The organism is Aestuariimicrobium kwangyangense DSM 21549 (assembly GCF_000421525.1).
GTDB lineage: Bacteria > Actinomycetota > Actinomycetes > Propionibacteriales > Propionibacteriaceae > Aestuariimicrobium > Aestuariimicrobium kwangyangense.
On record NZ_ATXE01000004.1, the window covers coordinates 230,687 to 287,888 of the forward strand.

Here is a 57,202-nt window from a genome sequence, read left to right on the forward strand (position 1 = left end):
GGCGACGGCCACGGCGGCCAGCCAGCGGAAGGTTCCCGAACGCGGGCGCTCGTCCTCGATGCGTGACTCCTCGGCGACCGCCCACAGGTCCGCGAAGCGGTCCGAGGGGCGCACCCTGTCACCCTCGCGCCGCAGCACCTGGCGCAACAGTTGGGTGTACTCGTCCTCCGGCAAGTCGCCCAGAGGCATCGGTTCGTCCATCACCGCCCCTCCCTCACGACCGGCGCCAGGGACTGGCGCAATGCCTGCATGCCGCGGTGGGCGTGTGACTTGACGGCGCCCTTCGAGATGCCGAGGGTCTCCGCGATCTCGGCCTCGCTGGCCTGGGAGTAGAAGCGAAGGATCAACACCTCTCGCTGGCGTTGGGGGAGCGTTCGCAGAGCCATCATCACCTCGTCATGGGTCTCGCCTCGGTCGAGGGCTGCCTCGGGGGTCTCGACCCCGGCCCGTGGGTCGGGACGATACCGGTTCACCACGGCCCGGTGGCGGTGCACCGACCGGCAGCGGTTGACCACGGTCATCCGCAGGTAGGCGGCGGCGTGTTCCATCGAGTCGAACTGTTCCCGCCGGTGGTGCACCGCAACCAGGCCGTCCTGCACCACTTCCTCGGCCTGGTCGGACGAGCCGAGCAGCAACGAGGCCAGGCGCACCATGCCAGCCCAGTGGGCGGTGTAGAGGTCGCGCAGCCAGACCTCGCCGGTGGTGTCACGATCCATCGGACGCCTCGTCCACACGGTGGTCGTCACCGGTCGTTCCAGCAGGATCGTCACACCCCGGCAACGTCCGGGACACGGCTGCGGTTGTCATCGGGAGGAGTTTTCCAGTTGGGGGGTTCGTGCAACCGGTCGGTCGCGCTCAGATCCCCGCGTACGAGTGCAACCCGTTGATGAACAGGTTGACGCCGATGAAGTTGAACCAGAACGAGGCCATGCCCACCAGGGCGATGATGGCCGCATTGCGGCCCTTCCACCCGGCAGTGGCCCGCGCGTGCAGGTAGCCGGCGTAGACCACCCAGGTGATCAGGGCCCAGGTCTCCTTGGGGTCCCACCCCCAGTACCGCCCCCAGGCGTACTCGGCCCAGATCGACCCGGCTGCGACGGTGAAGGTCCACACGGGGAAGCCGAACGCGTGCAGCCGGTAGGCGAGGGTGTCGAGCCTGTCGAGGGAGGGCACCCGGGCCAGGAAGCCGGTGAGCACCGGGTCGGTCCGCTGGCGACGACGGCTGCGGGTGAGCACCGCCGTGGTGCCACCGGTGGGCACTACCTCGGTGTGCGAGGCCGGGAGCGACGACCCCGGCTCGCCGCCCTCGTCGCTCACGACGGGTGCGGTGGGCGTCGCCCGGTTCACGGCCCGCGACTTGAGCAGGTAGACCAGGGAGGCCAGTCCGCCGACGTTGAAAGCGGCCGCGGAGATGCAGGCGGCGACGATGTGGATCACGAACCAGATGGAGTGCAGGGCGGGTACAAGCGGGGCCACGGCCACGTAGAAGACGGTGGCGGCAAGGCCCTGCCCGATCGCCAGCAGCAGGGTGACGGGGCCGCCGAGCCACCGCAGCCCGAAACGCCACACCCCCACCAGGAAGGCCATCACCACGAAGGCCAGCGCCGAGATCACGAACTCGTACATGTTGCCCCACGGCGCCCGACCGGCCGCCAGCCCGCGCGTGACGACCCCGAACAGGTGTGCGGCAGCCGCCAGCACCGTCAACGAGATACCGAACCGCCCGGCCTGGTCACCGCGCAGGCGGGCCGGGTCGTGGTCGTCGGCCTGGTCGGCGTTCCCGGCAACGGGCACCCCCCGCAGGAAGGCCCACTCGGCCGCGTGGCAGAGGAAGGCGACCAGGTAGAGCACTGCGGAGGTGACGATCGCGAGCGCGGAGTAGTTGGTCAACGTCATGGCGTGGCCTCCTGATCGGTCGGGTTGTCGGGGTCGGCGCCGGTGGCGACCAACAGGTCGGCCACGTCGTCGGAGAGTCCCAGGCGGGAGTCGGCGCGGTCGAGACCAGCCGCCTCCACCAGCAGTGTGCCCGTATCGGCTTCGCGGCGCAGCTTCACGAACAGTCGACGGGGTCGGACGAACAGGCTGAGGCAGATGCCGAACACCCCCAGGGCGAGCGATCCGAAGACCAAGGGCAGCCCCGGCGCGCGGGAGAACTGCATCTTCGTCCAGCGCTGGTAGCCGCGGAAGGTGATCGAACCCTGCTGGTCCGGCAGCTGGTAGGTGTCGCCGGGCTTGAGCCGCAGCCGGAGCAGGTCGTTGCCGTTCTTGATCTGGGTGAGGCCGGTGGTGTCGAGCACGTAGACGTTCTCGGGACGACCCGTCTCCTGCTTCGGCTTGCCCGACCAGGCGTTGAGGAAGAGTTCGGGGTTCAGGGCGTCGGGGAACAGTGAGCGCGGGCCGGCGGCGTCGACCGTCGCGGTCGGCAGCAACCAGCCCTCGAAGGCGAGCCGCTCGGGCCGGGCGTCAGGGGCCTTGATGACTCCTGCCGACTTGAAGTTGCCATCCTGGGGCAGGAACACCACCGGGCCCGCGAACGCCAGGTTGCCCGAGCCGTCGCGCACCTCGACGTTGGCCGCATAGCCATGGCTGATCAGGTGGATCGTGGTGCCGTGCACGTTCAGGGGGTGGTTCACCTCGATGGTGCGTCTGCTGCTCGAGGCGTCACCGCTGGCCGACTGCTCGGTGACGGTGACGTCGGCGCGGAACTCGCGGGCGGCCCCGGTCTGCACCGGTCCGGTCTCGAAGGTGGCGGTGAACCGGTTGAGCACCAGTGAGAAGGGGGGCAGGTGGTCGGTGTTCACGGCGGCCCCGGCGTGGAACTCGTCGTACTGGGTGATGTTGTTCGAGAAGCCTTGTCCCTCGACCACGATGGCCGATCCCTTCGATCCCCACAGGGTGTTCCAGGCGACGCCGACCAGCACCACCACCAGGCTCACGTGGAAGAGCAGGTTGCCGAACTCGCGCAGGTAGCCGCGCTCGGCGCTCAGTCCGACGGTGCCGTCGGGCAGGTCGGTCCTGCGCGTGCGGAAACGCTTGCGGCGCAGCCACCCCTCGGCCGCGGCCACGACCTCGTCCGCCTCGACGCCGGTCAGCTCCCCGCGTCCCCACTCCGGCAGCCGGTCGAGTCGGCTGGGCAGCGCCGGAGGGGGGTTGCGCAGGGCGCGGGCGTAGACCATGACGCGCGGCAGGATGCAGCCGACGAGGCTGACGAACAGCAGCAGGTAGATGGCGGAGAACCACACCGAGGTGAACACGTCGTACATGCCCAGGAAGCGGTAGACCTTGTCGAGCCCCGGCTGGTCACGCGCGATCTGGGCGACGCGCGAGGGCGAGGTCGACGACTGCGGCACCAGCGATCCGGGGATCGCGGCGAAGGCCAGCAGGAACAGCAACACCAGGGCCGTGCGCATGCTGGTGAGTTGGGTCCACAGCCAGCGGGCCATGCCGACGAAGCCGATCTCGGGTGCTTGGTCACTCATCAGATCGGTGTCCCCCAGTTGACGACGACCTGCCGTAGTTCGGCCATGGCTCGGTCCCACACCCCACTCATCAGGGCGATCCCGACCAGCACCATCAGCGCTGCTCCCACGACTTGGAAGACCCGTTGGTGCCGCTGGACGAAACCGACGAGCCGGCCGAAGGAGCCGAAGGCCACGGCGGCCAGCAGGAACGGGATGCCCAGCCCCAGTGCGTAGACGAAGGCGAGCAGGGCACCGCGTCCGGCGGAGCCCTCGGTGAAGGCCAGGGAGAGCACCACCGACAGCGCCGGGCCGATGCAGGGTGTCCACCCGATCGCGAAGACCAGTCCCAGCACGGGGGCCATCGCGACCCCCACCTTGGGGGCGCGGCTCAGTTTGATCGTGCCCTGCCCGATCGGCAGCCAGCCGGCGAACAACAGACCCAACCCGATGATCACGACCCCGGCGATGACCGAGATCAGGCGCTGGTGCACCAACAGGGTTCCGCCGAGGCCGCCGACGGTCGCCCCGGTGAGCGTGAAGACGACCGCGAAGCCGAGCACGAACAGGGCGGTGCCCGCCACCATCCGGCCGCGGGGGGTTCGTCCGGCCGAGATCTCACTGACGCCCAGACCGGTGGCGTACGACAGGTAGCCCGGCAAAAGGGGCAGGCAGCACGGCGAGAAGAAGCTGACCAACCCGGCCAGCAGGGCGACGGGCAGGGCGAGCAGCAGCCCACCCTGGATGGAACTCTCGATCCACCCCTGCAGGGGAACGAGCACCTGGAGCGGCGTCACTTGCCCGCCACCAGGTCACCGATGGCCGTCACCAGGGTCGAGGTGGACACCTGACCGAGCACTCGTCCGGCAATTCCGCCGCTGGGGTCGACGAGCAGGGTCGAGGGGATGGCCTTGGGTGGCAGATCGGTCAGCTTCATCAACAGCGCACCGTCGGGGTCGTAGAAGCTGGGCCACGTGAGCCCGAACGAACGGACGAAGCTCTGCGCGGGCGCCCGGTCGAGGTCGCGGGTGTTGATGCCGATGAAGTCGGCGACGTCGGCGGTCTTCCTGGCCGCTTCGAGCAGGTGACCGGCCTCGGCCCGGCAGGGCGAGCACCACGACCCCCACACGTTGATCACCATTACCCGACCCTTGCGGCCCTGTGTGGTGAGCGCCAACTGGTCGAGGTCGTGCCCCGACAGCACGGGCAACTGCTTGCGTTGGCCCACCGCCACCCGGGTGAAGCTGCCGTCGCCCTGCGCGAAGCCGGTGTCGGAGCTCGCCGACGGATTCGAGGAGCACGCCACCAGGCCGAGCGAGGAGGCAGCGGCCAGACCGCTCAGCAGACCTCGACGCGACAGGGAGCGCGCGGCACCGGGCCGGGGCGCCCGGAGTGGTTCGACCATGGTCACGATCCCGAGCTGAAGCTCTTGCCGCGGTCCTTGGCCTTGACCAGGTCGCCCGCGGGCTCGGTGTACGAGACCCGGACGACGCGCCCCTCGCGCAGGTGCAGCGTGGTCACCGAGGCGACATTGCACTGGCGCTTGCGGGGGTCGTGCACCAGGCGGCGACCCTCGGCGTCGAGTCGTGCGATCCAGATCGGCAACTGGTGGCTGACCACGACCGCCTGTCCCGCCTCGCCGGCCGCGACCGCGGCCTCGGCCACCGCCTCGACCATGCGGTCGCGCACGTGGGTGAAGGGTTCACCCCAGCTGGGACGCAGTGGGTTGCGCAGCTTCCACCAGTTGGCGGGCTTGCGCAGTGCCTGGTTGCCAGCGCCGAAGACCTGCCCCTCGAAGTCGTTGACGGCCTCGATGACACCGGGCTCCGCGACCACCTCGAGTTCGGGGTGGGCAGCCGCGATCGGGGCGATCGTCTCGCGGGCACGCTCCAGCGGTGAACAGCGCAGCGCGGTCAGGGGGACGTCGGCGAACCACTCCCCGAGCCGGTCGGCCATGGCTCGTCCATTGTCGGAGAGGTGGAAATCGGGCAGGCGCCCGTACAACACACCGGTCGGGTTGAACACCTCGCCGTGGCGCACCAGGTGCACCAGTGTGTCCGTGGGCGGAGCCACCTTCACTGCTGTCGCCGTCCCTTCTGGTCGATGGCGTGCCGGGCTGCGGCTGCGGCCGCCGGCAGTGCCCCCACGATACGTGCCACCGCCGAATCGTCATGAGCAGCGCTCAGGAACCAGCACTCGTAGCCGCTGGGGGGCAGGTAGACCCCTTGGTCGAGCATGGAATGGAAGAACGCGGCGAAGGCCTCGGACGACTGTTCGCCGGCCTGGACGTGGTTGGTGACGGGCCGCTCGGTGCCCACCTCACCGTCGAACAGGAAGACCGAGAACATCGACCCGGCCGAGTTGATGGTGTGCTGCACCCCCGCCGCGGTCAGGGCCTGTGAGGCTGCGGCACGCAGGGTGTCGGCGGTGCGGTCGAGGTGCTGGTAGACCTCGTCGGTGGCCAGCCGCAGGGTGGTCGCACCGGCGGCGCAGGCCACTGGGTTGCCCGACAGGGTGCCCGCCTGGTAGACGCCACCGACCGGGGAGAGGTGGGCCATCACGTCGGCTCGGCCCCCGAACGCAGCGGCCGGGAATCCGCCACCCATCACCTTGCCGAAGGTCATCAGGTCGGGCACCACGTGGTCGAGGCCGTACTGGCCCTGGCTGCTCACCCGGAAGCCGGTCATCACCTCGTCGGAGATGAACAGCGCACCGTTGGCGCGGGCGACCCGGGCGAGGAAGGCGTTGAAGGGCTCCGGGCTGCCATCGGGTCCGGGAGCGGTCGACGGGGGCAGGCAGCCGGTGTTGCCGGGAGCCGCCTCGGTGATCACGGCGGCGACCTGGCCCGGGTGGGCCGCGAACGCTGCCTCGACCCCGGCGCGGTCGTTGTAGGTGACCACGATGGTGTCGTGGGTCGTGGCCTCGGTGACCCCGGGGGACGAGGGCACGGTCTGGTCGCCGGCCTCTCGCAGGGTCAGCAGACCCGAACCCGCCTGCACCAGCAGGGAGTCGACGTGACCGTGGTAGCAGCCGGCGAACTTGATGATCTTGGCCCGGCCGGTCACGCCCCGGGCGAGCCGGAGCACGCTCATGGTGGCCTCGGTGCCCGAGTTCACCAGGCGCACCTGTTCGACGGGGGTGCGTTCGACGATCAGTTCGGCCAACTCCACCTCCGCCCGGGTGGGGGCGCCGAAGCTCGTGCCGTGCGCGGCGGCCCGTCCGACGGCGGCCAACACCTCGGGGTGGGCGTGGCCGAGCAGCATCGGCCCCCAGGAGCAGACGAGGTCGACGAGGCGGTTGCCGTCCTCATCGGTGACGTAGGCACCCTTCGCGGAGGCCATGAAGCGCGGGGTGCCACCGACGGAGCGGAAGGCCCGCACGGGCGAGTTCACCCCGCCCGGGATGACACGCTGGGCACGGGCGAAGAGTTCGGCCGAGGTGGAGTCGATCATGGTGGTGTCCCTTCGGGTCAGCGGTGGTTGCGGTGCCAGTACTGCTCGGCCCACTCCAGCGCCCAGTAGCTGAGCACGGCGTCCGCCCCGGCGCGAACGATCGACAGCAGGGTCTCGTCGATGGCGCGACCACGGTCGAGCCACCCGTTCCGGGCGGCGGCCTCGACCATGGCGTACTCCCCCGACACGTTGTAGGCGGCCACCGGCCCCTCGACGGAGTCGCGCACCCTGGCCAGCACGTCGAGGTAGGGCAGGGCCGGCTTGACCATGATCATGTCGGCCCCCTCGGCGATGTCGGCGAAGACCTCGCGCAGGGCCTCCCGGGTGTTCGCGGGGTCCTGCTGGTAGGTGAGCCGGTCGCCGGTCAGGGACGACGAGACCGCTTCCCGGAAGGGCCCGTAGAAGGCGCTGGCGAACTTCGCCGCGTAGGCGAGGATGATGGTGTCGGTGTGCCCGCTGGCCTCAAGGGCCTGCCGGATCGCGCCGACCTGGCCGTCCATCATGCCGCTGGGAGCGACGACGTGGGCACCGGCCTCGGCGTGCAGGGTGGCCATCGCCGCGTAGATCTGCACCGTGGAGTCGTTGTCGACCACCCCGGCGCGGTCGAGAACACCGCAGTGGCCGTGGTCGGTGAACTCGTCGAGACAGACGTCGGTCATCACCAGGGTCTGGTCGCCGACCTCCGCTCGGACGGCCCTGACCGCCCGGGTGAGGATGCCGTTCTCGTCCACAGCCCCGCTGCCCCGGGCGTCCTTGTGTTCGGGCACGCCGAACAGCATCACCCCGGCCAGGCCGGCCGCTGCCGCCCGCTCCGCGGTGGCCTTGAGCGAGTCGAGGGTGTGCTGCACCACTCCCGGCATCGAGGAGATGGGCCGGTCGTCGGTGATGCCCTCGGCGACGAATACCGGGAGGATCAGCTGCGCAGGATGCACCCGGTGCTCGCGCACCATGCCTCGCACCACCGGGTTGCTGCGCAGGCGCCGCGGACGATGGGCCAGTTCGAGGGCGAACTGGTGGGGATCGGTGAACTGGTCAGCGGGCACAGGAGGACGGCCAATCGGTGGGGTGCGGTCGGGCGGAAGGGGGTCAGGAATTCTCCTGGAGCCTCCGCAGGGCCGCGGGTTGACGCCCGCGGCGGGGCTTCAGGGAGGGTCGGACGTTGGGCTTGCCCTTGGCAGCCAGTTGGTCACGGCGCTCCTCGGCGAACCGGGCCAGCGCGTCGGCCAACTCGATGGCACTGGGGTGCTCGGCCTGCACGTCCACCCGCAGTCCGTGCTCGCGACAGGTGGCGGCGGTCTGCGGGCCGATGACGGCGATCACGCTGGCATTGTGCGGCTTGCCGGCGATGCCGACCAAATTGCGGACGGTCGATGACGAGGTGAAGACCACGGCGTCGAACTGTCCCGTCTTGATCATCTCGCGGGTGTCCAGCGGCGGCGGGGCGGCCCGCACGGTGCGGTAGGCGACCACGTCCTCGACCTCCCAGCCCAGGTCGACCAGACCGTGGGCGAGGGCGTCGGTGGCGATGTCGGCCTTGGGCACCAGCACCCGGTTGATCGGGTCGAAGAGTTCGTCGAACGCGGGGAACTCCGCAGCGAGCCCGGCGGCTGACTGGTCCTCGACGGGCAGCAGGTCGGCCTTGAGCCCCCACTGGAGCAGCGCCTCGGCCGTGGCGGGACCCACGGCGGCCAACCGCAGCCCGGAGAAGACACGGGCGTCCAGTCCCCACGAGATGACCTTCTCGCGCAGGGCTCGGACGGCGTTGGCCGAGGTGAACGCGATCCACTGGTAGCGGCCCTCGACGATGCCCTGCACCGCCTTGTCCATCTGCTGGGGGGTGCGCGGCGGTTCGACGGCGATGGTGGGAACCAGGTGGGTGTCGGCGCCGTAGGTGGCCAGCCGACGTACCAGCGGGCCGGCCTGGTCCTGGGTGCGGGGAACGAGCACCTTCCAGCCGAACAAGGGCTTCGACTCGAACCAGTCGAGTTGGGCACGTTCCTGGCCGCCGGCCGATCGTCCGATCACCACCACCACGGTGGTGTCGTCGGCGACGGCGAGCGCCGTCACGGTGGCGGCGATGCTGCCCACCGTCGTGCCCCGGCTGGTCTGCGAGGTGGATCCTGCCCGCACGGTGACGAGGGCTGGCTCGTCGGCGCTGGGCCTGGAGGCGAGGGCGATGCGCTCCACCTCGGGCATGTGGGAGGCGGCACCGATCACCACGAGGGTTCCCTCGGGGGCCCAGTGGGAGTCCTCGTCGACCTGGTCGTGCAGCGTGATCAGCTGGACCTGGGCATCGGAGAGCGAGACACCGGCGAACTCCGCCATCGCTGTCTTGCGGGGGATCCCGGGGATGACGTCGATGTCGTAGCCGGCCTTGGTGCACTCGCGGGCCAGCGCGGTGGCCCGGGCGTCCATCAGGGGGTCCCCGTCGACCATCACGGCCACCAAGCCGTCGTCCACCACGTGGTCGAGCAGGGTTGATCCCTCGGCCATCAGGGTGACGGAGGCGTCCCCGAGATCGAGGTCGCGCAGCAGTTCACGCTGTTCCTCGTGGGCGAGGAGCACCGTGTCGGCTCGCTGCAACACCTCCACGGCAGCCAGCGTCAGCAACGCGGGCACCCCGGGCCCGGCGCCGACGAAGGCGATTCGTCCGCGATGCATGCCCATCACCTCACCTCCGTGAGTCCTGTGAGGGGCCTTCGAGTACCCCCGGACGAGACCCATCCAACCGCGACAACACCGTTTCGGCCAAGTCCTGACCGAGGTGACGATGCCGGGTCGAGTCGCGCCAGGGTGCCCGTCCCTGCAGTCGGACGAGGCCTCCGTTGTCGGCCACGCAGACCTGCAGCTCGAGTTCTTCGCCATCGACGTGCGCCCACGCCCCCACCGGCGCCAGACAACCTGCCTCCAGCGTGGCGAGGAACTCGCGTTCGGCGGTGACCGCCGCCCGCGTGGCAGGGTCGTCGAGATCGGCGAGCAGCCGGCGGATCCGTTCGTCCGACTCGCGACACTCCACCCCCAGGGCGCCCTGCCCCGGGGCCGGCAGCACCTGGTCGAGGCCGAGTTCGGTCAGCCGCACCGTGGCTCCCGACGTGGTGCCCAGGTCGGCGGGCAGCGGGCCTTCGGCCGGCACCTTGCCCAACCGGGCCAGACCAGCCCGCGCCAGGACGGTCGCATGCACGGCCGGCTGCCCCGTCGCCGGTGCGTGGTCGTCGTCGACGGTGACGAGGTTGAGTCGGGTGTCGACATTGCCGCGCACCGACACGAAGGTCGGGGCGATTCCCCGGTCGGCCGCCAGGGCGGCCAGTTGGGCCTGCCGACGGGGTGACCCGGTGCCGACGACGGTGGCGTCGTCCCACTCGTCGATCGGACGACCCACGAGCACGTCGTTGACCCGTTCACGGGTCGGGGTGGCGGCCACCACCAGGCCGGGGTGGGGGGCCACCGGTAGGTCCTTCAGCGAGTGCACCGCCAGGTCGATGGAGCCGTCCAGCAGCCGGGCACGCACGGCGGCGGCGAACACTCCCGTGCCACCGATCTCGGTGAGGGCTCGGCGGTCGGTGTCGCCCTCCGAGGTGATGCCGACGAGGGTGACCTCGTGTCCTCGGCCGCGCAGCAGCCCGGCGATGTACTCGGCCTGCACCACGGCCAGCGGGGAACGACGGGCACCCAGGTGGATCATGACAGCTGCTCCGCGATCGGGTCGGTGAGGCCCAGGCGCGGTGAGGCCACGATCAGCGCCGCATGGGTGTCACAGTGCTCGGGGGCGGCGGCGTCGGGGTCGGCCACCTCGTCGAGGTCGAGCCGGAAGAGGCGGCGCAACATGTCGGCGTAGTCGGTGGCCACATCGGTGCCGGCCAGTTGGCGGGCTTCGACGGAGGGTGCGTGCACCAGCTTCTCGGCCACCCGCTGCAGGGCCTGGGAGACCTCGTCGAGTTGGCGCTCCGACAGGGGTTGCCCAGCCGACTGGCTGCGCCGCACGAGTCTGGCCCGTTCGGCCTCGACCACCTGGTCGGCCATGGCCCGCAGGGCGACGACGGCCGGAGTGACCGCCTTGGACCGGTCGGCGCGCAACTGGTCGGCGACCTCCTCGGCCACCAGGGCGCGGGCGGCGGCCACCTCGGTGTCGTGGCTGTGATCGCCCTCCGAGGCTGCTGCCAGGGTGGTGAGGTTCACCAGGGTGGTGTGCTCGGCCACCGCGTCGTCGACGTCGGCTGGCAGTGCGAGGTCGATGATCACGTCGGGACGATGCTCGAGCCCGGCCAACAGGCGGGGATCGATCAGGCTGTGGGCGGCCCCGGTGCAGGTGATGACGACCTCGGCCCAGCCCAGCAGCTCCGGCAGGTCGGACAGGTTCGCCGCGCGTCCCCCGACCTCGCCGGCCAGCCGGTCGGCCTTCTGCCGGGTGCGGTTGATGCAGACCAGGTCCGCGCGCCGGGCATGCATCCCTCGGGCGGTGAGCCCCGCCATCTGGCCGGCGCCGATCACGAGCGTGCGCCGGCGGTCGAGCGAGATGCCCTGTGCCTGCGCCAGGTCGAGGGCCGCGGTGAACACGGATCGTCCGGCGTGACCGATCGCGGTCTCGGACTGCACCCGCTTGCCCACCCGCAGGGCGTTCTGGAAAAGCGAGTTGAGTTCGCGGCCGACCGCGTGGCGGCGTTGGCCCCGCAGCAGCGCCTCGCGTACCTGTCCGATGACCTGGCTCTCCCCGACCACGAGTGATTCCAGTCCCGCGACCAGGTTGAAGACGTGGTGCACAGCCGCCTCGTCCCATGCGACGTCGCAGATCTCGCCGAGCGACTCGCGATCGAGGCCGGTCTGGGAGCCCAGGGCGTCGGCGATGGCGTCGAGGCCAGTGTGGAAGCGGTCACTGATCAGGTGCACCTCGGTCCGGTTGCACGTCGACAGCACCAGGGCCTCGCTGATCCCGGGGTTGGTCAGCAGGCGGGCCTGCACCAGGTCGGCGGCGCGGCCGTCGAGCGCGACCTGCTCGACGGTCGAGATGGGGGCGGTGCGGTGCGAGATCGACAGTGTCAACAGGTTCACTGTTGCTCCTCCTCAGCACGGTGCACCAAGGCGCTGGTGAGATCACCTGGGGTGAGCCTCCAGCGGGCGATGATGCGGCCGTCGACGATCACCACGGGTACCTCGGTGGTGAAACGATCGCGGGTTTCGCGGTCGTCATCGATGGTGACTCGGGCATGGCCGACACCCAAGTCGGTGACCACCTGCCGGACGACCTGTTCGGCCTCATCGCACAGGTGGCAGCCCTCCCGTGTCAGCAGGACGACGCGATGGTCGCGGCTGGCGGCCAGCACGGGGGCGGGCAGGGGCGCCTCATGGGCGAGCGCCCCGGTGGTGGGTGGTTCCGGGTGGGTCCGGTCGGGGGTTGACGAGAGAGCCCCGGGAACTCCAGAACCCGCACCCACCGAGGTGGGCGCGGGGCCAGCTTCGCGGGAGCGGTCAGCGCCGAGGAGTCGGCGCCACCAACCCACAGCCGTCGCCCCCGGCGTCGATCACTTGCCGGCGCGACGACGCTGGATGCGCGTCTTCTTCAGCAGCTTGCGGTGCTTCTTCTTCGCCATGCGCTTGCGACGCTTCTTGATGACAGAACCCACGTCAGGCCTTTCAATGAAATGTTGGGGCGGATCCCGTCGCAGCAGCGACAGGGTCCGGACACACCGGGACACGGCCCGGCGCAGACACGTCACTGTACCCGCACGACTCTGCTGCGGGGAAATCGACACCATGCGGCAGACTGAACCCCGTGAGCCTTCCCGACCTCCCTCACCACCCCGTCTGGACGCAGTTCCGGATCGATCCCCGCCAGGCCCCGCAGATGCGGCTGGCCGACCGTGATCGTGATGTCGCCCGCGAGGTGCTGGCCAGTGGTTACGCGGACGGCCAGCTGAACCACGAGGAGTACCTGCAGCGCCTCGACCAGGCCAGCGTCGCGAGCACCTTCGGCGAGCTGATGCCCCTGGTCGGCGACCTGACGATGGTCTCGTCGGGCCCACAGACGAGGTCGTCCGAACCGGTGTTCGCGGAGCCGCAGGCGACCGGGCGGCGTCGAGGGCTCGACGTGGCGGTGGACGTGGTGGCGATGGTGGGCGCCGGCGTGGTCGGGATCAACGTGGCGATCTGGGCGTTGGTCGCGCTCAACCTGGGGTCGAACTGGGTGCACCTCTACTTCTGGCCGGTCTGGGTTGCCCTGGCCATGGCCATCCCGGTGGCGGTGTTGCTGATGGTGCGCGGTGCCACCGACACCGAGCAGGACCAGGTCAACCGGGAGCACCACCGCGCTCGCCGACGGAGCCTGCGGGCCAGACGGCGCCAGCGCCGTCGCGAGTTGGGACGCCGCTGAGACAGGGAGCGAGCCCTCGGGTGGGCTCGCCTTCGGGGCGTGGTCGAATCTGCCCGGCTTCGGCGCACCTGCCCCCCTTCGGGACAGGCTGCCCCCCTATCGCGCATCTGCCCTATCCCTGTCCGGTGGCAACTGCTCCCAATCAGGGCAACTGGTGCGGAACGAGGGCAACTGCTGAGGAACGAGGGCAAGGCGAGCGGCCAGGCGCCCGGTCGGGTCGTCCGGCACGTGGCGCCCGGCCGTCGCCCTCAGTGCTGGTCGCGGAGGTTCTCGGCGAGGGCCTGACTGCGGTTGCGGGCGGCCTCCATGGCGGTCATGAACGCGGCGCGCACCTTGTGGTCCTCGAGCTCGCGGATGGCCGCGGCGGTCGTCCCACCTGGAGAGGTCACCTGCTCGCGCAGCACTGTCGGGTGGGTGCCCGAGTCGCGCAGCAGGGTTGCCGAGCCGAGCATGGTCTGCACCACGAGTTCGGTCGAGACGTCGCGCGGCAGGCCGAGGTGCACACCGGCCTCGATCATGGCCTCCACCACGAAGAACAGGTAGGCCGGGCCCGATCCCGAGATGGCGGTGACGGCGTCCTGGTACTTCTCGGGGACGACGATCGCCTTGCCGACTGCCCGCATCAGGTCGACAGCGCGCCCGACGTGCTCGGCCGAGGCGTGCACCCCACCCGAGATGGCCGCCATCCCCTCGCCGACCATGGCCGGGGTGTTCGGCATCACGCGGACGACGGGGGCGCCCTCGGGCAGCTTCGACTCGACCAGGTCGGTGGTGACCCCGGCGGCGACCGTGATCACCAGTGCATCGGGGGCCAGCACCGGACGGATCTCGAGCAGCAACTCCGGCAGGTCCTGCGGCTTGACGACGAGGACGACGGTGTCGGCGCCCCTCACCGCCTCGGTGTTCTCGAGGCAGACGATGCCGTAGCGGGACGACAGTTCCGACCGTCGGGCGGCGCGGCGATCCGTGCCGACGATGGTGGAACGGTCCCAACCTGCGTCGATGAGCCCGGACAGGATCGTCTCGCCCATCACACCGACGCCCAGGATGGCCAGACGCTGCGGACGGGCCGGGGTCACCTCGTCCGAGGAGGTCACGAGCGGGCCACCAACTCGGCGATCTGGATGGCGTTCAAGGCCGCGCCCTTGCGCAGGTTGTCGTTCGAGACGAACAGGACGAGCCCCTTGCCGTCGGGCACCGACTGGTCGACCCGGATGCGTCCCACGAAGCTGGGATCGGCGCCGGCGGCCTGGCGGGGGGTGGGGACGTCGCTGAGTTCGACCCCGGGGGCCTCCGCCAACAGCGCGCGGGCCTCGTCCGGGGTGATCGGCTTCGAGAACTCGGCGTGGATGGCGAGGCTGTGTCCCGAGAACACGGGCACCCGCACACAGGTGCCGGCGACGGCCAGGTTCGGCACGTGCAGGATCTTGCGTGACTCGTTGCGGAGCTTCTGCTCCTCGTCGGTCTCCTCGGAACCGTCGTCGACGAGCGCCCCTGCCAGCGGCACCACGTTGTGGGCGATGGGCTTCACGTAGGGGGAGGTGTCGCCATCGGCGAAGACCGTTCCGTCGTGGGCGAGTCGCTCGGGATTGGGGGTGTTCGCGATCTGGCGGGCCAGCGCGTCGACTCCCTTCACACCCGAACCCGAGACGGCTTGGTAGGTGGCGACCACCAGCCGGGTGAGTCCGGCCTTGTCGTGCAGCGGACGAAGCACCGGCATCGCGGCCATGGTGGTGCAGTTGGGGTTGGCGATGATCCCCTTGGGGCGCTGGGAGATGTCCTCGGGGTTCACCTCGCTGACCACCAGCGGCACCTCGGGGTCCATCCGCCACGCGGACGAGTTGTCGACCACGACGGCGCCCGCGGCCGCAACCTTGGGTGCCAGTTCGAGGGAGGTTCCCTTGCCCGCGGAGAAGAGGGCGATGTCGAGGCCGGCGAAGTCCGCGGTGGCGGCGTCCTCGACGGTCACCTGCTTGTCACCGAACTCGATCACCGTGCCCGCCGAGCGGGCCGAGGCGAAGAACCGCACCTCGTCCAGCGGGAACTGGCGCTCCAACAACAGGGTTCGCATGACTCCACCGACCTGGCCGGTGGCTCCGAAGACTCCAACTCGCATGGGGTGATTCTACGGGCGGGCCGCCCGACCGCCCGGCCGGTCCCGCGGGCTGGGTCGGTCAGCGGGGGCTCACCTCTTCGTCCACGTGCACCGACGCGACTCGAAGTACTTGTCGCTCTTCGCGATCGTCACGATCGCGGGGCCGTTGCCATTGGCCACGATCGCCTCGAGATCGCCGCTCGCATTGCTCAACCTGGCCCAGTAGCAGGTCGAGCCGGTCCCCCGGTAGGTGCCGGCCTGGAGGTCCACCCCGATCTCGTAGATCCCGTCCTCCTCGATGGCAGCGGCTGGCGGTGCAGGTTTCGCCGTCACGGTGGTCTTGACGGTTCTGGTCGTCTCAACGGTCGCGGTGGCCGTGACGGTGGCACCGGGCGCACCCGGCTGGGTCACGGCCTTCGTCGCGGTCACCGTGGTGGTGGCGGTCGTCGTGGGCCCGGCAGCCGCAACCCCGGACGAGGAACCGCCCCCGCCGGCGGAGGCACCCACCGCCAGCCCCACCACGCCGGCCGCCACTGCGACGGCGAACCTCGACGTGTACCAGTGCCCGGGACGCTTCACCGGAACGGGCGGGGCAACCCAGGCGGGTGCAGGATTCTGAGGACCCCAGACGGGCCCATTCTGTTGTGACATTGACATTCCCCCATCGTGCGCATTCCGCAGGCTCTGATCGTGCACCATTCATCATTGAATGGTGACAGCAGAAATGTTACGCACGATGGCGGGTCAGCAATAGACCGATTGACCACAAATGTTGAATTCTTCGCTGGAATTGATGTGCGGGGAGCATTGCGGTCGGCTTTGGTTCGGCCATGGATTTTCGACACGGCCCCTTCGTTCCCCACCCGACCAACCGGAGGCCACTCCCCCACCCAGCCGCCGACGGGGTGCAGACTGGATCCATGGTGCAGCTCAGCGCAGTCCTCGGCGACATCACCACCCAGACCACCGACGCGATCGTCAACGCCGCCAACCGAGCCATGCGTGGCGGAGGAGGCGTCGACGGAGCCATCCATCGCGCGGGCGGGCCGTCCATCCTGGCGGAGTGCATCGAGCAGTTCCCCCACGGCCTCGCCACCGGTGACGCGGGGGCCACGAGCGCCGGACGCATGCCCGCCCGCTGGGTGATCCACACCGTCGGCCCCAACCACGCGGCCGGCGAGACCGACCGCACGCTGTTGGAATCCTGCTACCGGCGTTGCCTCGAGGTGGCCGACGAACTGGGGGCGCGCTCCATCGCCTTCCCCTTGGTCAGCGCAGGGATCTACGGGTGGCCCTTGGACGATGCCATCGCCGTGGCCGTGGAGACCATCTCGTCGAACCCGACCAGGGTGGAGCGGGCGCTCATCGTCGCCCGCGACCCGGAAACCCTGGCGCGGGTGGAGCGCCACCTGACGTGACGCCCACCCGATCGCCGGTCAGGGGCTGGTCTCGCCCCCGTTGACGTGCAGGGTCGAACCGACGACGTAACTCGACTCGGCCGATGCCAGGTAAACATAGGCGGGGGCCAGTTCGGCGGGTTGCCCGGCCCTGCCCAGAGGAGTCTTCTGACCGAACTTCGGCACTGCTTGCGGCGGCTGTCCGCCCGAGACCTGCAGCGGCGTCCAGATCGGCCCGGGGGCAACGGCATTCACCCGAATTCCCTTGGGTGCCAATTGGGCGGCCAGGCCCTTGGTGAAATTGTTGATCGCGGCCTTGGTGGTCGCGTAGTCGAGCAGATGAGGGCTGGGGTCATAGGCCTGGATCGAGGTGGTGTTGATGATGGAGGCGCCTTCCGACAGGTGCGGGAGGGCCTCCTGGGTGATCCAGAACATGGCATAGACATTGGTGCGCAGCGTCTTGTCGAACTGGTCGCTGGTCAGCTCGGAGAGGTCCTCGCAGGACTGCTGGTAGCCGGCGTTGTTGACCAGGATGTCGAGACCGCCCAGGGCGCTGACCGCATCGCGGACGAGTCCACGCGCTGGCTCCTCGAAGCTGATGTCGGCCGGCAGCAGCACGGCCTTGCGCCCGGTCTGCTCGATCAGGGCAGCCACCTCTTCGGCATCGTCCTGCTCCGAGGGGACGTAGTTGAGGGCCACGTCTGCACCCTCGCGGGCGAAGGCGATGGCGACTGCTCGTCCGATCCCGGAGTCGGCACCCGTGATCAAGGCCTTGCGCCCCAGCAACCTGCCACTGCCGCGGTAGGTGGACTCACCGTGGTCCGCCTTGGGGTCCAGTTTGTGGTCGAATCCCGGCCATTCATGGGTCTGCTCGGGGAATTCACCCGAGTGGTACTGGGTACGCGGGTCGGGAAGGTCGGGGGTGGTGGGCTGATCAGGCACGGTGGTCTCCTCGAAGTGGGGTGGTCCGGCTGTTCTTCTCCTCCACCCTAGGCACGCGAACCACCCGGGCACACCCCCCAATGGGCGCAATCACAGCCAGCTGACTCGTCCGGCGAGGAAGGAGTAGCCCACGAAACTGGCGACGTCGAGCAGGGTGTGCGCGATGACCAGCGGCCAGATGCGCCTGACCTTGACGAAGAAGACCCCGAAGATCAGCCCCATCACCAGGTTGCCGACGAATCCGCCGAAGCCCTGGTAGAGGTGGTAGGCCCCTCGGATCAGGGCCGAGCAGGCCACCACCACCCACGTGCGCCAGCCGGCCTGCAGCCACCGGGTCACCAGGTAGCCGATCATGACGACTTCCTCGAGCACCCCGTTCATCGCGGCGGCCAGCACCAGCACCGGCACCGTCCACCAGTTCTCGCCCAGGTTGGCCGCCTGCACGGTGGTGTTGATCCCCAGGGCGCGTGCACCCAGGTAGAGGCCGAGCCCCGGGATTCCGATGCCAGCGGCCACACCCACTCCCCACACGAGGTCCCGTCCGACTCTCCTCGGAGAGGTACCCAGCGCCGCGGCGACGCCGCCTCGGGGGACGAACCGGCTGGCCAGCAGGTGGACGGCCAACAACGCGGGCACGATGCCGAAGCCGACATTGGCCAGTTGGTAGGCGAGGTCCAACCACGGACGATCAGGGGTGGCCGAGGTGTTGAGCTGGGAGGTCTGCTGTGCCAGCGGCACCGCCCGGGTGAGGCGCTCGATGATGCTGAGCACGGAGTAGACCGCCGACTGCCCCAGCGAGATGGCGAGCACGATCGCGGTCTCGACCAGCAGGGTGCGTCGGCGCCGATTGGTGGCCAGAACCTCGAGGACCGGGACACCGGTCACGGTGGTCAGCGCCGTCCGATCAACTGGCGTGCGAACAACGACACCGTGGCGGGCTTCTCGGCCACCCGTCGGGTGAAGTAGCCGTACCAGTCCGTGCCGTAGGGCAGGTAGACCCGGCACTGGTGACCGATGTCGACCAGTCTGCGCTGCTCGATCGGGCGCACACCGAACAACATCTGGAACTCGAACGACCCCGGGTCACGGCCGAGTTTGCGGGCCAGCGCCACCCCGATCTCGACCAGCCGCGGGTCATGGGTGGCGATCATCGGATGTCCGGGACCCTCCATCAGTACCCGGAGGCACCTGGCATAGGAGAGGTCGATCTCGTGGCGCGACTGCAGGGCGACACCGGCGGGCTCGGAGTAGGCGCCCTTGCACAGTCGTACCCGCGACTCTTCGGTCGCCAGGGCTCGACAGTCGGACTCGGTGCGCCGGAGGTAGGCCTGCAGCACGGCACCCGTCGAGGGGAAGTCCTGCCGCAGTCGCTCGACGACGGCGAGTGTGGCATCGGTGGTGGTGTGGTCCTCCATGTCGACCGTCACGGTCGCGCCGATCCCGGCAGCGGCCTCGCAGATGCGGCGGGTGAAGTCGTGGGCAAGCTGCTCACCGGCGCGCCCCAGCTGCAGTCCCACGGCCGACAACTTGACCGAGACGTCGACCTGGTCGGCCCATGGCTCCTGCGCCACCAGGGCCAGCAGGTCGAGATAGCCCTGGGTGCACTCGGCTGCCTCGTCCTCGTCGGTCGCGTTCTCGCCCAACCGGTCGAAGGTCACCTGCAGACCCTTGCTGGTCAGGTCGTCGGCCACGGCGACCACCTCGGGAGCGGTCCGTCCGGCCACGAACCTGGACACCAACTCATCGGTTCCCGGGGCGGACTCGACACGTGAGCGCACCCTCGGGTCGTTGGCCATGCGCAGCAGGCTTCGTCGCAGCATTGCTCTCCCTCACAAGCGGGGACGCCCACCCCGGGTCGTCGCCCGGTCCGTCCGGCGTCGGTCGTCAGTGTTTCACGCCACCGGAGCGGCTGAGGTCGAAGTGGGGACCATCGGTGAAGGGCAGGTCACCTGCCACCAGGTCGTGCGGAGCCGTCTGCTCCTCTTCGTGGGCGTGGCGCGTCTCCGTCTCGGTGGTCTCCGACACCGGCTCGCCCAGACGCTCGCGCATCGCGATCAAGGAGTCGCCGAGCCTGGCCTCTCGTCCCGCCCGGCCACCGGAGCGTCGCGAGTTGACCTCGAGCACGATGTCACCGGTGAACCCGGCCAGCCGCAGGTCGTCCAGGAGTTCGAGGGATTCCTGGGTTCCCTCCCCCGGGAAGAGGTGGTCGTCCTTGATGGAGCCGACCCCGTCGGTGAGGTGCACATGGTGCAACCGGTCACCCCACTGGGCGGCCAGGTCGCGCGAGCGCATCTGCGCCGTCGAGGCGTGGGAGCAGTCGAGCACCAGGTGGTTGTAGGGCAGCTCGCTGGGGTCGTAGGCCGGCAGGTAGGCCTGGAACGGACGTGCGAACGAGCGCCACGGGTACATGTTCTCGACCGCGAAGGTGACCCCGGGGAACTCGTGGTTCAGCCGGGCGATGCCCTTCACGAAGCCGGTGGCGTAGGTCTTCTGCCACCTGAAGGGCGGGTGGACGACGACGGTGGTCGCCCCCAGCCGCTCCGCGGCTTTACCGGAGCGCTGCAGTTTCGTCCAGGGGTCGCGCCCCCAGGTCTTCTGGGTCACCAGCAGGCATGGTGCATGCACCGAGGTGACGGGAACCTGGTGGGTGTCACGCAGCCGCTCGACGGCGTCGACGTCCGCGGCGAGCGGGTCGATGCCCACCATCAGTTCGATGCCGTCGAAACCGAGTGCAGCGGCGACCTCGAAGCCCGCTTCGACGCCGTCGGGATAGACGGATGTGGTGGACAACACCACCTTGGACTGGCTTGCTGGAGTGCCATTCACCCGTGCCACGCTACTCCCAGCGCGACACTCACGGACCCGAATCCCCACTGCTGTGGCGCCGCTGGACGGCTTGGAGGGGGCCGGTTTCACGTTTGTCGGCGGGTCGGTCCATGATGATCCCATGCACGTCGACCACTTGATCTTTGCCTGCGGACCCGAGGGGCTGCATGCCCGCGTCGAACAGCTCAGTGAGGTGCTGGGCGAGAAGTTCAAGGACGGTGGCTTCCATCCCCGTTTTGGCACCCGTAACCACATCCTGCCGTTGACCGACGGTCGCTACCTCGAGGTGGTCGAGGTGCTCGACCACCCGGCCAGCGAGAAGGCCGTCTTCGGCCAGGCCGTGCGCGCCCGCTCCGAGATGGGCGGTGGCTGGCTCGGCTGGGTCATCAGCGTTGACGACCTCGCACCCTACGAACAACGCCTCGACCGCAAGGCCGTGCCGGGATCGCGTCACTTCCCGGACGGTCGCCTGCTCGAGTGGGAGCAGATCGGCATCAAGGGCCTGATGGCCGACCCGCAGCTGCCCTACTTCCTGAAGTGGCAGTCGACCCCCGACCTGTTGCCGAGCGCCCTGCAGGGCGACATCGCGCTGCGTGGTCTGGAACTCGCCGGCTCCAAGGATCGAGTCGACGAGTGGATCGGCGAGGAACTCGGCTCCGATCTCGACGGGGTGAACCTGAACTTCACCAGTGAGAATGGCCAGCCCGGTATCCAGTCGGTGACCTTCGAGGTGCCCGGCAAGGGACTCGTCCGCATCTGAGGTCCGCGGTGGCCGATCAACCACCGACGCTGAATTGTCGGCGCCCTCCCCTACAGTCATCGGCATGGCCAAGGCGAAGACCCAGGACGCGTTCCAGTGCACCGAGTGCGGCTGGACGAGCGTGCGCTGGGTGGGTCGATGCGGCGAGTGCCAGGCCTGGGGTTCGGTGGCCGAGCGTGGCGCCCCGAAACTGCAACAGGTCACCAGCAGCGTGCCTGCGACCAAGGCCATCCGGATCTCCCAGGTGCCCGCCGGCCAGGCCGACCGGCAACTGACCGGCATCGGTGAACTCGACCGGGTGCTCGGCGGCGGGTTGGTGCCGGGAGTCGTCGTCCTGCTCGCCGGCGAGCCCGGGGTGGGCAAGTCCACCCTGCTGCTGGAGGTGGCCGCGAAGTGGGCCCGCGGTGAAGCAGCCACGGCAGGCGATGGTCGGGCCGGTCGTCCCACCCTCTATGTGACGGGCGAGGAGTCAGCCGCCCAGGTGCGGTTGCGGGCCACCCGCACCGACGCCCTGGCCGACGACCTCTACCTGGCGGCCGAGACCGACCTGGGCACCGTCCTGGGTCACATCGAAGAGGTGGAACCCAGCCTTCTGGTGGTCGACTCGGTGCAGACCATCGGCACGGCCGAGGCCGACGGTTCGCCCGGCGGCATCACCCAGGTCCGTGAGGTGACGGGCGCCCTGGTGCGGGTCGCCAAACGGCGGGGGATGGCTGTCGTGATCATCGGGCACGTCACCAAGGACGGGAGCATCGCCGGACCCCGACTGCTCGAGCACCTGGTCGACGTGGTGCTGGCCTTCGAGGGCGACCGACACTCCGGTTTCCGGATGGTGCGGGCCGCCAAGAACCGCTACGGGCCTGCCGACGAGGTGGGCTGCTTCGAGATGTCCGAGACCGGCATCAACGAGGTCACCGACCCCTCGGGGCTGTTCACCAGCCACCACACCGAACCCGTGCCCGGCACCTGCGTCACGGTCACGGTCGAGGGCCGTCGACCGCTGCTCGCCGAGGTGCAGGCGCTGGTGGCACCCTCCCCGTACCAGACCTCTCCGCGCCGGACGACCTCGGGCATCGAGTCCTCGCGGGTGGCGATGATCCTGGCGGTGCTCGAACGCAAGGCCAGGGTGCCCCTCTCCCAGCACGACGTCTACGTGTCCACCGTGGGCGGGGCCCGGGTCGGCGACCCCTCGGTCGACCTTGCGGTGGCGATTGCGGTGGCCTCCGCGGCGGTCGACCGGAACTTCCCGCAACGGGTGGTGGCCTTGGGTGAGATCGGTCTCGCCGGCGACCTGCGCCGGGTGCCGGGGCTGGAACGCCGCGTCGGCGAGGCCGCCCGGTTGGGGTTCGAACTGGCGATCGTCCCGGCCAACTCCCGCGATTCGTCCCAGAAGATCCCGCGCATGCACGGGCTCAAGGTGGTCGAGTGCGCCACCTTGGCCGACGCGTTGGGGGTGCTCGATCTTCGCCGCAGCGGTTCGGATTCGTCCGACTACAGTGGTCGCCGTGGCTGACGACACCCGCCTGCGCAAGTACCAGGCCCTCCTGGCACCGGGCAGCGCGATGCGTGACGGGTTGGAACGCATCCTGCACGGGCGAACCGGTGCCCTGATCGTGCTGGGCAACGGTCGGAGCGTGTTGAACGCATCGTCGGGCGGGTTCGAGATCGACGTCGACTTCACTCCCCAGGCGCTGCGGGAACTGTCGAAGCTCGACGGCGGCATCATCATGTCGACCGATCTCGACCGCATCGTCCGGGCCGGGGTGCACTTCGTGCCCGAGGGATCCCTGCCCACGGCAGAGACCGGCACCCGGCACCGCTCGGCCGACCGGATGGCACAACAGACCGGCGTCCCGGTGGTGACGGTGTCGGCATCGATGTCGACGATCGCCCTGTTCATGGACGGCCAGCGGCACCCGGTCGAACGGCCCGAGCAGATCATCAGCCGCGCCTCGCAGGCGCTGGCGGCCCATGCCTCCTACCGTCAGCGGCTCAACGAACTGACCGCCCAACTGACCTCGCTGGAGGTCGCTGACCAGGTGACCGTGCGCGACGTCACCCTGGTGGCCCAACGACTCGCCATGCTGCGGCGGCTGGGAACCGAACTGTCGGGGTACGTGACCGCCCTGGGTATCGAGGGACGCCTGCTCGAACTGCAGGTTCGCGAACAGAACCAGGGTCTGGACGAGTTGGCCGATGCCCTCGCCGAGGACTATCGGCCAGCCGAGAGCGACGCCCCGTTCGGGTGGGCGGGGCTGGGAGCGCTGCACACCGACGGACTGTTCGACGTGCTGGAGGTGGCGCGAGTGTTCGGTTTCAGCGCCGACCAACTCGACACCGGCGTCACGCCTCGCGGGTACCGCCAGGTGCAGGCGATCCCACGACTGCCCCAGTCCGTGGTGCACCGCGTGGTCGAGCACTTCGGCTCGCTGCAGGCCATCATCGGTGCCACCATCCCCGATCTGCTCGAGGTCGACGGCATCGGCGACCAACGGGCCAGACTCATCCGCGAGGGTGTGCTCAGGATCGCAGAACACGCCCTGCAGGACTCCCGCCGGGGCTGACGGGGTCAGCCCAGGTAGAGCACCGTCCGGTAGCTGGCGCTCTGGCTGCCGAGGGTGGCCTTCGCCCAGTAGGTGCCGCCACGCAACTGCTGCTTGACCAGTGAGCATCCCGAACTGGACCGTTGGGTCGTCCACGTGATCGGGAAGACCCGCTCGGCACCGGCCTTGATGCGCAGGGTGCCGTGCGGACCCCAGGTCGCACAGTCAGCGGTCGTCCAGATCTTGTCGGTGCCCGAAGTGATGGCCAGGGTGATCGGCTGTCCGGCCAGGGGGACCGCGCAGTCGGCTTCCGAGGTGTTGACCACCCGGATGCGATAGGTGGTCGTCGCACCCGACTTCACCTGGCGTGCTCCGGCCAAGGCGACCCGCAGGTCGTCGACGGAACAGGTCGGCCTGATCGGGGTGGGGTTGGTCGGCGTTGGCTGGGAGGTCGGCTTCGCACTGGGGCTGGCGGAGGTGCCGGCGGGCCCGGGTGTGGAACTGCGGGCGGCAGCGGGGCTGACACTCGCGGCGCTGGTGGTGGGCTCCGCACCCGAAGCCGTGGCGGACGTGCGGGTCGCTGACCGGCTCGCGGTCGTGGCGGAGGAGACAGGCGCGTTGGCCCGGATCGTGGCCGAGGAGTCCCCTCGTCCGGCGATGACGTCGACCACACGGACGGCCAACGCCAGCACCACCAGGGCAACCACCACGGCGAGGCCACGTCGGAGCCAGTAGGTCCGCGACGACTCCGGCCCTTGGGGGTGAAGCCATGGGTTCATGACCGCATGCTAGGCAGCCGACCCGTGCGAGGTGTCAGTACACGCCGAGCCGCAGCCAGCCGACTAGGCTTTTCACGATGGACGAGCCCCCACCACAGCCCGCCGACCCCGATCTCGTGGTCGACATCGTGCTGCATTGGTACACCGAGCACCGGCGCGACCTGCCGTGGCGGAGCGCCGAGCGCACCCCGTGGGGCGTGCTGGTCAGCGAGGTGATGCTGCAGCAGACGCCGGTCGTGCGGGTCCTGCCGGTCTGGCTGGAGTGGATGGCCCGCTGGCCCGAACCCGCCGACCTGGCCTCGGACCCCAGTTCATCGGCCGTGGCGGCCTGGGGACGACTCGGCTACCCCCGCCGAGCCCTGCGGCTGCACGCGGCTGCCACCGCCATCGCCACCGACCACGAGGGACGGGTTCCCCCAGACCTGGCCACCCTGCGCACGCTCCCCGGTGTCGGCGAGTACACCGCCGCCGCGGTGGCCTCGTTCGCGTTCGGACAGCGCGCCGTGGTGCTCGACACCAACGTGCGCCGGGTGTTGGCGCGGCTCGCCGGTGGGGTGGAGTTCCCCGCCGACCACCTCACCCGTGCCGAACGCGACCTCGCGGCCGCCTGGACCCCGGACGACCCGCGGGTCGCGTCCACCTGGGCCGTCGCGGCGATGGAACTGGGAGCGCTGGTCTGCACCGCGAAGGCCCCCGCCTGCGATCGCTGCCCCGTGAGTTCGTCCTGCCGCTGGTTCCTGGCTGGCCGGCCAGCCCACCAGGGCAAACCGCGCCGCGGTCAGGCCTGGCACGGCACCGATCGGCAGTGCCGTGGGGTGATGCTGGCCGAACTGCGCGAGAGTCCTCGTCCGCTCGGCACCGACGAGTTGCTGGCCCTGTGGACCCGCGATGCCGACCAGGCCCGGCGCTGCCTGGACTCGCTGGCGGCCGACGGGTTGGCCCGACGGGGCGTCGACGGCTGGACCCTGTGACCGGTCGTGACGCCTGAGATGCGGGGTCGGCGCCGAACCTGACCGCCAGGTGTCGCCCGCGTGACAGTTCCGGGACACCCGACCCACCTTCGGTGAACCCTCGGCGAACCTTGCCCACGGAAATCGTTTGTCGTCTTGTCGCGCCCATGGGGGGTTGGTGGACTCACCGAGGACTCGCCACCGGGTGGGTCCGGAAGGTTGCCCCTCGATGACTGTCGCTGCACCCGCACCGACCACCGCCCACAAGCGGCCGTATTTCGCCAGCCCGCGCAATCGCCGCGACGCGTTGATCTTCACCATGATGGCTCTGCCCAATGTGGCGCTGATCGCAGCCTTCACCTACCGCCCGCTGATCGTGAACCTGCAGTACTCCACTCTCGACTGGCAGCTGGGCTCCCGCACGGCCACGGTGATCGGCCTCAACAACTACGTCGAGTGGTTCACCAGTGGGGACGCTGCCCTGGTGCTGCGCACCACCGGCCTGTTCGCCCTGGCCACGGTCGGCGGTTCGATGCTGCTGGGCCTGCTGGTGGCCCTCGCCCTCAACACGGCCGTGCCGGGACGAACCTTCGCGCGGGCCACCGTCTTCGCCCCCTACGTGCTCTCGGGTGTCGGGGTCGGCCTGATCTGGTCGTTCATCTTCGACCCCACCTATGGCGTGCTGTCGTTCTACCTGCGCGGGATGGGGCTGAGCAGCCCGCAGTGGTTCTCCGACCCCGGCTTGTCGCTGGTGATGGTGATCATCGTCTACGTCTGGAAGAACCTCGGCTACTGCGCCGTCGTCTACCTCGCCGGGCTGCAGTCGATGCCCTCCGACGTGATGGAGGCCGCGTCCATCGACGGTGCCTCGGGATGGTCACGGTTCCGCCACATGACCCTGCCGCTGCTGGGCCCCACCACCCTGTTCCTGACGATCACCACGATCCTCAACTCCCTGCAGGCCTTCGACCTGATCAAGATCATGACCCCCGCCTCGGACGGCACCCGCGTGCTCATCTACGAGGCCTACCTGCAGGCCTTCGGCGCCTACCAACGGGCCGGTTACTCCGCTGCCATCTCCGTGATCCTGTTCGTCATCCTGCTGGCGCTCACCGTCATCCAGCTCGCCTGGGTCGAGAAGAAGGTGCACTACGCATGACCAGCACCCCCGTCGTCGACCGTCGCGCGCTGGTCGAGCAACCACTCCCCGGCATGTGGACGCGGAAGAACCTCGTCGCCACCCTGCTCGGTGGTGCCCTGCCGCTGCTGCTGGCCACCCTCGTGGTCGCCCTGCCGCTGCTCTACATGGTGTTGTCGAGCTTCAAGACGGTGCACGAGATCGTCACCCTCACGCCGAAACTGCTGCCCGACCACTGGGCGTTCACCAACTACTCCGAGGCGATGCGCAACGTCCCCTTCGGGCGCATCTTCCTGAACTCGGTGATGTTGACCACGGTCGGGTCGTCCATCAAGGTCGTGCTCGCCCTGCTCACCGCCTACGCACTGGTGTTCGTGCGATTCCCGTTCAAGAACGTGATCTTCGTGCTGGTGCTGGTCGCCCTGATGGTGCCCAGCCAGGTCTCGATCCTGCCGAACTACGTGCTGATCGCCTCCATGGGGGGCGAGAACACCTACTGGGGAATCCTGCTCCCGGGGCTCGGCACCGCCTTCGGTACCTTCCTGCTGCGCCAGCACTTCAAGACCCTGCCCACCAGCATGCTCGAGGCCGCCGAGGTGGACGGTGCAGGTCACTGGCGAAGGCTGTGGCAGATCGTTGTCCCCGTGTCGGGGCCCAGCATCGCCACCGTGGCGCTCGTCACCATCGTCAGCGAGTGGAACGAGTACATCTGGCCGCTGATCATCACGACCGACCCCAACAAGATGACCCTCCCGGTCGGACTGACTCTGCTCGCCTCGAACGAGTCCGGACCGCAGGGCTGGGGCGTGATGATGGCCGGCTCGGTGCTGGTGATCCTGCCCGTGCTGGTCGTCTTCTCGATGCTGCAGCGCTACATCGTCGCGGGCCTCACCCAGGGCTCCCTCTCCAACTGAGCCCACCCACCACCCACAAACCCACCCCTGCACCAACCACGTGAGTCAAACCATCGAAAGGTCCGTCATGTCCCTCCCCGAGTTTGCGAACCTCAACCGTCGCGGCTTCATCGGCCTCGCCGGTGCTGCCGCCGGAGTCACCGCGCTGGCCGCGTGCGGTGGCCCCTCGACCTCGGGCGGCGCCTCGGCGTCGTCGTCGAGCGAGTCGGTCGACTGGAAGTCGGTCAAGCCGGCCAAGGAGATCCAGTTCTGGTCGAACCACCCAGGCAAGTCCAAGGACGTCGAGACCGCGATCGTGAACGCGTTCAACTCCTCGCAGTCCGAGACCAAGGTCAGCCTGGTCACGGCGGGTGCCTCCTACGAAGAGGTCGCCCAGAAGTTCCAGACCGCCCAGACCGGCGGTCAGCTGCCGGGCGTGATCCTGCAGTCGGACGTCTGGTGGTTCCGCAACATGATCAACGAGCTGATCATCCCCCTCGACGACCTGATGAAGGCCATTGAGTTCGACGCCACCGACTACCAGGACTCGCTGGTCAAGGACTACCAGTACGGCGACAAGCAGTGGGGCGTTCCCTACGCCCGCTCGACCCCGCTGTTCTACTACAACGCCGAGATGTTCAAGGCTGCCCGCGTGCAGGCCCCCAAGACCTGGCAGGAACTCGAGGAGATGTCGACCAAGATCAAGTCGGCCAACTCGGGCATCCAGTCGGTCTACCAGCACCCGGCCCCCGCCGACTACGACTCCTGGACCCTGCAGAACAAGATCTGGGCCTGGGGCGGCGAGCTGTCGAAGGACTTCGACATCACCTGCAACAGCCAGGCCGTGATCGACGCCGTCACCTTCTCGAAGAACTCCGTCGGCACGTGGGCCGGGGTCTCGGCCAAGGATGCCACCGCCGACTTCTCGGCGAAGGCCGTCGCCTGCACCGTGGGTTCGACCGGTTCCCTGGTGGGCATCCTCGAGGCCGCCCAGTTCGAGGTCGGGGTCGCCTTCCTGCCCGGTGGCCCCAAGGCCACCGACCAGGTCTGCCCCACTGGTGGTGCCGGCCTCGGCATCCCGAAGAACCTCAAGCCCGAGCAGCAGTTGGCGGCCGCCAACTTCCTGAAGTTCATGGGCCAGCCCGAGAATGCCGCCAAGTTCGCGCAGGCCACCGGCTACATGCCTGTGCGCAAGTCGGCCGACATGTCGTCGGTCTTCAAGGAGCGTCCGCAGGCGCAGGAGGCCATCAAGCAGCTCGCGCACACCCGCGTGCAGGACACCGCCCGCGTGTTCCTGCCCGGCGGCGACCGTGAGATCGGCATGGCCAACTCCGACGTCATGACCGGCAAGGCTGAGCCGCAGGCTCGGTTCGACCAGCTCAAGACCACTCTCGAGGGCATCTACACCAAGGAGGTCAAGCCGAAGCTCGGCTGACCCGCTGGCGGTTCGGCGGTATGCTCTCCTCAGCAACACGGGAGTCCGGGGAACCGGACTGAGAGGAGGGCTGCCGCCCTCGACCGTCGAACCTGATCTGGGTCATGCCAGCGCAGGGAGATGATCTCGCCGCGCCGAAGGTCGGCGCCACCCGTGCCCTGATGAATCGGAGGCACACATGTCCAACCCCCACACCAATCCCATCACCCACCCCGACGACATCAACCCGGGCGCCACCCAGCCCCCGGCGGTGGACGAGACCACCCCGGTCACCCAGCGGGGCTGGCGGGTCGTCGACATCGTCGTCGCCGCCGTCCTCGGCGTGGCCATCGGGCTGGTCTTCTGGATCTGGAACTCCATCGGAGGGGCCCTCTTCGGCACCCTCGACGCGATCACGCCCGGAGTCGGCGGGCTGGTCGTCGGACCCTGGCTGCTCGGCGGTGTGCTGGGTGGCCTGATCATCCGCCGCCCCGGTGCCGCGCTGCTGGTCGAACTGGTCGCGGCCATCGTCAGCGCCGCCATCGGCAACCAGTGGGGCTGGTCGACCGTCGTCTCGGGCCTCTTCCAGGGTCTTGGCGCCGAACTGGTCTTCCTGGCCTTCCTCTACCGCCGCTTCACGCTGCCGGTTGCCGCCCTGGCCGGCGCGGCCGCTGGAGCCGGTGCCTGGCTCAACGAGTTCATCTTCTTCGGCAACCGAGCCAAGTCGGCTGTCTTCAACCTCACCTACCTGGGCTGCCTGCTGGTCTCGGGTGCCGTCCTCGCCGGCGCCCTCGGTTGGGCCCTCACCCGAGCCTTGGCGGCATCGGGTGCCCTGAACCGTTTCGCTGCCGGACGCGAGCACCGGGCGAGGGTCTGATCCCACACCCATGAGTGCCCTGACATGAGCACACGGACATGACCGCAGTGATCGAGGCGCGAGGGTTCGGCTGGCGGCATGCCGCCCGCCGGACCTGGGCGGTACGCGACCTCACCTTCACCATCGAGGCCGGCGAGCGGGTACTGCTGCTGGGCCCGTCCGGGTCGGGCAAGTCCACCGTGCTGCGTGCCCTCGCGGGGGTGCTCGGTGACAGTGACGATGGTGAATCGGCCGGTCAACTGCTGATCGACGGACGCCACCCGACCCGCACCATCGGTCACCAGGCGCTCGTGCAGCAGGACCCTGACTCCCAGATCGTGCTCGCTCGGGTGGGCGATGACGTGGCCTTCGGCTGCGAGAACCTCAGGGTTCCGGCCGAGCAGATCTGGCCCCGCGTCGACGATGCGCTCGTCCGGGTCGGTCTCGACGTCGGACGGGACCATCCCACCGCCCACCTGTCGGGCGGTCAGAAGCAGCGGCTGGCGTTGGCCGGGGCCATAGCGATGCGCTCCGACATCGTCCTGCTGGACGAACCCACGGCCAACCTCGATCCCGACGGGGTCGACGAGGTGGTCGACGCAGTGGCGGCCCTGGTCGCCGACCGGCATCGCACCCTGGTGGTCGTCGAACACCGGGTCGAGGCCTGGGCGGGGCTGGTCGACCGGGTGATCGTGTTGTCGTCCGAGGGCACCCTGCTGGCCGACGGGCCCATCGGCCGAGTGCTCGCCGACCAGCGACAGTCGCTGCTGGCGGCCGGGGTCTGGGTGCCGGGTGTGCCCATCGACGTGGACCCGCTCGACCATGACCGCCCCGCATCGGGACCCGCCCCCCTGCTGGCCGACGACCTGGTGATCGGCCGCGACACCGCTTTGCGGGAGCCCATGACGGTCGCTGTCGAACGGCTCTCGACCGTGGTCACCGGACCCAATGGCGTCGGCAAGTCGACCCTGGCGCTGACCTTGGCGGGACTGCTTCGTCCCATCTCGGGCAGCGTTCGCGCAGACCCGCAGCTGCGCGGCAGCCTCTCCCCCGACCCGCTGCGCTGGAAGTCGCGGCAACTGGCCGGTCGGATCGGTTACGTGTTCCAGGAGCCGGAACACATGTTCGTCACCTCGACGGTGCGAGAGGAACTGGCCCTGGCCGCCACGACCGGGGCCGAGGTCGACGAGCTGCTGGCACGACTGCATCTCGACCACCTGGCCGCGGCCAATCCGTTCTCGTTGTCGGGTGGTGAGAAGAGGAGGCTCTCGGTGGGGGTGGTGTTGGGCGCTCGTCCGCAGGTGATCATGGTCGACGAGCCGACCTTCGGGCAGGACCGCACCACCTGGCACGACCTGGTGCGTCTGCTGATGGGGCTCGCCCACGACGGCCACGCCCTCGTGCAGGTGACCCACGACCAGCCCTTCATCGACGTGATGGGGCAGCGGCGCATCGACCTCCGCAACCGGGAGCGGGTGTCGGCACCATGAGGTCCCCGGTGCTCGAGAAGCTCAATCCCGTCACCTCGCTGGCCATCGGGCTGGTGCTGCTGCTGCCGTTGGTGGTCACCATTGACTGGCTCTCGGCGACCGTCGTGCTGGCAGCACTCGTGGTGACGGTGGTCGCGGCACGGGTGCCCATCGTGCCCCTGCTGCGCCGAAGCGTTCCCCTGCTGGTCGTGGCCCCGATCGGTGCGACCTCGATGGCTCTCTACGGACAGGTCGGGGGACACGTCTGGTGGCGTCTGGGACCGGCCGTCGTCTCCGACCAGTCGCTGGTGCTCGCCGCCGCGGTGGTGCTTCGCGTCTTCGCACTGGGTTGGTCGGCGATCGTGCTCGGCTCAGCCATGGACGCCACCCGGCTCGCGGACGCCCTCTCACAGGTACTGCGGTTGCCGCCGCGATTCGTGCTCGGCACCGTCGCCGGAGCGCGCATGGTGGGCCTGTTCACCGAGGACTGGCAGGCCCTCGCCCACGCCCGGCGCGCCCGGGGACTGGGTGACGCGGGCCGCCTGCGCCGCTGGTTCACCGTGTCCTTCGCCCTGCTGGTCTTCGCGGTCCGCCGGGGCAGCGTGCTCGCCACCGCGATGGAGGCCCGCGGCTTCGGCGGCGCGCCGCGTACCTGGGCCCGTCCCTCCCGGTTGGGCCGGATCGATGCCATCGCCTTCGGTCTGGCGCTGCTGGTCGCGATCCTCGCTGTCGTCGCCGCTGTCGGGTTCGGTACGGCGTGGGTCTACTGATGTCCGGCGCAGCGCCCTGGCCGGGACTGGCCGCCTGGGTGGAGTCCCGCCGTCCGACCGGTGGACGAACCGTGGCGATCATCGACGGCGGCTCCGGAGCCGGCAAGACCAGCCTGGCGAGCCGACTGGCGGACGACCTCGGGGCGCAGCTGGTGAGCCTCGACGCGGTCTACCCCGGCTGGCACGGGTTGGCGGCGGCGCAGCAGTGGCTGCCGGGCATCATCGCCGGCGAGGGGCACCCCACGTGGGACTGGGAGCACCACTGCCGCTCGGGATGGGTCGACGTGCCCGCCGACGGCGACCTGGTGATCGAGGGGTGCGGTGCCCTCACTCCGGCCAGCGCGGCCCTGTCCACCGCCACGCTCTGGTGCGAACTGGACGCCCATACCCGCAAGCGGCGGGCACTCGAGCGGGACGGGGACGGGTTTCGTCCATGGTGGGATGTCTGGGCCGACCAGGAACATGACCACTGGCGCAGGCACCAGCCGTGGCGGCTGGCCCGGCTGGTGCTCCCGATGCCGGCCTGAGGCGGGTTGGGGACGGCCCTAGAGTGGAGGGCACGATGAGTGCAACCCAACCTCCCCCACCGGTGCCCCTCGGGGAGCTGCCTCCGCCGCACGTGGGTGGCGGGGGGCCCCAGCAGGGCTCGTGGGCACCTCGTCCGGCCATGCCCCGACCCCGGTCACGTCCGCTGCGGGTCTTCGGTGTCGCGTGGGTCTGCGTCAGCATCCTGGTCCTCGTCGGAGGGCTCGTCCTTCCGTTCGTGCAGCCACCCTCGGCCACCAGTCGTTGGTCGGGCGGCCCCACCCTGTCGCAGTTCCGCCCCCACCTGCTGGGCGACAAGGCCGGACCGGTGGTCGTCTACGTGGCCATGTTCCTCGCCCTGACCGGCATGTCGCTGGTGCTGCTGGCCGGGCTGGCCAGGCTCGTCGGGCAGGTGTTGTGGGTGCTCATGATCATCTGCAGTGTGCTGCTGGCCGGCTGGTCCGGGCTGTTGCTGATCGGGCTCAGCGCCACCGACGGGGCGAGCGCGGGGCTGGGCGCGATGGCCGTTCCGGTCGGCGCCCTGGCCAGCTTCCTGTGTTGCGTCATTCCCGCGGTCAAGGACGCCTGGGTTCGTCCCCGCCCCTTCTGAGCCCCCCGAGGTGTGAGGAGTCAGCCGAACAGGTGGGTCAGGGCCCGGTCGACGGTGGTGTCCTGGAACTGGTGGCCGATCCGCCCGAGAACCGCCGGACGAACGCGCTGGCTCGCCAGCATGGCCGTGGTCACCATCTCCTGTCCGAACACCGCGCGCGCCACGGGTAGCGGAAGGGGCAGCACGGTCGGACGATGGAACACCCGCCCCAAGGCCTTGGTGAACTCGATGTTGCGGACGGGGTCGGGGCCGACCAGGTTCGCCGGACCGTGGTGGTCGGCGGTGAGCAGCGCCTCCGTGGCGGCGACGTGGTCACGCAGCGAGATCCAACTCACCCACTGCTGGCCGTCGCCGATCCGCCCGCCGAGACCCAGGCGATAGATGAGCGCCTGCTTGCCGATCAGGCCACCGGTGGAGGCGAGCACGTGCCCGGTGCGCAGGTTGACCACCCGGACGTGCTCGGGAGCGCGGTCGGCCTCGGCCTCCCAGTCACGGCACAGTTCGGCGAGGAAGTCGTCGCCAGCCGGGCTGCTCTCGTCGAGTTCACGGTCACCGCAATCGCCGTAGATGCCGATGGCGGAGCCAGCCAGGAAGACCCGGCACCGCTCGGACTCGGTCAGAGCCGCGGTGATGGTGCGGGTGGTGTCGATCCTGGAGCTGCGCAGGTCGCGCTTGCGGGACTGCGTCCAACGGGCATCGGCGATGCCCGCCCCAGCCAGGTTCACCACCGCGTCGACGTCGGTGAGGCCCGGGCCCTCGATGGTTCCCCCGGACGGGTTCCACGCGCGCTGGTCAGGTGAGATGGGTTGCGATCGCACCAACCGCACGACCTCATGTCCGCTCCAACGCAGGCGCTGGGTGAGGGCGTGACCGATGAGTCCGTGGGAACCGGCGATGGCGATGCGCATGCCGCCCACTGTAATCAGCCCGTGGGCGGCCTCAGCGGGGGATGTTGCGCAGGTTCGACTTGGCCATCGCGACCGCCTCACCGGCGCCACGATTGAGCACGATCTTGCTCATGGCCGTGGCGAACCCGAACAACTGCTCGCCCGTCACGCCCGGCGGCACCGACAGCGCGTTGGGATCGGTGATCACCTCGACCAGACTCGGCCCATGGTGCTTGAGCGCCTTGGCGAGTGCTTCGCGCACCTGACGGGGATCGTCCACCCGTTGCGCCTGGAAGCCGATCGCCTCACCCACCTTGGAGTAGTCGACCATCGGCACGTCGGTGCCGAAGTCGGGCAGGCCGTCGACCAACATCTCGAGCTTGACCATGCCGAGGGTGGAGTTGTTGAAGACCACCACGGTGACCGGGAGGTCGTAGGCGGCCACCGCCACCAGCTCTCCGAGCAACATGGCCAGTCCGCCGTCACCCGAGACCGAGATGACCTGTCGCCCGGGGTGCGACACGGCAGCGCCGATGGCGTGGGGCAGGGCGTTGGCCATCGACCCGTGCAGGAACGAGCCGATCAGGCGGCGGCGTCCGTTGGGATTGATGTAGCGGGCCGTCCAGACATTGCACATGCCGGTGTCGGCGGTGAAGATGGCGTCGTCGTCGGCCAGCTCGTCGAGGATGGAGGCCACCCATTCCGGGTGGATGGGCTTGTGGCGCTCGACATTGCGGGTGTAGGCACCGACCGCCTTGGTCATCAACTTGTCGTGCCGCTTGAGCGTGGACTTGAGGAACCGGTCGTCCTTGCTGTCGACCAGGGGCAGCACCGACGTGACGGTCGGCAGCACGTCGGCGTGGATGGGAAGGTCGACCCCGGTGCGACGACCCAACACCTCGCCGTGGCAGTCGACCTGCACGGTGGCCACGTCGGGCAGGAACTGCTCGTAGGGGAAGTCAGTTCCGAGCAGCAGCAGCAGGTCGGCCTCCTGCATGCCCTCGGCGGCCGCCCCGTAGCCGAGCAGCCCGGTCATGCCGACGTCGAACGGATTGTCGTACTGGATGAAGTCCTTGCCGCGCAGCGAGTGCCCGATGGGGGCGTTGAGCTTGGCCGCGAGGGCGATCACCTCGTCGTGGGCCCCTTCGACGCCGGCCCCGGCGAAGATCGCCACCTTCCTGGCCTTGTTGATCATGGTCACCAGTTCGTGGACGACCTCGTCACCAGGCACCAGTGTGGGACGCGCCGCCGGCACGTACTTGGGGGCGACGCCGACGCTGTCACGGTCGGCGAGATCGCCCGGGAGGGTGATCACCGATACCCCGCGCAGGGTGACGGCGTGGCGGATGGCCGATGCCACCACCCGGGGGGACTGCTGGGCGGACGAGATCATCTCGGAGTAGACCGAGCACTCGTTGAACAGTCGGTCGGGGTGGGTCTCCTGGAAATAGCTCATGCCGATCTGCTGGCTGGGGATGTGCGAGGCGATGGCGAGCACGGGGGCATGGCTGCGGTTGGCGTCGTAGAGACCGTTGATCAGGTGCAGGTTGCCGGGCCCGCAGGAGCCGGCGCACACGGCCAGTTCCCCCGTCAGTTGGGCATCCGCGGCCGCCGCGAAGGCGGCCGCCTCCTCGTGCCGCACGTGGATCCAGTCGATGCCGCCCTTCGCCGAACCGCCGGTGCGACGCACGGCGTCGACCACCGGATTCAGTGAGTCACCGACGATGCCGTAGATGCGCCGCACCCCGGCCCCGACGAGTTGCTGCACGAGTTGGTCTGCAATCTTGGTCGCCATGAGCCGATCCTAGGTTGCCCGTTCGGTCGATACTGGTGCGATGGAGTTGACCAACCGGCCGTTCGAACAGTCCATCGGCGCACGTGACCTCACCCATTGGCGCACCCCCATGGGCCGATGGCTCGCCCGGCTGGTGATGAGGGCCGGCCAGCTGACGACGTGGCGGCTGGTGGCATGGGCCCTGGCGATCGGCGGGACGGTGCTCGTCCTGGGACTCGTCTGGTTGGCCAGCGAGGTCTACGAGCAGATCAAGGGGGTCGGGGCCTTCTCGCCGCTCGACCAGCCGATGCTGCACTGGGCGGTGCACCACCGGCCCAGCGGCGTTGCCCAGGCAGTCACGTGGTTCACCGACATCGGCGGACCGATCGTCACCCCCGTCGTGGCCGTGGTGGCGCTGGGGCTGATGACCTGGAGGTGGCGCACCCCCACCCCGATCGTGCTTGGGCTGCTGGCCGGCGCCGGGTCGTTGGCGATCACGCTCGGCGGCAAGCTCTCGGTCGGACGAGCCCGTCCCCCCTTGGTCGACGCGGTGCCTCCCTACGAGCGATCCTTCAGCTTCCCCAGCGGGCACGCCACCAACGCGGTGGTGATCGGAGGGATCATCGCGTACGTGCTGCTGACCCGTGCCAGCCGCAAGACGACGCGCGTGCTGATCATCGTGCTGGCCGTGCTCTACGCGGCGGCCATGGGGTTCAGCCGCGTCTACCTCGGCCACCACTGGGCCTCGGACGTGATGGCTGGATGGCTGATCGGGTCGGCATGGCTGGCGCTGGTGATCACCGCTCATCGCCTGCAACTGACCCATCACCGCTACCACGAGCAGGTCGCCGAACTCGAGCGGGACCAGGCCGAGAAGGATCGTCTGGAGAAGGAGGACGCCGGCAGGCGTCGGGCCGCCAAGGAAGGGGCCGGGAAGCACGGTCGCGACCAGGCCCGCGGCTAGCCAGGCTCGGGTTCGTGCAGGTCACTGAACCAAGGCGATCCAAAACCGTGCCGCGGCGATGAACGTGAGCCGCCACGTGCCACATCTGGCGGTCAACGACGGTTCTGGATCGCCCGCCCCGTCAGATGACCCGCACGCCGCGCTCGCGCTGGCGGTTGAGCAGGGCCAGGACCTCCCTCATCACCAGAGCGGGTTCGGTCCTGATGCGCGTGGGCGTCACGTAGATGACTCTCCAACCCGCGCCCTCCAGGGCGTTGTGGCGGCGATAGTCCATCGCAATGGCATGATCAGAGGAGTGCCACTCGTCACTGGCCACCTCCACGATCCTGCGAACTCTGACGAAGACCGCATCGCCGAAGTACGTGCTGCCGTCGATCAGCAAGCGGTGATTGCCCCGCCACCCACGCAGGCCCCACCTTCGAAACATGCGGTGCAACTCGAGTTCGGGGTGTGACCACGGGAACGACCTGAGCTCCAGCGCAAGCCGCTCCCACTCCTTCCTCAACCCGTACGGTGCGATCGCCGCCGCTGTGCGCAGGTCGGAGGGCTGGAAGACCCTGTCGCGGAAACCTCGGAATGCCAACTCCAGGTCGCCTCGCGTGCCCGACCAGAGAGCCCCCGCAGGCGGGGTCAACGTCCGAACCACGGTGTCGGACTGCAGTAGACCATCGGGCCATCGCATGCTCGAGAGGGTGACGCCAGCAGGAGCGGTCCGGTGGAGTCGGGGCAAGGTCGCCTCGACGTCGCTGATCGGGACGGATGGCCAGTGGGTCAGGCGCGCGGCAGACCGGCCGAGCAGGACCGCGTTCGGCTGCCACAGCGCGAGGGCACGAGTGAGGGTGGCAGGATCGTCGGCCAGGGCTGACGCGACAACCACTCCCGGGAACGGTCGCTTGCACTCGCCGGACCTCACCAGGCGACGCGCCTGTTGGGCGAGGTGTGGCGCGTCAGCCAACCGCAGACAGCCCCCGCGCCGCCGCAACTCCGAGACGATCTCCGGTTCACGATTCACCATGCCCCGACTGTGCGGATGAGAAGGGCCTCGTGCTCCGCGGGCGGCTCAGGCTGTGGACAGTGCCCCTGTGGGTGCCTCCCACCCAGGGCTTGACCTCCTTGTCGGTTCGTGTCCAGCCGGTGATCGATCCAGACCCGTGCCGTGGCGCGGTTTGTGGTCCGCCACGAGCAACAAATCCCGACCCATCACGGTTCTGGGTCGCGTAGCGTCCACCGCATGCAGATCGAGACCTTCACCGCCGAGGTCAAGCGCGTTTTGTGCGTGGTGGCCCATCCCGACGACATGGAGTACGGCGCCTCAGCGGCGGTGGCACACTGGACGAACTCCGGCGCTCACGTCGCCTACCTGCTGCTCACCCACGGCGAGGCGGGTATGCAGCGCTCCCCGGACGAGGCGGCCCGGGTTCGTCCCGAGGAGCAACGCGCGGCCTGCGCCACCGTCGGGGTGGACCAACTCACCATCCTCGACCACCCCGATGGCGTGCTCGAGATGACACTCGACCTGCGCCGTGACATCGCGCGCGAGATCCGGCGGTTCGAACCGGACACCGTGCTGACGAGCACGTGGGACGTGGAACCGACGTGGGGAGGCCTCAACCAGGCCGACCACCGCGTCGCCGGGCTGAGCGTCGTCGACGCGATCGCTGCCGCAGGCAACAGGTGGATCTTCCCAGAACTGATCACCGAAGGCTTCCAGCCCCACGCGGTCACCCGGCTGATGGTCACCGGTTCCACCCCCACGCACGCCGTGGTGGTCGACCGAGCCGACGTCGACCGCGCAGTGGCGTCCCTCCAGTGCCACACGGCCTATCTCGCAGACCTGCCGAACCACCCCGTGCCGTCGGAGTTCATCCCCGAGGCGCTGGCGGGTGCCGGGCAGATCGTCGGAGCCGACCATGCGGTCGCGTTCCGCGTCTTCGAGATGCGCTGACGAGTCGGCCATTCACCCGGCCGCCCCGTCGGATCGTCCATGTGTGACCTCTTTCACTCGACTAGCGTTGACGGCATGACAGACACCATGGAGCAGCAGATCGTGCGGGGAATCTCGCAGGCAGAACTCGACCAGTTCAACCGCGACGGATACACGATCGCGCGGGGACTCTTCGATGCCGAAGAGATCGAGCGCTTCCGCGAGCACTACATGCAGCTCAATGCCGAGGGCACCCACGACGGCGACTACGCAGGGGTCGAGGGCGGTGGTGAGTTCGACCCGCTGAAGCAGTACCCCCGAATGATCCACATGCACCGCTGGGACGACCTGTCGCGAGAGTTCCTGCTCGACCCGCGTGTGTTCGATGCACTCAACGCGCTGCTGGGCGGCGATCCGTACGCCGTTCAGACGATGCTCTACTTCAAGCCCCCGGGCGCTCGCGGTCAGGCGGTGCACCAGGACAACTTCTACCTGCGCGCCGAGCCCAGCACCTGTTGCGCGGCGTGGCTCGCGCTCGACGTGTGCGATGCCGACAACGGGGCCCTGATGGTGGTGCCGGGGTCGCAGACCTGGCCGCTGCTGTGCACGGTGAAGGCCGACACGTCCGCCTCGTTCACCGATGTGACGGTGCCGCTGCCAGACGGGGTCAGCCCGGTCACGATGACGATGCAGCCCGGCGACATGTTGTTCTTCAACGGTCAGGTGGTGCACGGCTCCACCCCCAACTCGACGGACGACCGGTTCCGCCGTTCGCTGATCGGCCACTACATCCAGGGCGACGCCGAGAAGGTGTCGAAGTTCTACTCCCCCATGCTGCGCCGTGACGGGTCCGAGTACTCCATCGGCATCTCCGAGGGCGGCGGCTCGTGCGGGGTCTGGGTCGACCGCGACGGCGTTCCCGTGATCGAGGACCAGGGCCTGGAGGGCAACAAGCTCGAGCACGAGTGAGGCTTCATCCTCTGGCGAACGGACGAGAGTGGCCCCGTCGACCCCGCGTAGCCTCACAGCATGAGCCTTTACGACATCCCCCTCACCCGCCTCTCGGGTGAGCCGACCAGCCTGGCCGACTACTCCGGACGGGTGCTGCTGCTGGTCAACGTTGCCTCGAAGTGCGGGCTGACCCCTCAGTACGGGGCGCTGGAGAAGTTGCAGGAGGAGTACGCCGACCGCGGTCTCACCGTGGTCGGCTTCCCCTGCAACCAGTTCGGTGGGCAGGAGCCGGGCACTGCGGAGGAGATCGAGGAGTTCTGCTCGCTCACCTACGGCGTGACCTTCCCGATGATGAGCAAGATCGAGGTCAACGGCCCAGACCGTCATCCCGTCTACCAGGTGCTCACCGAGACCAAAGACGCCGAGGGCGAGGCCGGCGACATCCAGTGGAACTTCGAGAAGTTCCTAGTCAGCAGGTCAGGTGACGTGGTCGCGCGCTTCCGTCCCGGCACCACCCCGGACGACCCGGCCGTGGTGACGGCGGTCGAGGCGCAACTCGGCTGACCCCGGCCCTCCCTGCCGGAGACTCACGCTGCCTGGGTAGCGGGGATTCGGAGCCCCTTGGCGACCAGCCAGACGGCCCACGAGATCTCCCACGCGAACACCGGGACCGCCGCTGCCGCCGCTTGCGGCAGCCCGAACATGACTGCCAGGTTCGCGAGCCCCACCAGTGGACCCCCGACAATCCCGAGCGCAGCGATCCATCGGGGCGCCAACCGGGTGCGCCACAACCACCCAGCCAGCAGCGCCGTGTGGAAGGGAACCATCAGTCCGGGCCCGACCAGGAACGTCCAACCGTGCACTGCCTTCAACGCAGTGCTGATCTCGGACGACAGCGGGGGCGCGGCGGTGGTGGCCGGTAGTGCCACGATCGGGAGCAGCACCACCACGCCGACCAGGATCACCGACGCCTCCAACGTTCGCAGCGCCAGATAGCCGGCGCCGACCACGGACGACCGCCGACGCAACAGGGCGAAGATGGTGATGCCCGTGCCGGTCACGCCAAGAGCCAGCAGGATCTCGAGCGCTGCACCGAGGAGCACGCTGGTTCGTCCGGCGAGGGCCTCAGTCGGGTCGGTCGTCGATCCCCCGTAGAGGAACACGGCGGCCACCGAGGTCACGTGGGTGAGGAAGTACAGCAGACCGGTCAGAACCTCAAGGCGTCGCGATGGCATGGTGTCTCCCTGTGCGTGTCGGGTGTACGGCGTACACCTTTGATGGATCGAGGGTAGGTGTACGGTGTCCACCACGTCAACAGCCATCTGGCTGCAGTCCCATCGCGCATGTCGCCCCCAGGAGACAGAGAGCACCATGCCCACCCCACGCGTCCCCCTCACCCGATCCCGCGTGCTCGCGTCCGCCATCACGCTGGCTGACGCCGAGGGACTCGAGGCCGTCAGCATGCGCCGGCTCGCGGAGACGCTGTCGGTCGTCCCCATGGCCCTCTACAAGCACGTCGCCGACAAGGAAGACCTGGTCAACGGCATGGTCGACACCGTCATCGAGGTATTTACGGCGTCGGAGCCTGCCTCCGATGACTGGCAAGGCGTGGTCAGAGAGCGGACGATGGCTGCCCGCGCCGCGGTGCTGGCACACCCGTGGCTGCGCCGCGCGATCGAGACGCGCACCACCCGGACGATCGCAGTGCTCAGACACATGGAGGCACTGACCTCGGCGATGTTGGCCGGCGGGATGGACGCGAATCTGGTGCACCACGCCATGCACACACTCGGGAACCGCATCTGGGGGTTCAGCCCTGAGATGTTCGACGAGACCCGTCAACCCACGTCCAAGCAGGCCGGGCCACCACCTGACCCCTCGGAGTTCCCGGGCATCATGGCGGTGGCCATGGACGCGCAGGAGCGGCGTCCCGGAAAGGGGTGCGACGAGGAATTCGAATTCGAGTTCGCCCTCACCCTGATCCTTGATGGAGTTGCGCGGCTGGCTGCGACCGAATGATGGCTGCCATGCGGCGGTGATTCGAGTCTCCTGTGCCACAGAAAATGTCAGAGGCTGCGCGCAGAATGAGGTCATGGGGATGGCCACCGACGACGAACTCACCGACCAGATGCTTCGCGGCATTCTGGACGAAGCGGTCGTCGCCTCGAATCGACGACGTCGCGCCGAGGCGGACGAGCTGGTCCACGCCCTTCACTTCGCCGAAGCCTGCGCCTCACGTCGGAAGGGGGACGAGGACCGCGAGCGCCGAACGCGGTTGGCCAGCGATGGCACGCCCGAGGTGCCTGAGTTCTGCCACCTGGAATACGCGGCGCGACTGGGAATGCGTCCGGAGTCGGGATTCTCGGTCATCGCCATTGCCCTGGACCTGCACCATCGCTTCCCCGAGGTGTGGGATCTCGTCCACCGTCTGAGCATGCCCGTCTGGGTGGCGAAGAAGGTGGCCCACGCCACCACCGAATTGCCGCTGGACCAAGCGCGGCGCCTGTCGGCCACGTTGCCGGCCGAGTGGCGACGGCTGTCCCCCACGGCCTTCATCGAGCACGTCAAAGCCTGCGTACTCATGCTCCAGGCCCCGCGCGAGGTGGCGGCCGGCGACCAGGAGTTGGCGAGTCGCGGCGTCGCCTTCGTCCAGAATCAGCACACGACCGAGCTGCACGCGCGACTCTCGAAGGCCGACGCTGCCTTCCTGGACGCACAGCTCAACAGGTTGGCGACCGAACTTGGACGCGCCGGCGACACCAGCAGTCGAGCGGTGCGACTCTCGAAGTCCTTGGGGCTGCTGGCCACGCCGGCGCGCGCCCTGCAGATCCTTCAGGGCGCGATCGCTGACGAGACCGACGTCCTGCCGTCGGGGCTCGAGACCGAGGAACAGCGGGAGTGCCCGTCGACAGGCTTCCGGGGTCATCTGTGCGGACAGGTGACAGTTGATCCCGACCGTCTGCTCCCCACGATGGAGCTCGTGGTGCACATCGCCCAGGACGCGCTGACGAGCGGGGACTCCGCGGTGGCGCGCACGTCACACTTCGGACCGCAGTCGGCCGCGACCGTGCGACAGTGGCTGGGCCACGGCCGGGTCACCGTCCGCCCGGTACTGGACACGGCGTCGGTGCTGCCGTCCAGTGCCTACGAGGTGCCCGGACGGATGCGCGAGTTGCTCGATCTTCGGAACCCGACCTCAGTGTTCCCCCATTCGACCAGACGATCGAGGCGCCTCGATCAGGATCACACCGTGCCCTATTCGACGAGTGGGCCTGCGGGGCAGACCCGCCCCGACAACCTGGGGCCACTCACCCGCCGCGAGCATCGAGCCAAGACCCTCGGCGGGTGGCGGGTCACCCAGACGAGTCCCGGGGTGTTCGAGTGGGAGTCGCCTCTGGGCTATCGCTACATGCGCACTCCGGATCACACCTCCATGGTGAAGGATCCTGATGCACAGTCGTGGGTGGAGCGGATGCTGGTGGCGTTGCTGCGGACGTGAGTGCGACCCGTTAGGTGAGAAATGGCTCCTCCTTTTCCCATCGTTCGCGCCAGGCGCGTTGGTTCTGACACACCCACCTGGAACACTGCTGGGATGGACGACAATTCCCGCCCGGAGGGCCTCTATGACGAGCTTGTGACGTCGAAAGTCGAGCGCGATCTCGCCCGGCTTCTGGGCGGGCACATGAGCGCGGAGTACCGAGAGGTGGGCAACGCTGAGGCACCCGACGCACTGTCACGGCATGTGCAACGGCAGGCGCTCACCGTGTTCAGCCAACTGAAGGAAGCAGAGCGGATTTCTGCCGCGAATGAGGTGCTTCGCACCCTCAGTGGTGACACCGAACTGCTGCCCGACAAGCTGCAACGCCTGATCGCCTTGAGGGCTCCAGAACCTGGCTTCAGCAACGAGCCTGTGCTTCCAGTGGGCGAGATGGCATTGCTGACGAACGGCCCAGACGAACCAGCCGTGGGTCACGAGATTCGGGGAGAGTTGGCCAGTGCCAACTCGGTCCGACTCATCTGTGCGTTCATCAAGTGGTACGGCTTGCGCACCCTCTCGAAACAATTGGAGCGAAACGCTGCACGGGGCATTCCGTTCCGGGTGATCACAACTACTTATCTGGGGTCCACTGACCGCAAGGCACTTGATCAGCTGGTGCGTGAGTTTGGCGCTCAGGTCAAGGTCCACTATGAGATCGAGCGGACTCGCCTTCACGCCAAGGCGTGGATGTTTGAGCGAAACACTGGTTTCCACACCGCCTACGTGGGAAGCAGCAACCTCTCCAAGACGGCTCTCCTCGACGGAGTCGAATGGAACGTGCGCCTCACAGAACCTGCGGCACCCGCTCTGCTGCGAAAGTTCGACGCCACCTTCGAGTCCTACTGGCACGATCCGGCGTTCGAGAGCTACGACCCGGACGTGGACGCGGATCGCTTCGATCAAGCCATAGCCGAAGCGAGCGGACAGCGCTCCGACCGAGTGACGATCTCGCTGTCGGGACTCGAAGTGCGCCCCTACCCACATCAGACACAGATCCTGGAGAAGCTGTCTGTGGAGCGGCACGTCTTCGATCGCCACCGGAACCTGGTGGTCGCGGCGACGGGCACGGGCAAGACCGTCATCGCCGCACTCGACTACCGCCGCTTGGCGCAGGACGCCGGCCGACGCCCAAGCCTGCTCTTCGTGGCCCACCGGCAAGAGATCCTGCTGCAGGCACAACGCACGTACCGTGAAGTGCTCAACGACCCGAACTTCGGCGAAACCTACGTCGCTGGTACCAAGCCCGAGACGTGGGCTCACGTCTTCGCGTCTATCCAGAGTCTGAACGCAGGCGCTCTCGCCTCGATGCCCGCCGATGCCTTCGATGTGGTCGTGATCGACGAGTTCCATCACGCTGCCGCCGCCAGTTACCGACAGCTGCTGAGCAGGCTGCAACCCATCGAACTACTGGGGCTGACGGCCACGCCAGAGCGAACAGATGGCTTCGACGTACGCACGTTCTTCGACGGAAATACTGCTGCCGAAATCCGGTTGTGGGACGCCCTCGAGGCCGAACTCCTCAGCCCCTTTCACTACTTCGGCGTCCATGACAACGTCGATCTGAGGACCGTCGAGTGGAAGCGCGGGGCCTACGACCAAGCCAGCCTCGACAGCCTCTTCACCGGCAACGGTGCACGAGCCAGACTCGTGCTGAAGGAGCTTGAAGACAAGACTCCAGATCTCGGACGCATGCGCGCCCTCGGGTTCTGTGCGGGCGTGAAGCATGCGGAGTTCATGGCCCGAGCCTTCAACGAAGCCGGAGTTCCGTCGGCTGCCGCGACGGGTTCCATGAGCAGTCATGATCGCCGCAAGGTTCTGGACGACCTGTTGGCCCGTCGCATCAATGTGATCTTCTCTGCGGACCTCTACAACGAGGGCGTGGACCTTCCCGACGTGGATACCGTGATGTTCCTCCGCCCAACCGAGAGCGCCACGATATTTCTGCAGCAGCTCGGCCGAGGACTCCGCCGCACCCAGGACAAGGCTGTCCTGACAGTTCTGGACTTTGTGGGCCATCACAGGGCCGAGTTCCGGTATGACGAACGCTTCACGGCCATCACGGGCATCCCGCGTGGGCACCTCCGCGCGGAACTCGAGCATGGATTCCCCACATTGCCCTCCGGCTGTCAGATCTTGCTTGACCGCAAAGCGACGTCCCTGGTGCTGGAGAACCTCAAGCGCCAAGTGGGAGGGAACCGCGCTGCCATGGTGAAGGCGCTGCGCACCAGCACGGCGGACACACTCAGCCAGTTCCTCGAGGAACAGGGACTGGAACTGTCGGACGTTATCCGGAAGGGGCAGAGTGGGCCCCCCGGATGGACTGTCCTGCAACGGGACGCGGGGCGTGAACTGCCACTCGGTGGACCTTCAGAGACGTCTCTGCTGGGACGAGTCGGGGCGCTGGCGCATGTGGATGACGCCGACCGCTACGGCGCGTACCGCCGGATCCTGCAGGGCGACCTCGACTACGCCCAACTGAGTCCGACAGACCAAGCGTTCGCGCGCATGCTGATCTTCACGCTGTGGCCGACGCTGCCGTTCTCTTCTTACGCCGACGCCTTGGGCAGCCTGCTCCCTGAGCTCAGCTTCCGAAGCGAGGCGGTTGAGGTCCTCAACCACAGTTGGTCCCTGGTGCAACATGAGGCGCTCCGACTTTCAGGGACGCTGGCCTTCAGTCCGCTGCGCTCGCACGCCAGATACCTTCGAGAGGAACTGCTCTCGGCTCTGGGCCATGCAACCCCGCAACGTCTGCCCGGGAATTTTCGCGAGGGCGTGGTCTGGATTCCAGAGCTCCAAACGGACGCCTTCCTCATCACGCTGCACAAGGATGAGAAGCAGTTCTCCCCCACCACCATGTATCGCGACTACGCGCTCGCCCCCGGCATCTTCCACTGGGAGAGCCAGTCGGGTACCTCGATCGCCTCCACCACCGGTCAGCGTTACATCAACCAAGCTAAGGCAGGGACAAACGTGGTCCTCTTCACCCGCACGTCTGGGGCGAACGAGATGGGTAAGGGTGCACCCTATACATGCTTGGGGACCGCCGAATACGTCTCCCACAAGGGTGAGAAGCCCATCGCGATCACCTATCACCTGGACCGCGGAATGCCCGCGGATGTGTTCCGCGAGGCATCAGTCACCGCATCGTGAGAGTCGTGTCCGTTACCAAGCTCTCGCAATGGAGCATGGGCGGAATTTCTACCCCGATGGCGGGCAGCTATCGTTTGCCGTGCCGCCCTCATCGCATTCGCCCCCGAATGGAATCCCCCATGCGCCCCCTCGCAGGCCTCCTGACCTCCGCACTGCTCAGCCTCGCCCTCCTGGCCCAACCTCTCCCCGCCGCCGCAACCACTGTCAGCGTCCCTGACATCGAATTGCGCACCTGTGTCAATGACACTCTCGGGCAGGCCGCGAACGCACCCATCACCGACGCACAGATGCGCACCCTCACCACCCTCGACTGCTTCGGCGCTTTCTCCAGCATCACCGGACTGCAGTACGCCACCAACCTGGTCACCCTCGACCTGGCATTGGGCGACCTCTCGGGATCGCTCACGGTGCCGAAGCAGTGGACAAAACTGAAGTCGCTCAGAATGTGGGGCAACCGGCTCACCCAGGTGACCATCCCCGGCACACTCACCAGCCTGCGTGAGATCGACCTGTCGTCCAATGACCTCACCTCCTTCACCCTGCCCAACACCTTGGTGCAGGTGCAGCAGATCGACGTGTCGGGCAACCACATCGGCAGCCTGCACCAACTCAGCTGGCTGCCCCGCGAGACCCAGGTGTGGGCGTTCGGCCAGGTCGTCGAACTGCCCGCCTGGACCACGGGTACCGCCTATCCACTGGTCAGTCGCCGCCGCGACGGCAGCACCACCTCACTCAGCCTCCCAGCCGGTGTCACCCGCACCCCGTCCGGTCTGGTGTACGCGAAGGCCGGTAGCTACTCGATCAGCTTCAACGGCGACGACGAGACCCACTGGACCACCAGTTTCGACGGGCGGTTCGTGCAGCGGGTGACCACCACCTCGACCACCGCACCCAGCGGCGCCAAGGGTGACCACACGGGCGATCGGATCGCCGACGTCTATGCCGTGGACTCCTCCGGCGCCCTGCAGTTCTACCGGGGCAGCACCTCGTCCGGTCTCACCTTGGTCGGCTCCCGCGGGAGTGGCTGGTCGGGCATGAGCTACCTGACCCAGGTCGGCGACGTCTCCGGCGACGGGTGGTCCGATCTGATCGCCCGCCGCCGCAGCGACAACTCCCTGTGGCTCTACAAGGCGGGGGCGGGTGGCCACATCTCCGGAGCCGTGCAGATCGGACGGAACTGGGGAGGCATCGACCAGATCGTCCCCGTCGCGAACCTCGCCGGCACCGCCACCCAGTACGTGGTCGGACGACAGGCCTCCACCGGGGCCCTCTACCGCTACACGCTCACCCCGACGGGCCTGACCGGCATCACCCAGATCGGACGCAACTGGAACGGCATGCGCCAGATCATCGGGTTGGGCGACTTCACCGGAGACGGACGAGCCGATGTTCTTGCCATCCGCACCGATGGCACCCTGTGGGCCTACCAGGGCACCACGCAGGCCACCATCGGTGCGGGCAAACAGGTCGGACGAGGATGGACGGGATTCCGCCAGGCCTTCTCCGCCGGCGACATCTCCGGCGACGGGCGCCCTGACCTGTTCGGCCAACGCGACGACGGCACCGTGTACGTCTACAACAATCTGGTCGGCACGTGGTCCTACCCCCGTGTCGTCATGAGCGGCACCCAGGGCTTCCGTCTGCTGGCCTGAAACGTGGTGCGGGCGGTCGTCCCGAACAGCCCAAGCAACGAGCCGGGAGAGGACCGGCCATTTCTGAGGGCGGACCACCTCAAAGCACGCCCGAGTCTCTTGGTTGCGCCCCCGCGGGTGGAGGATGAGAAGTGAACACAACGTTCGCGATGGAGCGAACCAAGACAGGGGGACGAGCCGTGGCTTCGATGCGAATGATCGGCAGCGCTCTTGCGTTGACTCTGATGCTGGCACTGGCTGGCGGACCCATGGCGCGCGCTGAGGGGGGCACGGTCAACATTCCTGACGCTGTCCTGCAGAAGTGCGTGAATGGCAGACTCGGCCAGCCCGCCACCTCCTCGGTGACCACAGCCCAGGCGGAGAGCATCACCGTGCTGTCCTGCGGCGCTCCGAACGACCTCACTGGGCTCGAGGCACTGACGGCTCTGCGTGATCTCTCGTTCTACAACGTGAACAGTCCGACATTCTCCATCCCAGCCAGCCTGAAGGACCTCCAGGTCTTGGCCATTTACGGGGGCGAGGTCACAGTCGTGAATCTGCCTTCAACCTTGGCCAAACTCGAAACTCTCACGGTGACCCGGACCTACCTTGGTGGCCTCAGGTTGCCCACGGGGCTGACCTCGCTGAAGACCCTGTTGCTCAATGAGAACCGCATCTTGGCTGTGGCGGATGTCACCGGGGTGCCTGCCCTCACGGACGTCTGGATGTACGGCCAGACTCCCGCACCCTTCCCCGACTGGCCACAGCGCACCCCCTACCCATTCCCTTCGACCGATCGGACGGGCCAACCCTTACAGACCACCAATGTCCTCGCTGTTGTCGACGGGAAGAGCATCACTTATCAAGAACCGGGTGATTACGCCTACATCCTCGGCGCCAGGACCGGTCGATTCTCCCTGAAGATCACACAGCGCGTCACAGACCCCAAAGCTCCGCAGTTCACGCCCACGCCCTTCCCCCTCGAATATCACTTGAGGCCCTTTGGAGACCACACGGGCGACGGCGTGTCCGACACGTACGGTATCGATGCCGGACAACGCCTGCTGATGTATCCCGGGACGACTGTCGGCCGATTCCAGAACCCCACGGTTGTGGGCACCAACATGGGCGACTTGACGACCCTCACCCAGACGCCTCGGGCCAGACAGGGCGACGGCGCCCTGATCGCTCGGCGTGCTGTCGACGATGGCTTGTACAGCTATGAGACCAGCATGGGCGGCTACATCGTTCGCACCACCAAGATCGGCACGAAGTGGGGTGGTATGGACCTCATCGTGGCGACTAGCCTCCACGTCTACGCCCGTCAGGCAAGCACGGGCGATCTGTTCCTGTTTGACTACAACCCCAACGCCGAAGACCTGACCAACCGTGGCCGGGTGGGGCGAGGGTGGAGCGCCATCAAGCAGATCGTCGCCATCGACGTTACTGGTGAGGGAGACGCAGACCTCGTGGCCATCCGCAAGGACGGCACCCTACTGACCTACCGTGTGGCACCCGACGGCACGATCGGAGGCGCCCGAGTGACGGGACGGGGCTGGAACACCTTCCGACAAGCATGGGTTCCTGGCAATGTCACAACCCTCATGCAGTACACCACCGCCAGAGATGACCTCATGGGGCAATCGTTGACGGGCAACGTCTATGTTTACGAGAATCGGCTCGGCTCGTGGGGGTACCCCCGGTTGGCCATGACGCGCGCAGCTGGCCTACGCTTGATGGCCTGATCATGGCCAGGCCCGACCAGTCGTCCTACTGGGGTCTGCGCGATGGCCAGGTGCTGGTCGACGACGGCACCGGTCCGGTCATTGGTTGAGGTCGAGCCTCACTCGTGCGCCTCATGCGGTGAGCCGACCTTCTTGCTCTCCGACGAGCCGCGCTCCCGCAGGAAGATCGCGAACACCGTCATCGAGGTGACCGCGAGGAACTCCGACTGCCAGTTCTGCAGGCTGCGGTTCCAGAAGTCCGGTTCGCTCACGTACTTCAGCCACGACCAGGCCTGCATCCCCGCCTCCTCGCGCTGGGCGTTGTAGGCGGCGTGCCCGGCCACCGACTGGGCGAACCACGATCCCAGGAACAACACACCCATCAGCAACCCCAGCGAGTGCGAGTACAGCCCCAGTCGCCACCCGGCCGCTCGAGCCCAACGGGGCGAGTCCGGGCCGGCGAACCGGCCGACCTTCTGCTCCTCGTCCGACTCGAAACCCTCGTCCCCGGGCTTCTTCGACTCCGACGAACCCTTCTGCACCAGCCAGACCGTCAGCATGATCAACAGGAAGAACTGCAGGTACTCGCTCTGCCAGTTCTCGGCGACGTCGGCGGAGAAGTCCGGCCCGACGAGGTAGCTCGCCAGCGGCACCGTGGGGCTGCCACTCATCTGCTGTTCCTGGTTGTAGGCGGCATGTCCCACCAGCGCCTGCCCGACCAGGGTCGCGAGGAACAGCAGGAAGAAGAACAGGGTCAATCCGTGGTTGCGAAGCCTCTTCACGACACCAGTCCGATCACGATCATCACGACCAACGAGACCACCACGAACCCGAGTACGACGCCGAACAACACCTTCACCCTGACCACCTGACTGTGAGACTCGAGCCTGCCGAGAGACGATCCTGCCGCGGAGAGCCTATGCCCGGTCCCACCCCGAAGGCTGGAAGATCCCACGATCACGACACCCCGCCCAACCCCGACCTAGGCTCGAAGCTGCCGCCGCACACGCGAGCGGTGGCCGCGCAGCGGCCCCATCAAGCCTTGTCAGGAGACAGACATGCGAGCACTCACGTGGCAGTCAGCCGCCACCGTCGCCGTCATCGACGTGCCCCGACCCACCCTGGTTCACCCGACGGATGCCATCGTCCGCGTCACCTCGACCGCCATCTGCGGATCCGACCTTCATCTGTACGACGCCCTCGGCCCGGCGATGCGCAACGGTGACGTGCTCGGCCACGAGTTCATGGGGGTGGTCGACGAGGTCGGTTCCGAGGTCACCCGCCTCAAGGTCGGCGACCGGGTCGTCGTCCCCTTCAACATCTCGTGCGGGCACTGCTGGATGTGCGATCGCGGCTTCTACAGCCAGTGCGAGACCACCCAGAACACCGATCAGGGCACGGGGGCGTCCCTGTTCGGCTACAGCACCCTGTACGGCGAGGTGCCCGGCGGCCAGGCCGAGTTCGTCCGGGTGCCACACGCCGACTTCGGACCGGTGCTCGTACCCGAGGGTTTCGCCGACGAGCGGGCCCTGTACCTGTCCGACATCCTGCCGACCGCCTGGCAGGGAGTGACCTGGGCCGATGTTCCCCAGGACGGCTCGATCGCGATCGTCGGCGCCGGCCCGGTCGGCCAACTCGCAACCCGGGTGGCGCGCCACCAGCAGCGGGCGTCCCGGATCATCGTCGTCGACCTGGTCGACGAACGCCTCGCCCTGGCCCGCGAGTGGGGGGCCGAGACCATCGACCTGCGTCAGGTCGACTCCGTGGGCGACGCCGTGCGCGACCTGACCGACGGACGCGGTGCCGACTCGGTGCTCGATGCCGTCGGCATGGAGGCCCACGGCAACCCGGTCACGGCCGCCATGATCGCTGCCGTCAACCACCTGCCGGGGCCGGTTGGTCGTCCGTTGCTGAAGCACGCGGGCATGGACCGCACGGCAGCCCTGCTCAGTGCGGTCGATGCCGTGCGCCGATCCGGAACGGTGTCGATCAGCGGCGTCTACGGGGGCAACCGCGACGTGCTTCCCCTCTTCGACATGTTCGACAAGGGACTCACCGTGCGCATGGGCCAGTGTCACGTGCGCCAATGGACCGACGAACTCAGCAACATCCTCTTCCAAGACGAGGACGTGCTGGGGGTGGAGAAGTTGGCCACGCACCATCTCGGACTCTCCGAGGCGCCCGCCGCCTACGAACTGTTCCGCAGCAAGCAGGACGGCTGCATCAAGGTGGTGCTCGACCCGACCCGCTGACAGAAGAAGGGCGCGACCCCCGCGGGGGTCGCGCCCTTCTGTCGTCAGGCAGCAGGAGCCGTGCTCAGGCCTGGCCGTCCATCGCCAACTCGGCGGTGTCGGGCACCACGGACTTCTGGTTCCCGGTGAAGGTGAAGGGCAGTTCTGCTCCCTCGGGAGCGACGTCGACCACCACCACCTCGCCGGCCTTGAGCTCGCCGAACAGGATCTTCTCGGCGAGGATGTCCTCGATGTCGCGCTGGAGCGCACGACGCAGCGGACGAGCACCCAGCACCGGGTCGAAACCGCGCTTGGCGATCAACGACTTGGCAGCGGGAGTCAACTCGATGCCCATGTCCTTGTCCTTCAGGCGGCCCTCGATCTGGGCGACCATCAGGTCGACGATCCGCTCGATGTCCTCCTGCGTCAGCTGGTGGAACACGACGATCTCGTCGACACGGTTGAGGAACTCAGGACGGAAGTGCTGCTTCAGCTCGTCGGCAACCTTCGCCTTCATCCGCTCGTAGCTCGTCGCCTCGTCACCGGAGCGGCTGAAGCCCAGGTTCACCGACTTCGAGATGTCGCGCGACCCCAGGTTCGTGGTCATCACGATCACCGTGTTCTTGAAGTCGACCACCCGGCCCTGCGCGTCGGTGAGGCGACCCTCGTCGAGGATCTGCAACAGCGAGTTGAAGATGTCGGGGTGGGCCTTCTCGATCTCGTCGAACAGCACCACTGAGAACGGCTTGCGCCGAACCTTCTCGGTCAGCTGTCCACCCTCTTCGTAGCCCACGTACCCGGGCGGCGAACCGAACATGCGCGAAGCGGTGTGCTTCTCGGAGTACTCCGACATGTCCAGGGTGATCAGGGCGTCCTCGTCGCCGAACAGGAACTCGGTGAGCGCCTTGGTCAGCTCGGTCTTGCCGACGCCCGAGGGGCCGGCGAAGATGAACGAACCGGAGGGACGCTTCGGGTCCTTCAGTCCGGCACGGGTGCGACGGATCGAACGCGAGAGCGCCTTCACCGCGTCGTGCTGGCCGATGTAGCGCTTGCCCAGCTCCTCCTCCATGTGGAGCAGTCGAGCCGACTCCTCCTCGGTGAGCTTGAACACCGGGATACCGGTGGCGCTGGAGAGCACCTCGGCGATCTCCTCCTCACCGACCTCGGCGGGAACCGAGTCGTCGCCCGCGCGCCACTCCTCCTCGGCCTTCTCGCGCTGGCTGAGCAGTTTCTGCTCGTCGTCCCGCAGCGAGGCGGCGCGCTCGAAGTCCTGGGCGTCGATGGCGGCTTCCTTCTCGAGCCGCACGGCAGCGATCTTGTCGTCGAACTCGCGCAGATCCGGCGGGGCCGTCATGCGCTTGATGCGCAACCGGGCACCGGCCTCGTCGATCAGGTCGATCGCCTTGTCGGGCAGGAAGCGGTCCTGGATGTAGCGGTCGGCCAGGTTGGACGCCGCAGCCAAGGCCTCGTCGGTGATGGTGATGCGGTGGTGTGCCTCGTAACGGTCGCGCAGACCCTTGAGGATGTCGATGGTCATCGCGATCGACGGCTCGGCCACCTGGATCGGCTGGAAGCGACGCTCCAGCGCTGCGTCCTTCTCGATGTTCTTGCGGTACTCGTCGAGCGTGGTCGCACCGATCGTCTGCAGCTCACCGCGCGCCAGCATGGGCTTGAGGATGCTCGCCGCATCGATGGCGCCCTCGGCGGCACCCGCACCCACCAAGGTGTGGATCTCGTCGATGAACAACATGATGTCGCCGCGGGTCTTGATCTCCTTCAGCACCTTCTTGAGGCGCTCCTCGAAGTCACCGCGGTACCGGGAACCGGCCACCAGCGCACCGAGGTCGAGGGTGTAGATCTGCTTGTCGCGCAGCGTCTCGGGCACGTCACCACGGACGATGGCCTGGCTCAGACCCTCGACGACGGCGGTCTTGCCCACGCCGGGCTCACCGATCAGCACCGGGTTGTTCTTGGTGCGACGGCTGAGCACGGTCATCACGCGCTCGATCTCCTTCTCGCGACCGATCACCGGGTCGAGCTTGCCCTCGCGGGCCGCTTGGGTGAGGTTGCGGCCGAACTGGTCGAGCACGGTGCCCGAGGTCGGCGAGGGACCGGTCTCCGGCGCACCGGAGGTGGCCGACTCCTTGCCCTGGTAGCCGCTCAGCAACTGCAGCACCGTGTTGCGCACCCGGTTCTGCTCGGCGCCCAACTTGATCAACACCTGCGCCGCGACACCCTCGCCCTCACGCACCAGCCCGAGCAGGATGTGCTCGGTTCCGATGTAGGAGTGGTTCATCTGCAGGGCCTCGCGCAGCGACAGCTCCAGCACCTTCTTGGCGCGCGGGGTGAACGGGATGTGGGCGGTGGGGGCGGTCTGCCCCGGGCCGATCATCTCCTCCACCTGCTCACGCACGGCCTCGAGCGAGATGTCCATCTGGTCGAGCGCCTTGGCAGCGACCCCGTCGCCCTCATGGATGAGGCCGAGCAGGATGTGCTCGGTGCCGATGTAGTTGTGGTTGAGCAACTTGGCTTCGTCCTGCGCCAGCACAATCACGCGCCGCGCACGGTCAGTGAATCGCTCGAACATGAATCTCCTTCGTTGGTGAATCCACCAGTGGACCCAGTCTAGTGAGCGCCCACGTCACTCCCCAGCTTCCATCATCCGCTGAGAGCACAACGCGGGCAACGACATTGCGCACCGGCTTGTGAGCCCGGCAATCGACCGCCACCCGGCCCGACTAGGGTGGAGCCGTGACCGACGCCGATCCGACCCCTCGAGGTGACGGATTGCGCCCCCTGCTGGTGATCGCGGGACTGGTCGTCGGCCTGCTGGTCGTGGTCGGGTTCGCCTCGACCAGCAGCCTCGGACGACTCGGTGAGATCCTGCCCGCGGCGCCGATCAGCATCACGCTCCCCACCCAGACACCGCAGACCCGACCGACGGTGTCGGCCTCACCGTTCCAGATGCCCGACCAAGGCCCGCCGGTCCAGCTGCCCGAGTGGGCCCGCAACGCCATCCCCTTCCTGATCGCAGCCGCCGCGCTGGTGGCCATCGCGGTACTGGTGCGGTTGGTCGCGGGCAACCTGCGGGGCAAGGCCCTGCACAAGGCCGGGGGGGTCCACACCAGCGGCGTGCCGATCCCCCAACTGGACGCCGACCAGGTGGCCAGCGAACTGGACGAGGCGCTCGACCAGCTGCGCTCGGGTGTCGGGGTGGACGATGCCATTCTCGAGTGCTGGCGAAGACTCGAACGGGTGGCCGCCCGCCAGGGCGTGGAACGGCGTCCCGAACAGACAGCGGGAGAGTTCGTCACCGACTTGTTGGCGGGTACCACGGCACCCGCCGACGCGCTGGACGAACTGGCCCGCCTCTACCGGCTGGCCATGTTCTCGACCCATCCCCGCACCGAGCACGACCGCGCCCGGGCCATCGCCTGCCTCGACCGGCTCAGCCACGCCCTGCGCCCCGCTCCTCAACCCGTCGAGCCGGCGGTGACCCCGTGACCAGCGCCTTCGAGGGACTCGTCACCCACCTCGTGGTGGCGCTGCTGGCCGTCGGACTGCTGATCGCCGCCAGCCCCCTGATGGGGCTGCGCCTCGAGGTGCTGCCCTGGCTGGTGATCGCGCTGGTCGGTGGGGTCGGTGCCTGGTTGTTGCGGCGGGGATGGGACCCCGCACCCCATCCCACCTGGGTGGAACACCAGGCCGAGGTCGGCACGGCTCGTCCGCAGGCCGACCTGCGCACCTCGCGCCTGGCCGACGCCATCAGCTCGGCCCAACCCGGGCGCGCGTTCACCACCCGCACCCTGGTCGGGGCCCTGCACGAGGTGACCGCCCAACGCCTCGTACGCAAGCACGGGGCCGATCCCGAACACCCCTTCGATGGTGCCGAGGGCCTGCTCAGCCCGACCCTGCTCGCCTACCTGGCCACCGCAGATCACGACCACAGCCCCACGGTCACCCGCTCGACGGTGCACCGATTCCTGAAGGAGATCTCCGAACTGTGAACACGATGTCCGTGACCGAGGCCACCGAAGCCGCCCACCGGGTCCTCGACCAGGTCGAGCGCGCCGTTGTCGGCAAGCGGGCCCAGCTGACGCAAGTGCTCGCCGGGGTACTGGCCGGCGGCCACGTGCTGCTCGAGGACCTGCCCGGGTTGGGCAAGACGCTGGCTGCACGCTCGCTCTCACAGGCGTTGGGGCTGAGGTTCACCCGCGCCCAGTTCACCCCCGACCTGCTACCCAGCGACCTGACGGGGTCGTACCTGTTCAACCAGAACACGGGCGAGTTCACCTTCCGCGAGGGACCGATCTTCACCGGTCTGCTGCTGGCAGACGAGATCAACCGCACCCCTCCCAAGACCCAGTCGGCGTTGCTCGAGGCGATGCAGGAACACCAGGTCACCGTCGAGGGCCACACCTTCGGCCTGCCTCGTCCGTTCCACGTGTTGGCCACCGCCAACCCCATCGAGCACGAGGGCACCTATCCCCTGCCCGAGGCCCAACTCGACCGCTTCCTGCTGCGGCTGAGCTTCGGCCACCCCAGCATCGACGAGGAGTGGGAGGTCGTGCAGCGACGGATCGCCCGCCGCACCGAGGACCAGCATGTCGACGCCGTGCTCGACGCCGAAGGACTGCTCGCCGTGCAGGCGACCGTCGAGGGGGTGCACGTCGCGGAATCAGTGGGGCGGTACGCCGTCTCCCTGGCCTCGGCCACCCGGCACCACGCCTCCGCGCTGGTGGGCGCCTCGCCCCGTGGCTCGTTGGCACTCGTCACGGTGGCCCGCGCCATGGCCCTGCTCGACGGGCGGGACTTCGTCATTCCCGAGGACGTGAAGGCACTCGCCGTCCCGGCCCTGGCCCACCGGGTGAGCGTGCGTCCGGAGTTGTGGCTCAACAACGTCACCTCCGAGGCGATCGTCGGCTCCGTGGTCGAGCAGGTTCCGGTGCCGGACGCCTCCGACGTGCGGCCGTCGGGCCGCTGAGGGAACGGACGACCACCATGTCCCCGCCCAGCAGTCCTGTCGGTTCCTCAGGGGGAGGCCCCCACTCGACCGCGTTCGACCCCACCAGTGCCTTCGCCCGCTCCACGGGCCTCTCCCTGCTGGTGCTGCTGCTGGCTGCCGCCCTGGCCCGTCCCGACCTGGCCCTGCTCGCGGTACCCCTGGTGGTGCACGCAGCCTGGGGC

56 protein-coding genes and 1 riboswitch (2 of these 57 cut by a window edge) are annotated in these 57,202 nt (G+C 68.3%); of the genes, 28 read left to right on the plus strand and 28 right to left on the minus strand.

The features are described from left to right. The 14 genes from H507_RS0112990 to H507_RS17740 all read right to left on the minus strand — a co-directional run. On the minus strand, positions 1-201 hold the beginning of the coding sequence (locus H507_RS0112990; RefSeq protein WP_040438592.1) for a GerMN domain-containing protein. Its footprint begins 846 nt before the window's first position; only the first 201 of its 1,047 coding nucleotides appear in the window; it begins with the start codon at positions 199-201; its stop codon lies off the left edge, out of view. Next, positions 201-746 carry an RNA polymerase sigma factor gene (locus H507_RS0112995; RefSeq protein ID WP_245558931.1) on the minus strand — a complete coding sequence of 182 codons (546 nt, stop codon included), beginning with the start codon at positions 744-746 and terminating at the stop codon, positions 201-203. The genes H507_RS0112990 and H507_RS0112995 overlap by 1 nt, the downstream gene beginning before the upstream one ends. 109 nt (positions 747-855) lie before the next feature. Further along, entirely contained in the window at positions 856-1,896 is a 1,041-nt protein-coding gene (ccsB, locus tag H507_RS0113000) for a c-type cytochrome biogenesis protein CcsB (protein ID WP_022911132.1), read from the minus strand. Then, the gene (resB, locus tag H507_RS16870) at positions 1,893-3,479 is read right to left on the minus strand and encodes a cytochrome c biogenesis protein ResB (protein ID WP_022911133.1); all 1,587 of its coding nucleotides are present in this window, start codon (positions 3,477-3,479) and stop codon (positions 1,893-1,895) included. Before resB ends, ccsB begins: the two co-directional genes overlap by 4 nt. Then, positions 3,479-4,228 carry a cytochrome c biogenesis CcdA family protein gene (locus H507_RS0113010; RefSeq protein WP_051139838.1) on the minus strand — a complete coding sequence of 250 codons (750 nt, stop codon included), beginning with the start codon at positions 4,226-4,228 and terminating at the stop codon, positions 3,479-3,481. The genes resB and H507_RS0113010 overlap by 1 nt, the downstream gene beginning before the upstream one ends. A 23-nt stretch (positions 4,229-4,251) precedes the next feature. Beyond that, positions 4,252-4,863, minus strand: coding sequence for a TlpA family protein disulfide reductase (locus H507_RS0113015; RefSeq protein ID WP_051139822.1), 612 nt, complete (start codon positions 4,861-4,863; stop codon positions 4,252-4,254). A gap of 2 nt (positions 4,864-4,865) precedes the next feature. After that, on the minus strand, positions 4,866-5,537 hold the full coding sequence (locus H507_RS0113020; RefSeq protein ID WP_022911136.1) for a histidine phosphatase family protein: 672 nt from the start codon (positions 5,535-5,537) through the stop codon (positions 4,866-4,868). After that, the gene (gene hemL, locus H507_RS0113025; protein ID WP_022911137.1) at positions 5,534-6,910 is read right to left on the minus strand and encodes a glutamate-1-semialdehyde 2,1-aminomutase; all 1,377 of its coding nucleotides are present in this window, start codon (positions 6,908-6,910) and stop codon (positions 5,534-5,536) included. Before hemL ends, H507_RS0113020 begins: the two co-directional genes overlap by 4 nt. A 17-nt stretch (positions 6,911-6,927) precedes the next feature. Further along, entirely contained in the window at positions 6,928-7,953 is a 1,026-nt protein-coding gene (gene hemB, locus H507_RS0113030) for a porphobilinogen synthase (RefSeq protein ID WP_022911138.1), read from the minus strand. Between the two features lie 43 nt (positions 7,954-7,996). Beyond that, on the minus strand, positions 7,997-9,577 hold the full coding sequence (locus H507_RS0113035; RefSeq protein ID WP_022911139.1) for a uroporphyrinogen-III synthase: 1,581 nt from the start codon (positions 9,575-9,577) through the stop codon (positions 7,997-7,999). A gap of 4 nt (positions 9,578-9,581) precedes the next feature. Continuing rightward, a complete protein-coding gene (gene hemC, locus H507_RS16875) occupies positions 9,582-10,592 on the minus strand; it encodes a hydroxymethylbilane synthase (protein ID WP_022911140.1) in 1,011 nt (336 codons plus the stop codon). Continuing rightward, positions 10,589-11,956, minus strand: a complete 1,368-nt coding sequence (gene hemA / locus H507_RS16880; RefSeq protein WP_022911141.1) for a glutamyl-tRNA reductase — start codon at positions 11,954-11,956, stop codon at positions 10,589-10,591. The genes hemC and hemA overlap by 4 nt, the downstream gene beginning before the upstream one ends. Further along, on the minus strand, positions 11,953-12,228 hold the full coding sequence (locus tag H507_RS0113050) for a glutaredoxin family protein (RefSeq protein ID WP_022911142.1): 276 nt from the start codon (positions 12,226-12,228) through the stop codon (positions 11,953-11,955). The genes hemA and H507_RS0113050 overlap by 4 nt, the downstream gene beginning before the upstream one ends. A 198-nt stretch (positions 12,229-12,426) precedes the next feature. Beyond that, entirely contained in the window at positions 12,427-12,528 is a 102-nt protein-coding gene (locus H507_RS17740) for a 30S ribosomal protein bS22 (protein WP_002550589.1), read from the minus strand. Between the two features lie 149 nt (positions 12,529-12,677). On the opposite strand from H507_RS17740, the gene H507_RS17490 reads away from it, so the two are divergent. After that, positions 12,678-13,274, plus strand: coding sequence for a DUF1707 SHOCT-like domain-containing protein (locus tag H507_RS17490; protein WP_022911144.1), 597 nt, complete (start codon positions 12,678-12,680; stop codon positions 13,272-13,274). Positions 13,275-13,522: 248 nt separating this feature from the next. Here the strand turns inward: H507_RS17490 and proC are convergent, their stop codons facing one another. From proC to H507_RS17495, 3 genes are all read right to left on the minus strand, one after another. After that, entirely contained in the window at positions 13,523-14,371 is an 849-nt protein-coding gene (proC, locus tag H507_RS0113065; RefSeq protein WP_022911145.1) for a pyrroline-5-carboxylate reductase, read from the minus strand. Then, positions 14,368-15,390, minus strand: a complete 1,023-nt coding sequence (locus H507_RS0113070) for an aspartate-semialdehyde dehydrogenase (protein WP_022911146.1) — start codon at positions 15,388-15,390, stop codon at positions 14,368-14,370. Before H507_RS0113070 ends, proC begins: the two co-directional genes overlap by 4 nt. Positions 15,391-15,459: 69 nt before the next feature. Then, positions 15,460-15,948, minus strand: a complete 489-nt coding sequence (locus tag H507_RS17495; protein WP_051139823.1) for an Rv1352/Rv1906c domain-containing protein — start codon at positions 15,946-15,948, stop codon at positions 15,460-15,462. 341 nt (positions 15,949-16,289) lie between these two features. On the opposite strand from H507_RS17495, the gene H507_RS0113080 reads away from it, so the two are divergent. Further along, positions 16,290-16,787 carry an O-acetyl-ADP-ribose deacetylase gene (locus H507_RS0113080; RefSeq protein ID WP_022911149.1) on the plus strand — a complete coding sequence of 166 codons (498 nt, stop codon included), beginning with the start codon at positions 16,290-16,292 and terminating at the stop codon, positions 16,785-16,787. 18 nt (positions 16,788-16,805) lie between these two features. On the opposite strand, the gene H507_RS0113085 is transcribed toward H507_RS0113080, so the two are convergent. The 4 genes from H507_RS0113085 to H507_RS16900 all read right to left on the minus strand — a co-directional run bounded on the left by H507_RS0113085 (position 16,806) and on the right by H507_RS16900 (position 20,501). Then, positions 16,806-17,708, minus strand: coding sequence for a glucose 1-dehydrogenase (locus H507_RS0113085; protein WP_022911150.1), 903 nt, complete (start codon positions 17,706-17,708; stop codon positions 16,806-16,808). Between the two features lie 90 nt (positions 17,709-17,798). Then, on the minus strand, positions 17,799-18,602 hold the full coding sequence (locus H507_RS0113090) for a CPBP family intramembrane glutamic endopeptidase (protein WP_084707860.1): 804 nt from the start codon (positions 18,600-18,602) through the stop codon (positions 17,799-17,801). Continuing rightward, a complete protein-coding gene (locus tag H507_RS0113095; protein WP_022911152.1) occupies positions 18,599-19,528 on the minus strand; it encodes a proline dehydrogenase family protein in 930 nt (309 codons plus the stop codon). The genes H507_RS0113090 and H507_RS0113095 overlap by 4 nt, the downstream gene beginning before the upstream one ends. Before the next feature lie 64 nt (positions 19,529-19,592). Continuing rightward, positions 19,593-20,501, minus strand: coding sequence for a sugar phosphate isomerase/epimerase family protein (locus H507_RS16900; protein WP_245558945.1), 909 nt, complete (start codon positions 20,499-20,501; stop codon positions 19,593-19,595). 154 nt (positions 20,502-20,655) lie between these two features. On the opposite strand from H507_RS16900, the gene H507_RS0113105 reads away from it, so the two are divergent. The 3 genes from H507_RS0113105 to disA all read left to right on the plus strand — a co-directional run bounded on the left by H507_RS0113105 (position 20,656) and on the right by disA (position 23,858). Continuing rightward, on the plus strand, positions 20,656-21,294 hold the full coding sequence (locus tag H507_RS0113105; protein WP_022911154.1) for a VOC family protein: 639 nt from the start codon (positions 20,656-20,658) through the stop codon (positions 21,292-21,294). 64 nt (positions 21,295-21,358) lie between these two features. Then, complete coding sequence (gene radA, locus H507_RS16905) at positions 21,359-22,807, plus strand: DNA repair protein RadA (protein ID WP_022911155.1); 1,449 nt, start codon at positions 21,359-21,361, stop codon at positions 22,805-22,807. Next, positions 22,800-23,858: a DNA integrity scanning diadenylate cyclase DisA gene (gene disA, locus H507_RS0113115; RefSeq protein ID WP_281166945.1), complete on the plus strand. Its 1,059-nt coding sequence runs from the start codon at positions 22,800-22,802 to the stop codon at positions 23,856-23,858. The genes radA and disA overlap by 8 nt, the downstream gene beginning before the upstream one ends. A 5-nt stretch (positions 23,859-23,863) precedes the next feature. On the opposite strand, the gene H507_RS0113120 is transcribed toward disA, so the two are convergent. Further along, positions 23,864-24,616: a hypothetical protein gene (locus tag H507_RS0113120; RefSeq protein WP_026378213.1), complete on the minus strand. Its 753-nt coding sequence runs from the start codon at positions 24,614-24,616 to the stop codon at positions 23,864-23,866. A 77-nt stretch (positions 24,617-24,693) separates the two neighbouring features. On the opposite strand from H507_RS0113120, the gene H507_RS0113125 reads away from it, so the two are divergent. From H507_RS0113125 to H507_RS0113165, 9 genes are all read left to right on the plus strand, one after another. Beyond that, on the plus strand, positions 24,694-25,587 hold the full coding sequence (locus H507_RS0113125; RefSeq protein WP_026378214.1) for an HhH-GPD family protein: 894 nt from the start codon (positions 24,694-24,696) through the stop codon (positions 25,585-25,587). A 208-nt stretch (positions 25,588-25,795) separates the two neighbouring features. Further along, positions 25,796-26,725 carry a carbohydrate ABC transporter permease gene (locus tag H507_RS0113130; RefSeq protein WP_022911160.1) on the plus strand — a complete coding sequence of 310 codons (930 nt, stop codon included), beginning with the start codon at positions 25,796-25,798 and terminating at the stop codon, positions 26,723-26,725. Beyond that, a complete protein-coding gene (locus H507_RS0113135; RefSeq protein WP_022911161.1) occupies positions 26,722-27,618 on the plus strand; it encodes a carbohydrate ABC transporter permease in 897 nt (298 codons plus the stop codon). The genes H507_RS0113130 and H507_RS0113135 overlap by 4 nt, the downstream gene beginning before the upstream one ends. A 67-nt stretch (positions 27,619-27,685) precedes the next feature. Then, complete coding sequence (locus H507_RS0113140; RefSeq protein WP_022911162.1) at positions 27,686-29,032, plus strand: ABC transporter substrate-binding protein; 1,347 nt, start codon at positions 27,686-27,688, stop codon at positions 29,030-29,032. Positions 29,033-29,059: 27 nt separating this feature from the next. Continuing rightward, positions 29,060-29,168: riboswitch (TPP riboswitch) on the plus strand. A 42-nt stretch (positions 29,169-29,210) separates the two neighbouring features. After that, positions 29,211-29,888, plus strand: coding sequence for an ECF transporter S component (locus H507_RS0113145; RefSeq protein WP_022911163.1), 678 nt, complete (start codon positions 29,211-29,213; stop codon positions 29,886-29,888). Between the two features lie 38 nt (positions 29,889-29,926). Further along, positions 29,927-31,357, plus strand: coding sequence for an ABC transporter ATP-binding protein (locus tag H507_RS0113150; RefSeq protein ID WP_022911164.1), 1,431 nt, complete (start codon positions 29,927-29,929; stop codon positions 31,355-31,357). Then, on the plus strand, positions 31,354-32,106 hold the full coding sequence (locus H507_RS0113155) for an energy-coupling factor transporter transmembrane component T family protein (protein ID WP_026378217.1): 753 nt from the start codon (positions 31,354-31,356) through the stop codon (positions 32,104-32,106). The genes H507_RS0113150 and H507_RS0113155 overlap by 4 nt, the downstream gene beginning before the upstream one ends. After that, complete coding sequence (locus H507_RS16910; protein WP_022911166.1) at positions 32,106-32,633, plus strand: nucleoside/nucleotide kinase family protein; 528 nt, start codon at positions 32,106-32,108, stop codon at positions 32,631-32,633. Before H507_RS0113155 ends, H507_RS16910 begins: the two co-directional genes overlap by 1 nt. 35 nt (positions 32,634-32,668) lie before the next feature. Continuing rightward, positions 32,669-33,241, plus strand: a complete 573-nt coding sequence (locus H507_RS0113165) for a hypothetical protein (protein ID WP_157438990.1) — start codon at positions 32,669-32,671, stop codon at positions 33,239-33,241. A gap of 20 nt (positions 33,242-33,261) precedes the next feature. Here H507_RS0113165 and H507_RS0113170 read toward each other — a convergent pair whose 3' ends face one another. Further along, positions 33,262-34,149: a TIGR01777 family oxidoreductase gene (locus H507_RS0113170; RefSeq protein ID WP_022911168.1), complete on the minus strand. Its 888-nt coding sequence runs from the start codon at positions 34,147-34,149 to the stop codon at positions 33,262-33,264. 31 nt (positions 34,150-34,180) lie between these two features. Beyond that, positions 34,181-35,923 carry a pyruvate dehydrogenase gene (locus H507_RS0113175; protein WP_022911169.1) on the minus strand — a complete coding sequence of 581 codons (1,743 nt, stop codon included), beginning with the start codon at positions 35,921-35,923 and terminating at the stop codon, positions 34,181-34,183. Positions 35,924-35,963: 40 nt separating this feature from the next. Here H507_RS0113175 and H507_RS16915 point away from each other — a divergent pair, with 40 nt between their 5' ends. Beyond that, positions 35,964-36,866 (plus strand): phosphatase PAP2 family protein, encoded by a 903-nt coding sequence (locus H507_RS16915; RefSeq protein WP_022911170.1) that lies wholly within the window; start codon positions 35,964-35,966, stop codon positions 36,864-36,866. 121 nt (positions 36,867-36,987) lie between these two features. On the opposite strand, the gene H507_RS17500 is transcribed toward H507_RS16915, so the two are convergent. Next, on the minus strand, positions 36,988-37,881 hold the full coding sequence (locus H507_RS17500) for an endonuclease domain-containing protein (RefSeq protein WP_026378218.1): 894 nt from the start codon (positions 37,879-37,881) through the stop codon (positions 36,988-36,990). 216 nt (positions 37,882-38,097) lie between these two features. On the opposite strand from H507_RS17500, the gene H507_RS0113190 reads away from it, so the two are divergent. The 3 genes from H507_RS0113190 (at position 38,098) to H507_RS0113200 (ending at position 40,305) form a co-directional block, all read left to right on the plus strand. Next, positions 38,098-38,811 carry a PIG-L deacetylase family protein gene (locus H507_RS0113190; RefSeq protein WP_022911171.1) on the plus strand — a complete coding sequence of 238 codons (714 nt, stop codon included), beginning with the start codon at positions 38,098-38,100 and terminating at the stop codon, positions 38,809-38,811. A 75-nt stretch (positions 38,812-38,886) separates the two neighbouring features. After that, positions 38,887-39,759, plus strand: coding sequence for a phytanoyl-CoA dioxygenase family protein (locus H507_RS0113195; protein WP_022911172.1), 873 nt, complete (start codon positions 38,887-38,889; stop codon positions 39,757-39,759). Positions 39,760-39,819: 60 nt separating this feature from the next. Then, the gene (locus tag H507_RS0113200; protein WP_022911173.1) at positions 39,820-40,305 is read left to right on the plus strand and encodes a glutathione peroxidase; all 486 of its coding nucleotides are present in this window, start codon (positions 39,820-39,822) and stop codon (positions 40,303-40,305) included. A 23-nt stretch (positions 40,306-40,328) separates the two neighbouring features. On the opposite strand, the gene H507_RS0113205 is transcribed toward H507_RS0113200, so the two are convergent. Then, on the minus strand, positions 40,329-40,976 hold the full coding sequence (locus H507_RS0113205; protein ID WP_022911174.1) for a DUF4386 domain-containing protein: 648 nt from the start codon (positions 40,974-40,976) through the stop codon (positions 40,329-40,331). A 136-nt stretch (positions 40,977-41,112) separates the two neighbouring features. On the opposite strand from H507_RS0113205, the gene H507_RS0113210 reads away from it, so the two are divergent. The 5 genes from H507_RS0113210 (at position 41,113) to H507_RS0113230 (ending at position 49,805) form a co-directional block, all read left to right on the plus strand. Continuing rightward, positions 41,113-41,760, plus strand: coding sequence for a TetR/AcrR family transcriptional regulator (locus H507_RS0113210; RefSeq protein ID WP_022911175.1), 648 nt, complete (start codon positions 41,113-41,115; stop codon positions 41,758-41,760). Between the two features lie 73 nt (positions 41,761-41,833). Continuing rightward, a complete protein-coding gene (locus H507_RS0113215; protein ID WP_022911176.1) occupies positions 41,834-43,240 on the plus strand; it encodes an HNH endonuclease signature motif containing protein in 1,407 nt (468 codons plus the stop codon). Between the two features lie 93 nt (positions 43,241-43,333). After that, positions 43,334-46,429, plus strand: coding sequence for a DEAD/DEAH box helicase (locus H507_RS0113220; protein WP_022911177.1), 3,096 nt, complete (start codon positions 43,334-43,336; stop codon positions 46,427-46,429). 119 nt (positions 46,430-46,548) lie between these two features. Then, positions 46,549-48,081 (plus strand): FG-GAP-like repeat-containing protein, encoded by a 1,533-nt coding sequence (locus H507_RS17505; protein ID WP_022911178.1) that lies wholly within the window; start codon positions 46,549-46,551, stop codon positions 48,079-48,081. A gap of 131 nt (positions 48,082-48,212) precedes the next feature. Further along, positions 48,213-49,805 (plus strand): leucine-rich repeat domain-containing protein, encoded by a 1,593-nt coding sequence (locus tag H507_RS0113230; RefSeq protein ID WP_157438991.1) that lies wholly within the window; start codon positions 48,213-48,215, stop codon positions 49,803-49,805. A 98-nt stretch (positions 49,806-49,903) separates the two neighbouring features. On the opposite strand, the gene H507_RS0113240 is transcribed toward H507_RS0113230, so the two are convergent. Next, on the minus strand, positions 49,904-50,566 hold the full coding sequence (locus H507_RS0113240; RefSeq protein ID WP_022911180.1) for a DUF6766 family protein: 663 nt from the start codon (positions 50,564-50,566) through the stop codon (positions 49,904-49,906). 276 nt (positions 50,567-50,842) lie between these two features. On the opposite strand from H507_RS0113240, the gene H507_RS0113250 reads away from it, so the two are divergent. Then, entirely contained in the window at positions 50,843-52,036 is a 1,194-nt protein-coding gene (locus H507_RS0113250; RefSeq protein ID WP_022911182.1) for a zinc-dependent alcohol dehydrogenase, read from the plus strand. Positions 52,037-52,100: 64 nt separating this feature from the next. On the opposite strand, the gene H507_RS0113255 is transcribed toward H507_RS0113250, so the two are convergent. Beyond that, entirely contained in the window at positions 52,101-54,602 is a 2,502-nt protein-coding gene (locus H507_RS0113255) for an ATP-dependent Clp protease ATP-binding subunit (protein ID WP_022911183.1), read from the minus strand. 164 nt (positions 54,603-54,766) lie between these two features. Here H507_RS0113255 and H507_RS0113260 point away from each other — a divergent pair, with 164 nt between their 5' ends. The 4 genes in view from H507_RS0113260 to H507_RS16935 are tightly spaced (at most 17 nt apart) and all read left to right on the plus strand, a layout consistent with a single transcriptional unit that may run on beyond the window. Then, positions 54,767-55,519: a DUF4129 domain-containing protein gene (locus H507_RS0113260; protein ID WP_022911184.1), complete on the plus strand. Its 753-nt coding sequence runs from the start codon at positions 54,767-54,769 to the stop codon at positions 55,517-55,519. After that, entirely contained in the window at positions 55,516-56,022 is a 507-nt protein-coding gene (locus tag H507_RS17905) for a hypothetical protein (protein ID WP_022911185.1), read from the plus strand. The genes H507_RS0113260 and H507_RS17905 overlap by 4 nt, the downstream gene beginning before the upstream one ends. 5 nt (positions 56,023-56,027) lie before the next feature. Further along, positions 56,028-56,999 (plus strand): AAA family ATPase, encoded by a 972-nt coding sequence (locus H507_RS16930; RefSeq protein WP_040438763.1) that lies wholly within the window; start codon positions 56,028-56,030, stop codon positions 56,997-56,999. Positions 57,000-57,016: 17 nt separating this feature from the next. Continuing rightward, positions 57,017-57,202 carry the start of a DUF58 domain-containing protein gene (locus H507_RS16935; RefSeq protein ID WP_022911187.1) on the plus strand. The gene runs 1,155 nt beyond the window's last position, so only the first 186 of its 1,341 coding nucleotides appear in the window; it begins with the start codon at positions 57,017-57,019; its stop codon lies off the right edge, out of view.

Bases quoted from the DNA above. Each gene is read 5' to 3' on its own strand.
- ccsB (WP_022911132.1), bottom strand. From the start codon at position 1,896: ATGACGTTGACCAACTACTCCGCGCTCGCGATCGTCACCTCCGCAGTG.
- resB (WP_022911133.1), bottom strand. From the start codon at position 3,479: ATGAGTGACCAAGCACCCGAGATCGGCTTCGTCGGCATGGCCCGCTGG.
- H507_RS0113015 (WP_051139822.1), bottom strand. From the start codon at position 4,863: ATGGTCGAACCACTCCGGGCGCCCCGGCCCGGTGCCGCGCGCTCCCTG.
- hemL (WP_022911137.1), bottom strand. From the start codon at position 6,910: ATGATCGACTCCACCTCGGCCGAACTCTTCGCCCGTGCCCAGCGTGTC.
- H507_RS0113035 (WP_022911139.1), bottom strand. From the start codon at position 9,577: ATGGGCATGCATCGCGGACGAATCGCCTTCGTCGGCGCCGGGCCCGGG.
- hemC (WP_022911140.1), bottom strand. From the start codon at position 10,592: ATGATCCACCTGGGTGCCCGTCGTTCCCCGCTGGCCGTGGTGCAGGCC.
- H507_RS0113070 (WP_022911146.1), bottom strand. From the start codon at position 15,390: ATGCGAGTTGGAGTCTTCGGAGCCACCGGCCAGGTCGGTGGAGTCATG.
- H507_RS0113080 (WP_022911149.1), top strand. From the start codon at position 16,290: ATGGTGCAGCTCAGCGCAGTCCTCGGCGACATCACCACCCAGACCACC.
- H507_RS0113095 (WP_022911152.1), bottom strand. From the start codon at position 19,528: ATGCTGCGACGAAGCCTGCTGCGCATGGCCAACGACCCGAGGGTGCGC.
- H507_RS0113105 (WP_022911154.1), top strand. From the start codon at position 20,656: ATGCACGTCGACCACTTGATCTTTGCCTGCGGACCCGAGGGGCTGCAT.
- radA (WP_022911155.1), top strand. From the start codon at position 21,359: ATGGCCAAGGCGAAGACCCAGGACGCGTTCCAGTGCACCGAGTGCGGC.
- H507_RS0113120 (WP_026378213.1), bottom strand. From the start codon at position 24,616: ATGAACCCATGGCTTCACCCCCAAGGGCCGGAGTCGTCGCGGACCTAC.
- H507_RS0113125 (WP_026378214.1), top strand. From the start codon at position 24,694: ATGGACGAGCCCCCACCACAGCCCGCCGACCCCGATCTCGTGGTCGAC.
- H507_RS0113130 (WP_022911160.1), top strand. From the start codon at position 25,796: ATGACTGTCGCTGCACCCGCACCGACCACCGCCCACAAGCGGCCGTAT.
- H507_RS0113135 (WP_022911161.1), top strand. From the start codon at position 26,722: ATGACCAGCACCCCCGTCGTCGACCGTCGCGCGCTGGTCGAGCAACCA.
- H507_RS0113140 (WP_022911162.1), top strand. From the start codon at position 27,686: ATGTCCCTCCCCGAGTTTGCGAACCTCAACCGTCGCGGCTTCATCGGC.
- H507_RS0113145 (WP_022911163.1), top strand. From the start codon at position 29,211: ATGTCCAACCCCCACACCAATCCCATCACCCACCCCGACGACATCAAC.
- H507_RS0113150 (WP_022911164.1), top strand. From the start codon at position 29,927: ATGACCGCAGTGATCGAGGCGCGAGGGTTCGGCTGGCGGCATGCCGCC.
- H507_RS0113155 (WP_026378217.1), top strand. From the start codon at position 31,354: ATGAGGTCCCCGGTGCTCGAGAAGCTCAATCCCGTCACCTCGCTGGCC.
- H507_RS16910 (WP_022911166.1), top strand. From the start codon at position 32,106: ATGTCCGGCGCAGCGCCCTGGCCGGGACTGGCCGCCTGGGTGGAGTCC.
- H507_RS0113165 (WP_157438990.1), top strand. From the start codon at position 32,669: ATGAGTGCAACCCAACCTCCCCCACCGGTGCCCCTCGGGGAGCTGCCT.
- H507_RS0113170 (WP_022911168.1), bottom strand. From the start codon at position 34,149: ATGCGCATCGCCATCGCCGGTTCCCACGGACTCATCGGTCACGCCCTC.
- H507_RS0113175 (WP_022911169.1), bottom strand. From the start codon at position 35,923: ATGGCGACCAAGATTGCAGACCAACTCGTGCAGCAACTCGTCGGGGCC.
- H507_RS16915 (WP_022911170.1), top strand. From the start codon at position 35,964: ATGGAGTTGACCAACCGGCCGTTCGAACAGTCCATCGGCGCACGTGAC.
- H507_RS17500 (WP_026378218.1), bottom strand. From the start codon at position 37,881: ATGGTGAATCGTGAACCGGAGATCGTCTCGGAGTTGCGGCGGCGCGGG.
- H507_RS0113190 (WP_022911171.1), top strand. From the start codon at position 38,098: ATGCAGATCGAGACCTTCACCGCCGAGGTCAAGCGCGTTTTGTGCGTG.
- H507_RS0113195 (WP_022911172.1), top strand. From the start codon at position 38,887: ATGACAGACACCATGGAGCAGCAGATCGTGCGGGGAATCTCGCAGGCA.
- H507_RS0113200 (WP_022911173.1), top strand. From the start codon at position 39,820: ATGAGCCTTTACGACATCCCCCTCACCCGCCTCTCGGGTGAGCCGACC.
- H507_RS0113205 (WP_022911174.1), bottom strand. From the start codon at position 40,976: ATGCCATCGCGACGCCTTGAGGTTCTGACCGGTCTGCTGTACTTCCTC.
- H507_RS0113210 (WP_022911175.1), top strand. From the start codon at position 41,113: ATGCCCACCCCACGCGTCCCCCTCACCCGATCCCGCGTGCTCGCGTCC.
- H507_RS0113215 (WP_022911176.1), top strand. From the start codon at position 41,834: ATGGGGATGGCCACCGACGACGAACTCACCGACCAGATGCTTCGCGGC.
- H507_RS0113220 (WP_022911177.1), top strand. From the start codon at position 43,334: ATGGACGACAATTCCCGCCCGGAGGGCCTCTATGACGAGCTTGTGACG.
- H507_RS17505 (WP_022911178.1), top strand. From the start codon at position 46,549: ATGCGCCCCCTCGCAGGCCTCCTGACCTCCGCACTGCTCAGCCTCGCC.
- H507_RS0113250 (WP_022911182.1), top strand. From the start codon at position 50,843: ATGCGAGCACTCACGTGGCAGTCAGCCGCCACCGTCGCCGTCATCGAC.
- H507_RS0113255 (WP_022911183.1), bottom strand. From the start codon at position 54,602: ATGTTCGAGCGATTCACTGACCGTGCGCGGCGCGTGATTGTGCTGGCG.
- H507_RS16930 (WP_040438763.1), top strand. From the start codon at position 56,028: ATGTCCGTGACCGAGGCCACCGAAGCCGCCCACCGGGTCCTCGACCAG.